The sequence below is a fragment of the Bacillus cereus genome, assembly GCF_002577405.1.
Lineage (GTDB): Bacteria > Bacillota > Bacilli > Bacillales > Bacillaceae_G > Bacillus_A > Bacillus_A cereus_AU.
Genome location: NZ_NULR01000016.1, coordinates 1 through 57,671, shown reverse-complemented (window position 1 = coordinate 57,671; position 57,671 = coordinate 1). Strand labels below are relative to the sequence as shown.

The window sequence follows — 57,671 nt, the reverse complement described above, 5'->3', positions numbered from 1 at the left end:
AAAATTACAGGTACGAATGTGAATAGTGGATAGGGATAAGAGGCCGGTGGGTTCTTTGCGCTCTTTCCTCTTCATTTTAAACAAGCAAGAATAGGAAGGTGGTTCACATGACGTTACAAGTTCCAACGATATTAATTGGTTTAGGTGGAATCGGTAGTACTGTGACACATCAAATATATGAAAAATTACCAGAAGAGCGCCGTAAGAAGGTAGCGATGCACGTATTTGATACAGATGTGAATACATTGAGTAAATTTGATCATATTCGGAAGTTTAAAACGCAAACGAGCTCGAGTAAAACACCGAGGGAGTATATTGCAGGAGATCCAACGATTCCTGAGTGGTTTCCGATGGACCCGACTATACTGGATAAACCGTTAACAGAAGGAGCAGGACAGTTACGTGTCATTTCACGTTTAGCGTTACGTGCAGCGATGAAAGAGGATAAACTGACGTCGTTTTGGCAAGAAATTGAGAAGATTTTTCCGGTTACGAGTGATCAGACGGAATATGGTGTACGTGTCATTATTGTAACGTCACTGGCTGGTGGAACGGGCTCAGGAATGTTTTTACAAATCGCATTATATTTACGTGAAATGCTTCGAAAAAAATTACAGCATCATAACATTTTAATACGTGGTGCGTTTTTAATGCCGGATGTATTAGTTAAGACGAGGACGGTTAGTGCGAAAGAATTTGAAACTGTGCAAGCGAATGGCTATGCGTCTTTGAAAGAGTTGCACGCTATTACGCTCGGTTCTACTGGGGAATTATCAAAACGCGGTGGTGTAACAATTGAATTAGAATACCGTCCTGATCAAGTGGATGAGGATGGAAGAACGAATCATACGATTAAACAGCACCATTTACCATACAATTATTGTTTTTTATACGATTATGAAAATTTACATGGGCATCATTTACACAATTTATCGGATTATATGGAGCAAATGACAAATACGATTTATTTACAGTTATTTAGTCCAATGTCTACAAGTCATTTTGCACAAGAGGATAATCAAATTCAGCAATTGGCAGAATCGAGTGGGAAAGGTAGATATTGCGGAGCAGGAACGGCAAAGCTTATTTATCCGTATGAGCATGTGTTGAAATATTGTGCTTTAAAATGGGCTGTGCAAGGTTTAGATGAATCGTGGCTTCATTTAGATCAACTGTTTCAAGAGAAGAAGCAAAGATATGACCAAGATGTAAAACGTGGTATGCAGCGTGAAAAGCCAGAGCGCGGTAAAAGTTATTTAGAGGATTTAGAGCATCTTGCTACCCGCCCAGAACAAGCTCATATTTTTTATAGACAAATGTACAATGAAACACGTGAAGGCGCAGAGGGAGGTAAGATTGGAGTTGCGAAATCTAAACTGTTTTTAGAGGCTGTAGAAAGTTATGTACAGCGGACGGTGCAAAAAGATGAGGAATTAAATCGTCTGCAGCACGAGTGTAAAATTTCGGCTGCAAAACTGAAAATGATGGAACAAATGAAAGGGGAAGTAGCGAGAGTTGATCATGCGGTTCGTTTATATGCATATGCGATCCCGAGCCGTGTGCATGAACATGTAACGACACTTTTATATGACATGATTGAATCAGACCGTTTTTCACAAAGTGGTTCTGAGGGACAGTCATATCAATTAAATACATGGTTTTTAAAGAAAACAGATCCCGTTCATCCAGTAGCATCACGTTTTATGCTATATGAAATTCGAAAGCAATTAGTAGAAAAAATGAATCGGTTACATGAAAATAATGAACAAAAGCGTAATTTAATTCAAAACTACGATAAGAAATTTAATGTGAGTAATATTGATGGAACGGTAACGGCTGTTCGCCGCGTTGAAATTGCTCAGCAACAAGGCTGGTTTGGAAAAATGGTGAATAATCAGCAACGGTTGTTCAAAAAAGAATTTGAAGATATCGTAACGCAATATGTACACAAATTAAGTGAGTATCGTAAGGAAATGTTATTAGAACTTGTGTATCAATCGTTATACCAAGCAGTTAATAAAATGATTCAATATTGGGAAAGGTTTTTTGATAATTTACACGAAACACGTGAAAATTTATTGTTTGAAATTCAAAAACGAAGCAAGGAATTTGAAGGGAAAACAAACCCAACGAATGTATATGTATTAGCTGAAGAGAAATTACAAGAAAAGATATGGCAAGATATGCAGCAACATTTAAATTTAGGTGTATTACCGAAAGATATATCTGCGGAAATTTATATGAGTTTGTACGGGGAATATTGCAGGGATGCGAAAACGGAAGAGATTCAGTCGAAAAAGGTTGAAGATTTCTACCGTGAACATATACTGAGCTATTGTTATGGCGAACTACAAGTACGCTATCGTGATAAATTAGAGCTTAATATTGTAGAGGCGTTACGAAAAGAAGCGGATTATAAGAAACGTGACCGTGATGAATACGTTCGTGAAAAAATTGAAGATCTATTCCATTTAGCAAGTCCGTTCATTCCGAAAGTTTCTCATCATAGAGAATTACAATATTGGGGCATCCATCCATCTTTAAAACAAGAGTTGCAAGAAGAGTTATTGCAAGAAATGTTCAAAGAAAAAGATACGGTAAACGAGGCGTTTTCACCATTTGAGGTCATTTGTTATCGCGCTCATTACGGATTATCGCTACAAGATTTTCCTAAGCTTTCATCTGGGCATATTGCAAACGGCTTTATGAATGATAAAGGTGACTACTTCCAATCGTATTATCGCCGTGTGAACAAATTAAATAGTAAAAAATCTAGTTTAACGCCGCATTTAGATAAATATTGGCACTTACCAGCCTTTATGCCGGACTTGAATGCGACTCAAACGAAATTAGATTATGATAAATGTAATCGGGCGTTACTATACGCATATATGTATCGCTGGATTAGCTTAGTTGCTGTTGATGGGCAATTTGTGTATCAATATAACGGCGTTGGACGTAGCTTCTTAATTCAGTCGATGGGGAAAAATATTTCAAGCGAAAGTTATAAATTACACAGAGCATTGCTTCATAATCCGTTTATTTATGAAAATATCTTGTCACGATTTGAAGAAGAACAAGAAAAAGCTATGATACAAGGTGGACATTTATATACACATCCGTTCGTATTAGGAGCACAAGATGTAAGGTGGCTCAGAAAAGAACACGTTCATAACATTTTAGATATGATTTTAATGTATGACCGTGAAGCGAAATATGACCCGACGTTAGAAGAAACGTCAGATGAATTATTAAGGTTATTCCTTGATGAAATTGAGCTATACTTCCAAAACTATTACGGTACAGGTGCCGATATGGTTGCAAAGAAAGAAAAAGAAATGTTTATTAAACAATTATGGGATCGTTCGTATGCGAAAGGGTATGTGGATCCAAATAGTGCACCGTATAAAAAGTGGCAAAATTTATTACACGTTCACGATGAAGAAGAATCGCCAAAAACGAATGTATAATGAGTGAAAAGGGAATCCTTAAAAATGGCAATACAACTTTAGAAAAGAGGGATTCCGATGCCGTTTTTAGGAAGTGTATATCAAATATTTGGATTATATCCGGAAATTTATTATGGGATGATTTCTTCTGAGCTACAAGAAGAAGCTCAGAAGGAGCATCTTGAAAATAGCATTGCAGAAACTGAAGTAGAAGAATAAAAAAAGTGCAGATGAAAATCTGCACTTTTTTGTTGGTTTTAAACTGTTTGCATAAGTTCGAATGAATTATTATTTCTGGATAATAATTCATTCGAGCTTATGAGGAGTTTATTTAAACTATATGTAATGGAAAATGTATAAAAATCAATACAAAAAAATGAAAATAGAAAAGAACAATGTTTTTGAGAAAATAATTATGTTTAAAAATAACATTTGATACATAATTAACCGATATCGTTCAATTGATTTTATTGTTGACAATATAAATAATTGTATGATAAATTCAATCAGCATTCTTAGTGGTTTGTTGCCACAGTAATTACTTTTTGAATTCACTACGGTCTAAAAAGATTGATTTTTCTGTTTGTTTTAAGGGGTGCAAGTCTATAGGAGAAAAGGAGTAAATTGTGTATATTTTTATTTTCTAAACAGAACAGTAATAAAGATTGTGATAAGTAATAGATAAACTTGAAAAAGAGGTTTCAATGAATGAGTCTTTTAATAAAGAAATCAATGGATGAAGAAAAGAAAAAAGTATTGAATCAAACTTTAGGTGCAATCGATCTAACTCTTTTAGGAATTGGGGCAATAATTGGTACAGGGATTTTCGTATTAACTGGTATCGTAGCAGCGGAACATGCTGGCCCAGCGATTGTATTATCGTTTATATTAGCGGCGATTGTATGTGCATGTGTAGCTTTCTGTTATGCTGAATTTGCATCTACAGTTCCAGTTTCGGGAAGTGTATATTCATATACATATATGACACTAGGTGAGATTTTTGCATTTATAGTTGGTTGGTGCGTTATGCTGGAATACTTATTAGCAACTTCTGCGGTAGCGGCGGGCTGGTCAGCGTATTTTCAGTCATTGCTACTAGGATTTAATATTCACATCCCTACAATCTTTGCTTCGGCACCTGGTATGGGAAAGGGTGGAATCATTGATTTACCCGCAGTTCTTATTATTTTAGTTGTTACATTTTTATTAAGCCGTGGTGCAAAAGAAAGTGCACGAATTAATAATATAATGGTTATTATTAAACTGGCCGTTATTGTAGGGTTTATTATTGTAGGGACACAATATGTAAAACCAGAAAATTGGCAACCATTTTTACCGTTTGGTTTTCACGGTGTGGTAGGAGGCGCTGCCACTGTATTTTTTGCTTTTTTAGGATTTGATGCAGTTGCAACAGCCGCTGAGGAAGTGAAGCGGCCACAACGTAACGTGCCAATTGGGCTGCTTGTTTCCTTGTTCATTTGTACCGTTCTATATGTAGGTGTTTCATTCGTATTAACTGGAATGGTTCCGTTTACGGAGTTAAATGTTGCTGATCCAGTTGCATATGCATTGCGTATTGTAGGAGAAGATAGAGTTGCTGGCTTGTTATCGGTGGGAGCAATAGCAGGGTTAACAACAGTTCTGTTAGTAGCTATGTTTGCGTTTGTTCGTGTATCTTACTCGATGAGCCGAGATGGGTTGTTACCAAAAAGACTTTCAAGTGTACATAAACGTTTACAAACTCCATTTTTTAATACGTGGGTTGCAGGTATTATAGCAGCTTTATTAGCGGGATTAGTGGATTTGAATTTATTGGCTAATTTAGTGAATATGGGAACGATAACAGCGTTTGTATTTGTATCTATAGCTGTCATTGTATTAAGAAAGACACATCCTAATCTGAAAAGGCCATTCCGTGCTCCTCTAGTACCCTTTTTACCTATCGTTTCAATAGTAAGTTGTATATATTTAGCTTTGAACCTTTCTAAGCTTACTTTAATTAGTTTTGTGGCATGGATTATAATAGGTGTTTTTATATATTTTGTATATGCAAAAAAACATAGTAATGTTAGAAATAGAGTATAGTCTGTTGAAATCATACTTGTAATGTAAGTGAAAACACGCTACCTGTATAAGACCAGGTAGCGTGTTTTTTCCTATTTAATAATGCCACTTTCTAAAATTTTGATAGTAGGTATTATTTTTACACTAGCTTTTGAAAAAGCATTAGGCCAATCATCTTCACCCTTTTTCCACTCTTTATATTGAAATGCTCTCGCGTAATCATCAAATTCGAATGGATCAAGTTGCTGTTTTTGAATTTTATGGATCAATTCGTTTAAATCTTTATTTAGTTGTTTTGCAATAAGTGAGCTTAATTTCTTTTTATCTTTATATATATCCATGTTGAATGTAATCTCAGCTATGGATATATTAAAATTCAATTTAATATTAAATTTGAAGCGATTATCGCTATAGTCTGTACCAATATCGCGATTTATGCTGAGAACGTTTATTGTTACGAAATCGCTGCCTTCTGTATCTGTTAAATCACTATTGTTTTCAACTGAAGCAGAGGGGATCTTCATTGTAAGAGAAACTGGTGTATTTGCTTTCTTTTGCAACATAAGAAGAAGGGTACTTTCATAACGATTTAATGACATTTTATAAATTCCACGAGAAGTTAATAGTGCAGAACCGGTAACAATAACATCTTTTTCACCTTTTTTTGTTTCACTTTATATGGGTTATTATGGATAGTTGCATGCAGACATATGCGTAGCTTAAATTTTATATTGTATATTTTAAAGTTTAACGATATAATTATAGTGTTAAAGATGGAATCGTGATATGACCTGTTATGAATCTATCGTTTTATTTATGAATAAATGGATTGGTATTTTAGCAAGATTTGCTAATAAACTACTCCACCATGATGATAGCGTACCCGAAATGTGGTGCGTATATTTTCGTGGTGGAGTTTTTTTATTCTCAAAAAGGGGGAAAGACCATGAATAACAACATGGTTCATATTACAATTGACGGAAAAAAGTATACAGCGGAGCCTGGTTCAACAATATTGAGTGTTATTAATGGAAATGGGATTGAACATCCGCAAATTTGTTACGTGCCAGAAGTAGATCCTATTCAAACATGTGACACTTGTATTGTAGAAGTTGACGGAAAATTAATGCGTTCTTGTTCGGCGGTGGTCACGGACGGTATGAATATTGAACTGGCTTCTGGTCGTGCGAAAGAAGCGCAAACAGAGGCGATGGATCGGTTATTAGAAAATCATTTATTATACTGTACGGTATGTGACAACAACAATGGGAACTGTAAATTGCATAATACAGCAGAGTTAATGGAGATTGAACATCAAAAATATCCTTACGAGCCAAAAGTAGATGTAAGTGAAGTGGATATGACGCATCCGTTTTATCGTTATGACCCTAATCAATGTATCGCATGTGGTCAATGTGTTGAGGTATGTCAAAACTTACAAGTAAATGAAACGTTATCAATAGATTGGGAAGCGGAACGTCCACGAGTTATTTGGGATGAAGGAGTAAATATTAATGATTCTTCATGCGTGAGCTGTGGTCAATGTGTAACCATTTGTCCATGTAACGCTTTAATGGAGAAAACAATGCTCGGTGAAGCTGGATTTATGACGGGATTAAAGCCAGACATTCTTGAACCGATGGTTGATCTTATTAAAGAAGTTGAGCCTGGATATAGTGGTATTTTTGCGGTATCAGAAGTGGAAGCGGCCATGCGTGATACTCGTACGAAGAAAACGAAAACAGTATGTACATTTTGTGGCGTTGGTTGTTCATTTGAAGTGTGGACGAAAGGGCGTAAAATCCTTAAAGTACAGCCATCTTCAGATGCGCCAGTTAACGCCATCTCCACTTGTGTAAAAGGGAAATTCGGTTGGGATTTCGTAAATTCTAAAGAACGAATTACGAAACCTTTAATTCGTAAAAATGGAACGTTTGTTGAATCTACATGGGAAGAAGCACTGAATGTAGTTGCAAGTAAATTAGGATCCATTAAAGAAGAGCACGGTAAAGACGCTATCGGCTTTATTTCTTCCTCTAAAATTACAAATGAAGACAATTATGTTATTCAAAAATTAGCTCGACAAGTATTTGAAACGAACAATATTGATAACTGTTCACGTTATTGTCAATCACCAGCGACGGACGGATTATTCCGTACAATTGGTATGGGTGGTGATGCAGGAACGATTAAAGATATTGCACAATCTGGTCTTGTTATTATTGTAGGTTGTAATCCGACAGAAGGTCATCCTGTTTTAGCTACACGTATTAAACGTGCGCATAAATTACACGAACAAAAGTTAATTGTGGCTGATCTTCGTAAAACAGAAATGGCAGAGCGTTCAGACGTCTTTGTTAGTCCGAAACAAGGAACAGACCAAGTGTGGCTAATGGCTGTTACGAAATATATGATTGAACAAGGTTGGCACGATCAACAATTCATTGATGAGAATGTAAACTTCTTTGAAGATTTTAACGAGAGTTTGAAAGAATATACGCTTGAATATGCAGAAGAAGTGACAGGCATTTCAAAAGAAACACTTATTCAAATGGCTGAAATGATTCGTGATGCAGATGGTACATGTATTCTTTGGGGGATGGGGGTAACGCAAAATACAGGTGGATCTGATACTTCCGCTGCGATTTCAAACTTACTTCTTGCAACAGGGAATTATCGTCGTCCAGGTGCTGGTGCATATCCACTTCGAGGCCATAATAATGTACAAGGTGCTTGTGATATGGGTACTTTACCAGGATGGCTTCCAGGATATCAGCACGTTACGAACGAGATGGAACGTGCGAAATTTGAAAATGCATATGGAGTGAAAATTGGTAGTGAACCAGGTCTTAATAATATTGAAATGCTTCGCGCAATTGACGAAGGGAAAATGAAAGCTATGTATCTTGTCGGAGAGGATATGGCTCTTGTAGACTCTAATGCGAACCATGTACATGAAGTGTTATCAAGCCTTGATTTCTTCGTTGTGCAAGATATTTTCCTTTCTAAAACTGCTCAATATGCAGATGTTGTATTGCCAGCAGCGCCATCTCTTGAGAAAGAAGGTACTTTCACAAATACAGAGCGTCGTGTACAAAGACTATATCAAGTTCTTCCTACGCTTGGAGATGCGAAGCCAGACTGGTGGATCGTGCAGGAGGTTGCGAATAAATTAGGTGCAAACTGGAATTATAGCCACCCAAGTGAAATCTTTGCTGAAATGGCAAGTTTATCACCACTATTTTCACAAGCAAGCTATGAAGTACTGGAAGGATGGAATAGTTTCCATTGGGGAAGTTTTGAGGGCACGAATACACCGCTTCTGTTCCAAGATGGATTTAACTTCCCAGATAAAAAAGCTCGTTTTGCTATTGCTGACTGGGTACGTCCAGCTGAGTTTCCAGCTGAGTTCGATCTTCACATTAATAACGGTCGTATGCTTGAACATTTCCATGAAGGGAATATGACAAATAAATCAACAGGTATTCAAACGAAAGTACCTGACGTTTTCGTTGAAGTTTCTCCAGAACTTGCAAAAGAACGTGGAGTGAAAACAGGTTCATTAGTTCGTCTTGTCTCTCCTTTTGGAGCATTAAAATTACGTGCACTCGTAACAGACCGTGTAAAAGCGAACGAGTTATATTTACCAATGAACTCTACAGATAATGAATCGGCAATCAATTTCTTAACTGGTCCTGCTGTTGATACGCGTACGAATACACCTGCGTATAAACAAACGAAAGTACGTATGGAAGTGTTAGAAGTTGATGGCGAAAATCCGATGCCAAAAGCGAACCCACGAAATAAAAAGCGTCATCCTCAAGCAGGTATTGAGGTTAATCGTAAGTGGGCACGTCCAGGGTATGTGCATTTAACGGATAAGTAGGGAGGAGAAAAGAATATGGCTGCACCTATTAAAACGATTCAAAGACAAGAACAAACTGAGGAAGAAATAAAACAGCAAAAGTTAGATGATTTAAAAGAACTTCTAGCTAGTAATGAAGAAGCTCTAAATCAAATGTTTAATATAGTAGGGGAATTGAATGATATTGGCATGCTAGAAGCAGCAAATTCTATGCTGAAAGCGAAAGAACCAATCGCAAAGATTGTCCTCGGTCAAGTAACTCGTGAACCTGTTACAAATTTAATTAATAATATGATGGGTGCTGCAGGTGCTTTAACAGAACTTGACCCAGAGCTTACGAAAAAACTTATAGCTAGTTTATTAGTAGGATTGGAAGAAGGTAATGAACATCTAGAAAGTAATAAAAAAGTCGGGGTATTCGATCTTATGAAGGTATTGAAAGATCCAGATATTAATCGGGCTATTGGTTTTGGTCTCCATTTCTTAAAAGGTATGGGTAAAGGATTAAAAGACGAATAAGCTTCAAAAAGTGAACCTTTTCGTCCAAATGTTTGTACAAAATAGTTTGGATGAAAGGGTCATTTTGGTAAAATATATATGAAAGTAAAATGAGTGTTTTTGGGGGTATGATTGTATGTCAAAAAAAGTACATGAATTTAATGATATGATACGAAAACTTCGAAAGGAACTTTTCGGAAAAGGACCGGAACGAATTCATACTGTATTTGCTGAAAATATGGCTATTGCAACTCTTTATGGAAATTTAACACCTACTGAAAAATTTATTTCCAGTACGATGGATGGTGCGGAAATGGTTCATATGGCTAGAACGAAAATGATTCAAGAAGTGTATGCTGCAAATTCAGGTGAACATTTGGAGGAACTTGTAGGAGCGAAATTAGTGAATCTATTTTCAGATATGAAAGTAGAAGAAGATATCGCAGTTTCTGTGTTTGTTTTTGATAAAAATATAACGTGAGGGAAGGGTACTGATCGTGAAACCGATACAGGTAGAAAGAGAAGTTTTCCGTTATGAACAAGGGGCATTTAAGCATACAGAGGACAGCATTGTAACAGAGTTTCCAGTCACGATTAAAATGAACGGACAGGAGTTTGTTACAATGGTTAGTACTCCAGAATATATAGAAGATATGGTAATAGGCTTCCTAGCATCTGAAGGAATCATTCGGAAGTATGAAGAGATTGATGACATATGGATACAGGAAAAAGAAGGATTTGTACATGTAACGACGACAAAAGTAAACCCGTATTACGAACAAATGCAAAACAAACGTTATATTACTTCGTGTTGTGGTATGAGTAGACAAGGATTTGTTTTTGCAAACGATGCACTAAGCGCAAAGAAAATGAATGGTGTCCATGTACAGGTTGGTGTGGAAGATTGCTTCCGATTAATGAATGAGATGCAACAATCTGCGGATACGTTTCGTCATACAGGCGGGGTTCATAATGCAGCTTTATGCGATGTAAATGGTATTATTTTAAGTCGAATGGATATTGGTAGGCATAATGCACTAGATAAAATTTACGGTTATTGTTTAAAAAATAATATTTCGATAAAGGATAAAATCATTGTTTTCAGTGGTCGTATTTCTTCGGAAATATTATTGAAAGTTGCAAAGATTGGTTGTGAAATTATCCTGTCAAAATCAGCTCCAACCGAGTTGGCGTTACAGCTAGCAGAAGAGTTAGGCATTACTACAATAGGGTTTATTCGTAATCAGTCTTTAAATGTATATACGCATCCAGAACGTGTTTTAAATATAAAATAAGTAAAAGTGAGGCAATAAAGATGAAATCAGTTACATTAGACAAATTGCAACGTCCATTAAAGGATTTACGTATTTCAGTTACTGATCGCTGTAATTTCCGGTGCCGATATTGTATGCCAGAAGAAATATTTGGTCCTGAGTACTCGTTTTTGTCTAATGATAAAATTTTATCTTTTGATGAAATTGAAAGGATAACACGTATTTTCGTTTCTTTAGGTGTGAGAAAGTTACGAATTACAGGCGGAGAACCGTTGCTTCGAAGAGGTCTCACGCAGCTTATTGAGCGGCTTCATAAAATAGACGGTGTGGAGGATATCGGTTTAACAACAAATGGATCGTTACTTAAAAAGTTTGCGCCTGATTTATATAAAGCGGGTTTATCACGTGTGACAGTTAGTTTAGATTCTTTAGAAGAAGAGCGCTTTTTCTATTTGAATGGGAATAGAAGCAAATTACAAAAAGTTCTTGAAGGTATACAGGCTGCGGCTGAAGTTGGTATGAAAATTAAAATCAACATGGTCGTTCAAAAGGGAAAAAATGAACAAGATATTTTGCAGATGGCGCAATATTTTAAAGAAAATAAACATATTCTTCGTTTTATTGAGTACATGGACGTTGGAAATTATAATGGTTGGGAGTTAAAAGAGGTCGTCTCTAAACAAGAAATAGTAGATACCATTCATAAAATTATGCCATTAGAACGAATAGAAGCGAATTATGCTGGTGAGGTTGCTACTCGCTATCGTTATATTGGAAGCGATGAGGAAATAGGTATTATTTCATCAGTAACAGATTCTTTCTGTTCATCATGTACGAGAGCCCGTATTTCTGCAGAAGGAAAATTGTATACTTGTTTATTTGCTTCTAAAGGAAATGATTTAAGAGAATTACTTCGTTCTGAGCATACAGATGAGGAAATTGCAGATGTCGTACGCGATATATGGAATAACCGAGAAGATCGATATTCAGAGGAACGCTTAAGTAATAGTAATAAAAAAAGAGTGCCTAAAATTGAAATGTCACATATCGGTGGTTAATGTATAAAGCTAACATAATAGTGAAAAATGGAGAGTGTACAAGAATTGTAGATTTTCTATTTTATAGTAAAAGTGATGATTGATATTTCTGTAAAAGATGTGCAGAGAAATTAAGCAGCATTCAAAAACCTTTATTTTGAGGAGGTTTTTTGAAGCTGCTTTTTTATTTGGAGAAAATGGAGGAATTAGTAATGGCATTTCATAAACCGGAACAAATTGCTGAACTCGTAATTGAGGCTGGTGTTCAAAAAGTAAGTCAGGCGCTGCCAGCAATGATTATTCTCGGTTTTTTAGGAGGAGCGTTTATTTCATTAGGATTTTTACTTAATATTCGAGTTTTAGGTGATTTACCTGAACGCTGGGGAAGTTTAGTAAATATTTTAGGAGGCGCGGTTTTTCCTTTTGGACTCATGCTCGTAGTATTAGCAGGTGGAGAATTAATTACAGGAAATATGATGTCACTGTCAATGGCGCTTTATGCAAAGAAAATTACATTGATAAATGTACTAAATAACTGGGTTTGGATTACTTTTATGAATTTTGTGGGAGCTATTTTCGTTGCGTATTGTTTTGGCCATCTTGGCGGATTAACAGAAGGAGATTATTTAAATGAAACATTAGCGATAGCGGAAGGAAAGCTGCATGAATCATTTGGGAGAACTTTAATTTTAGCGATCGGTTGTAATTGGCTCGTTTGTCTTGCGATTTGGCTTGCTTATGGGACGAGTGATCTGGTCGGAAAGATAATCGGAATATGGATTCCGATTATGGCATTTGTAGTGATTGGATTTCAACAAGTAGTAGCAAATATGTTTGTCATCTCAGCAGTTATTTTTGCGGGTCATCTGACGTGGATGGATCTTGCTAAGAACTTTGTTCCTGTTTTTATTGGGAATGTAATTGGAGGAGCTGGATTTGTAGGATTTGCTTACTTTGCTTGTTATCAAAAACAAGACTCTAAATTGAAATAGATTTCTTGAAAGGAAGGGTATGCAATGGAAGAGCGGTATTCCCGGCAACAGTTGTTCAAACCAATTGGGGGTAAAGGCCAAGAAAAAATTCGGAATAAACATGTGTTAATTGTAGGCGCAGGGGCATTAGGAAGTGCAAGTGCAGAAAGTTTCGTACGCGCAGGTATTGGGAAGTTGACAATTATTGATCGTGATTACGTAGAATGGAGTAATTTACAAAGACAACAACTTTACGTTGAACAGGATGCAAGAGGAAATATCCCAAAAGCAATTGCTGCTAAAAATCGGTTAGAACAGATCAATTCAGAAGTGGAAATAGATGCTTTCGTAATGGATGCATGTGTAGAAAACATGGAAGGGCTATTGGAAAATGTCGATGTAATCATCGATGCAACAGATAATTTTGACGTCCGATTTGTAATAAATGATTTATCACAAAAACATAATATTCCGTGGGTGTATGGCTCTTGCGTTGGATCATACGGTATGAGTTATACGATTATTCCGCAAAAAACACCGTGTTTACATTGTGTACTGAAGAATGTTCCTGTTACAGGTGTGACGTGTGATACGGCCGGGATTATTAGTCCAACAGTTCAAATTGTTGCAGCATATCAAGTGGTAGAAGCACTCAAAATTTTAGTGGAAGATTTTTCAGCAATTAGAAAAACGTTTTTCATGTTTGATATATGGAGTAATCAAAATCATTGTATCAAATTAGGGAAAATAAAAACGGACGATTGTCCATCGTGCGGTTTGAATCGAACTTATCCTTATTTATCATATGAAAATCAAACGAAGGTAGCCGTTTTGTGCGGAAGAAATACAGTTCAAATTAGACCAGTAGAAAATAGACAGCATAATTTTGATGACATAGAAAAAGTATTAAAAAAACTTGGGAAAGTAGATCGAAATCCTTATTTACTATCTGCCCAACTAGATGAGTACCGCGTCGTTATTTTTCAAGATAGTCGAGTTTTCATTCATGGTACAAATGATATTTCGAAAGCGAAGCAATTATATTATCGCGTATTCGGTTAATAGAAAGGGTTGTCAATAATGGAAAGAAGAGTGCCAATTACGGTTGAAGAAGCTGTTCGTAAAATAATGGGATTTGCTAATGAGGGATTAAAGGAGCTACTACCTATTGAATTAGCTTACGGACGTATATTAGCAGAGGATATAGTAGCTGACCATGATGTACCTTCATTCAATCGTTCACCATATGATGGGTTTGCTATTAGAGCAGAAGATACGACTTTAGCGAGCTATGAAAGTCCAACTATATTTGAAGTAGTTGGAGAGATTGGTGCAGGCTCGATATTTCATGAAGAAATCGGGCCGTTTCAAGCGGTTCGAATTATGACAGGAGCACAAATTCCGAATGGGTGTGATGCGGTTGTTATGTTAGAGCTGACTCGTCAATATGAGGAGGCTGGCAACAATTATATAGAAGTGAAGCGATCATTCAAAACGGGCGACAATATTTCTTTTCAAGGTGAAGATGTTCGTAAAGGAACGGTTCTTGCAAAGAAAGGATCATACATTAATCCAGGTATTTCAGCTCTTCTTGCTACGTTCGGCTATAGCGAGGTGCCAGTGGCGAGAAAGCCTGTACTTGGATTGTTAGCGACCGGTAGTGAATTACTGGATGTAAATGATTCATTACAGCCAGGGAAAATCCGAAATAGTAATACGTATATGATATTGTCTCAAATTCGAAGAGCGGGCGGAAGAGTAAAATATTTTGGGAAGTTTAGCGATGATTTTAATACATGTTTTACAGCTGTAAAAGAAGCGTTAAGCCAAGTAGATATGCTCATTACAACAGGCGGTGTATCAGTAGGGGATTACGATTATTTACCAGCTATTTACGAAAAATTAGGTGCATCGGTTCTTTTCAATAAAGTTGCAATGCGACCAGGGAGTGTAACGACTGTAGCACAATTAAACGGAAAATTATTATTTGGTTTGTCAGGAAATCCATCTGCTTGTTACGTAGGATTTGAATTGTTCGTAAGGCCGTGTATTCGGGCGTATATGTTTAGTGGAAAAGCACATTTAAAAAGAGAAAAAGCATTGTTAGGAGAAGATTTCTTAAAACCGAATCCATTTACAAGATTTGTACGAGCGAAACTGACATATAACGAAGGGCAATTAACCGCTTATCCGTCAGGTTTTGATAAATCTAGCTCGGTTTCTTCTCTAGCAGAGACAAATATCTTTATTGTACTTCCGGGTGGAACGAGAGGTTATAAAAAAGGTATGTTCGTAGACGTTCTCTTGTTGGAGGATAACGAAGGTAGTGAATGGCCTTGGACATTTTATAAAGTGAGAGGTGGTTCTAATGGGACAAGCTCTATTTGAGATTGTAGATATACCAATTGTGATTGAAGAAGTAACGAATAAAGTGGCAAGAAGAGAAGCAGGTGCGATTACAACGTTTATTGGTACGGTGAGAGAATTAACAAAAGGAAAACGAACGTTACATTTAGAGTATGAAGCATATAAACCGATGGCAGTAAAACAACTTACGCAAATTGGTGAAGAAATTAATAAAAAGTGGCCAGACGCAAAAGTAGCAATTACACACAGAGTAGGACGACTCGAAATAATGGATATTGCAGTTGTCATTGCCGTTTCATCACCACATCGGAAAGTAGCTTATGAAGCGAATGAGTACGCAATTGAACGTATAAAAAGAATCGTTCCAATTTGGAAAAAAGAATTTTGGGAAGATGGAAAGATGTGGATTGGAGATCAACTTGAAAATACACCTTATCCAGAAGGAAAACCAAAGAAAGAAGAATGAGAAATGATTACAATTTTACTGTTTGCAAATTTGCGTGAGGAAGTCGGATTAGATCGACTAGTAATTTTAGAGAAACAAGAAATAAATGTTGGGCAATTAAAAGACCGTTTGAAAGAAAGTTATCATTTGCAATCTTTGGATACAGTAATGGTTGCGATTAATGAAGAATTTGTAACGAATGAAGAGATGATAAAAGCTGGAGATATAGTCGCATTCATTCCGCCTGTTAGTGGGGGATAATCAGGAAAACATGAATAGTTTTTCATAGCGATAGTTATTAAGAAACTTAAGTAGTTCAAAATAGATGAGAAAAGTGGTGACTTTCTTTCATCGGTTGAAGCGATAAGAAGCTGTATATAAATTCGAATACGAGAAGGGATGAGTTCTATGCTTACTCATGAACAAATCATGAATGCTTTAAAACATGTGGAGGATCCAGAGTTACACAAAAGTATTGTAGAATTAAACATGGTTAGAAATATACAAATGAATGGAACAGAGGTTAAACTTGAAGTAGTACTAACAATTCAAGGTTGTCCGTTAAAGGCAAAAATTCAACAAGATATTGAAGAATCACTTCATGCAATTGGTGCCTCTAAAGTGGATTTAATATTTGGTTCTATGACAAGAGAAGAACGTGCAGCTTTAACAGAGAAGTTAAAGAAAAATACTAGAACAGAAACTGGTATGCCGAGCATGCTTCGCCTTGATTCAGGTGTACGTTTTATTACTGTAACGAGCGGAAAAGGTGGAGTCGGAAAATCAACGGTGACAATTAATCTTGCAACTGCACTAGCTCGTATGGGGAAAAAGGTCGGGATTTTAGATGCAGATATATATGGTTTTAGTATTCCAGCTATGATGGAAACGAATCAGAAACCAACGATGATTGATCAAACAGCAATTCCAGTCGTTAGTCACGGTGTTAAAATAATGTCAATGGGATTTTTCACAGAAGGAAATAACCCAGTTATGTGGCGCGGACCGATGTTAAATAAATGGATTCAAAATTTCCTTGCAAATACGCACTGGGGAGAATTAGACTATTTATTGCTTGATTTACCACCAGGTACAGGAGATGTTGCTATTGATGTTGCGGCGATGATCCCGCAGGCGAAAGAAATAATCGTTACAACTCCGCACAATGTAGCTTCATTCGTAGCATCTAGAGTAGGTGTAATGGCACAACATACGAAACATGAGATTTTAGGTATTGTGGAAAATATGGCTTATTATGAAGAACAAGATGGATCGAAAAATTACCTCTTCGGAAAAGGCGGCGGTGAAATGCTCGCAGAACAATTGCAAACAGAAGTAATTGCGCAAGTACCTTTTGCAAAACGTGAAGAAAATAACGGTTCATCTGTATATGATGAAGATTCTCTTGTTGGAGAAGTGTTTACATCGTTAGCAGAAGATATTATTTATAAAGGATAGGGGAGGAAGTTTAGTATGGCATGTAATATTGATCATTCCGTTGAAGATGTAATGAATAAGCTTGAAAGTCAGAAGAGTTTTTTATCTGAGGAGATTTTTACAGGATTAAAGGGGTTTTTGCAAGGTAATCATTCACAGGAGATATTAAACGATATCTTTCATCTTTTAAAAAAATATGATTTAGTTAGTGAAGAAGAACGAGAGACGAGGAATGCGCAATTAATGCTGATCATAAGATAAATACTCTTTGGCTTTGTTTTTTACAGAAGGGGTGAATGTGATGGATATGAAAAAGATGATTGAAGCGATAGAAGCAACCAAAATGAATGACGTAACATTATCGACTCCTCATTTACATCAAAAGCTTGTGAAGTTGTATAGTCAAAAAGATAGTACAGAGTATACGGAGCTATTAAAATACATTTTATCAGTGTCTGTGCAGCTGAATCTGAATCTCGTATTGAAATATTTTGGTGTGCGCCCGGTTGTTGCTGCCGATGAACGTATGCAATTTCAGGAGATATTTAAATGTCTAGCTAAGAAAGATGATAACGGGGAATGGTTTTTGAATTTCGTTTCTTTATATGTAGGTTTAATTGTTGTTCTTCATTTTAATGAGGAAGAGATTGAGAGAAGTTTTTTTTGTGATATGGCCACAGTAGGTGAAGGAAATGAAAACAAAATATAAATGGATGCTCATAACATCTTTCTTTTTAATAGCAGTAATCGCGCTTTTTATTGGTTATATAAATATGAAAGTAATGAATTAAGAGCAACCAACTAAACTAGTGTGCTAAAAATGTTCTTCAGTTGTTTCCACCGTTTTTTCATGTTACCATTAAGCGAATTTTTCATAGGGAGAGAAAGCGATGAAATGGATTTATTTTATTATTATTAATGTTATAGCTTTTAGCCTTATGGGGCTTGATAAACGAAAAGCGAAGAAGAAGCAATGGAGAACACCAGAAAGTACGTTATTTTTATCAGCAGCAGCTGGAGGGGCAGTTGGAGCTTGGATTGGTATGTATATGTTTCATCATAAAACACATAAAAAGAAATTTGTTTTCGGCATACCATTACTTGTTGTTATAACGGTATGTTTACTTTTCGCTGTATGAGAAATGTCGAAAGAATTGCGGATTGATTATTGGTAAAGTAAGCATGTGAGACCGTATAATGGAGAAAAATGAGAAGAGGAGAAAAAGGAAGATGGGGAGTCAATCAGCACAGCAAAAAAAAGGGATTATATATGCGGCTGGTGCTTATACGATGTGGGGAATCCTACCAATCTATTGGAAATGGGTTGAGGAAGTTCCAGCAGATGAAATATTAGCGCACCGCATCGTTTGGGCGTTCGTTTTTATGTTAATCGTATTAGGTGTTACAAAGAGGTTTCGCCAGTTTATTGGAGAGTTCGTGAATCTTTTTAAACGACCTAAATTATTAATGTCATTAACAATAGCTTCAGTCTTGATTAGTGGGAATTGGTTTGTCTACATATGGGCCGTAAATCATAATCATGTTATTGAAGCAAGTCTTGGCTATTATATTAATCCACTCATTAGTATTTTACTTGGTACAGTTGTTTTAAAGGAAAAGTTAAACTTTTGGCAATATGTTGCAGTTGGTTTAGCGGGAGTAGGGGTTATCATTTTAACAGTACGTTTCGGATCTATTCCGTGGGTTTCTCTATCACTTGCCCTTTCATTTGGATTATACGGATTAACGAAAAAATTGTTAAATTATGATGCGACAATTGGACTTACGATGGAAACAATGTTAGTGACACCGTTTGCGCTAATTTATCTCGTTATGACAGGAGCACATGGCTTCGGTTCATTTGGATCGATTTCCATGTTATCGACGTTACTTTTAATAGGCGCAGGTATCGTTACAGCGTTACCGCTTTTTTATTTTGCGAAAGGGACACAACTCATTCCGCTTTATATGGTAGGGTTTTTACAATATATTGCGCCAACGATTAGTTTAATTTTAGGTGTATTCGTATTTGGAGAACATTTCACATCTACTCATATGATTGCGTTTAGCTGTATATGGGTTGCTTTATTTGTATTCTCGGTAGCGAAAACAAAGTTTTTAGTGCAGAAACAACCGAAATTCATAAAAAATAAATCAGCAAAAGTATCATAATGCGTAGTATTTTCTACGCATTTTTCTTTATACTTATATTATATAGAATTTCCATTATAGTCAGTGAGGAGCTGAGAATGTGGAAACAATTTTACATAATGATCCGCTTATGGCCGCTGTGATTTCGTGGTTTTTAGCACAATTAACGAAAGTTGTCTTTAAGGTAGTTAAAACGGGTGAATTTGATTTTGCAAAGTTTTTCGCTTCAGGTGGTATGCCAAGTTCTCATGCTTCAACTGTTACAGCACTTGCGACAGGTGTTGGAGTTGTGGAAGGTGTGGAGAGTACCATATTTGCCGTTGCTGCTATTTTTGCGATCATTGTTATGTATGACGCTTCAGGAGTAAGACTTGCAGTAAGTAAACAAGCGAAAATATTGAATGAGTTTTTTCACGGTAGACAAACAGAATATAAGAAGTTAAATGAGCTTGTCGGACATACGCCGTATGAAGTAGTAGTCGGTGCTTTATTAGGGGTTATTGTCGGAGTGGGGTATTGCTTATGAGCAGAACATAATATGTGTTCTGCTTTTCTTTGTTTTTACACATATTCGGCTACTTTTTTGAATATCGTTATACGAATTTCGAAAGGGTGGGTGAATACCTTGTTATTATATGAAAAAGTGCAAGAAGAAATAGTGAGAAGAACAACTGCACTTCAGACGATGCAAAGGCAAGATGGTACGTGGAGGTTTTGTTTTGAAGGAGCACCATTAACAGATTGTCATATGATTTTTTTATTAAAATTATTAGGTAGAGATAAAGAGGTAGAACCGTTTGTAAAAAGATTAGCGTCACTTCAAACAAATGAAGGAACATGGAAATTGTATGAAGATGAAGTAGGTGGCAATTTATCTGCTACAATTCAATCTTATGCAGCCTTACTTGCTTCGAATAAGTATACAAAAGAAGATGCGAATATGAAGCGAGCGGAAATGTTTATTAAGGAACGCGGAGGAGTGGCGCGTGCTCATTTTATGACGAAGTTTTTATTAGCGATTCATGGAGAGTATGAATATCCTTCGCTCTTTCATTTGCCAACACCGATTATGTTTCTGCAAAATGATTCATCCCTCAGTATATTTGAATTAAGTAGCGCAGCACGTATCCATTTAATCCCGATGATGGTTTGTTTAAATAAAAGGTTTCATGTCGATAAAAAAATATTACCAAATCTAAGTCATATTGCGGGCGTGGGCGGAGGGTGGTTTCGAGAGGATCGTTCTCCAGTCTTTCAAACAGTAGTAAGTGATGTGAAACAAATTATATCGTATCCGCTTTCTTTACATCATAAAGGATATGAGGAAGTAGAACGTTTTATGAAAGAGCGTATCGATGAGAATGGAACGTTATATAGTTACGCAAGTGCTTCATTTTATATGATTTACGCATTACTTGCGTTAGGACATTCGATTCAATCGCCAATTATTCAAAAGGCAATAACAGGGATAACATCTTATACATGGAAGATGGAAAGAGGGCATCATTTGCAAAACTCGCCATCAACTGTCTGGGATACAGCTTTATTTAGCTATGCGTTGCAAGAAGCTCATGTTCTGGAAGAAAGTAACATGATTCAAAATGCGACAGCGTATTTACTAAAAAAACAGCATAAGAAAAAAGCTGACTGGAGTGTGCATGCGCCGTCGATCTTCCCGGGTGGCTGGGGCTTTTCTGATGTGAATACTACGATTCCAGATATTGATGATACAACAGCTGCTTTAAGGGCAATGGCGCGAAGTAGAGGGAACGAAAATGTAGATGATGCTTGGAGAAAAGGGATTAATTGGGTTAAAGGATTGCAAAATAATGACGGTGGCTGGGGAGCTTTTGAAAAAGGTGTGACGAGCAACATTTTAGCGGATTTACCAATTGAAAACGCAAACGATATGATTACGGATCCCTCTACACCAGATATTACAGGAAGAGTATTAGAGTTTTTTGGAACGTATGCGCAGAATGAATTACCGGAGAAACAAAAACAAAACGCAATAAATTGGTTAACGGACGTACAGGAGGAAAATGGATCCTGGTATGGAAAGTGGGGGATTTGTTATATATACGGTACGTGGGCTGTTATGACTGGTTTACGGTCACTGGGGATTCCTTCTGCTCATCCTTCATTGAAACGAGCCGCTTTATGGCTTGAACATATACAGCATGAAGATGGTGGTTGGGGAGAATCTTGTCAAAGTAGCGTGGAGAAAAAATTTGTTACTTTGCCATTTAGTACACCACCCCAAACAGCATGGGCGTTAGATGCTCTCATTTCTTACTATGATAAAGAAACACCAGCTATTCGAAAAGGTATTTCATATTTGCTTGCGAATCCTTATGTAAATGAAAAATATCCTACTGGAACAGCTTTACCAGGTGGGTTTTATATTCATTACCATAGCTACGCTCATATATATCCGCTACTTACTTTGGCGCACTATATAAAAAAATATAGAAAATAAACCGAGAATTACTCTCGGTTTATTTTTTGGGTAGTAGGTCCCTGTTGAAAAGAATAAGGAATGTTGTGATACCTTATTTTTCTGTTGATTGGCGTTTTTGACGTGCATCAGCGGCATTTGCACGTGCGTTTGCTTCTAAGTCATTGTGGTCAGCGAGTTCACGAGAGAACTCGACATCAATGCCATCAGCAGATTTGTTTTGTTTGAAATTCTTTTTGTTCATTCGACAAAATCTCCTTGCACTTTATGCGACGTTGCAAAGTTAGTTTGACACAAATAGACTTTTTTATACGAAGAGGATTTGGAAAGCAAGGAGCCGAAATATACAGTATAAGTAATAGAAATGGGGGATAGGGATGGAACTTCTAAATGGGAAAACAGCTGTTATAACAGGTGGTGCACAAGGGATAGGAAAAGAAATTGCAAAGGTTTTTGGAAAATTAGGGGCTAAAGTATTAATAAGTGATGTGAATGAAGAAAAATTACAAGAAACGACAAATGAATTAATCGCAGAAGGGTATGAAGTGAGGCAGTATCGTTGTGATGTGAGTAATCAAAATGACGCGAAGACATTAATTGAATATGCAGTTCAAACATTTGGTGAATTACATATTTTAGTGAACAACGCAGGTATTACGCGAGATGCTATGTTACATAAAATGGAGAAATCAGCATGGGAACAAGTACTGCAAGTAAACTTAAGCGGTGTTTTTTATTGTATGCAACCAGCGCTTCTTTATATGAGACAGCAAGGATATGGAAGGGTTATTAATATTTCTTCTATTAGTAGAGACGGGAATATTGGACAAGCGAATTATGCAGCCACAAAGGCAGGAGTTGTAGGTTTAACGAAAACAGCGGCGAAAGAAGTAGGAAGTTTCGGTATTACTTGTAATGCAATTTGTCCAGGGTTTATGGATACAGATATGACAAAAACGATACCAGATAAAGTGAAAGAAAAGATGGTTGGAGCGATTCCAGTTGGTAGAATTGGAACGCCAGAAGATATTGCGAACGCAGCTGCCTTTTTAGCATCAGAATACGCGTCTTATATTACAGGAGAAGTATTAAATGTGAGCGGAGGGCTGCAAGTTTAAAGGAATACAAATTGAAAAGAACCTGACCGAGTGGATCAGGTTCTTTTCAATTTAATTTAAGTTTAACCAAACGCTCTTCACTTCTGTATAGTTATTTAATGCATAAGAGCCCATTTCACGGCCAAGACCAGATTGTTTAAATCCTCCAAATGGAGATGCTGCATCAAAGACGTTATAACAGTTTACCCATACTGTACCTGCGCGTACTTTACTTGCAACATAGTGTGCTGTCTTAACATTTTCTGTCCATACACCAGCTGCCAAGCCGAATTGTGATTTATTCGCACGTTCAATTACTTCATCAATATCGTTAAACGGTATTGCAGAAATAACTGGACCGAAAATTTCTTCTTTTGCAATCGTCATTTCATCATTTACATCAGCGAATACTGTAGGGGAAACAAAGTAACCTTGATTGAATGGATTACTTCCTCCGCAAAGTACTTCAGCGCCTTCTTCAATTCCTTTTTCGATATAGCTCATTACACGTTTTTGTTGTTCTTCGGAAACGAGAGGCCCGATTGTTGTTTCAGGGTTAAGACCGACACCTTGATTTAGTTTTTTAGAATAGAGGACGAGATCAGCCATCACGTTATCATACATTTTCTTTGGAACAAATAAGCGTGATCCAGCAGAGCATACTTGTCCTTGGTTAAACATAACACCAGAAAGCGCACCAGGAATCGCGCGAGATAAATCAGCATCTGGCAAAATGATATTTGGTGATTTACCACCTAATTCAAGTGTAACGCGTTTTAATGATTCAGATGCTTGTCTCATAATTTGTTTACCAACTGGAGTAGAACCTGTAAATGCAATTTTATCAACGAGTGGATGATTAACGAGAGCTTGTCCAGCTGATTCACCGAATCCAGGAACGATATTAATAACACCTTTCGGGAATCCAGCTTCTTCAATTAATTCAGCTAAGTATAGGGCGGATAGTGGAGTTTGTTCTGCAGGTTTTAAAACGATTGTACATCCTGTTGCAAGGGCTGCACCCATTTTCCACATTGCCATAAGAAGTGGGAAGTTCCAAGGAATAATTTGACCGACAACACCAACAGCTTCATGACGTGTATAGTTAAAGTAATCACCGGAGACAGGAATTGTTTGACCAACGATTTTCGTAGCCCAGCCAGCATAATAGCGCATATGCTCAATTGCAAGTGGTATGTCTGCTGCCATTGTTTCACGGATTGGCTTTCCGTTATCTAACGTTTCGAGCTGTGCAAGCTCTTCTTTATGTTCTTCCATTAAATCGGCGAGCTTGTACATAAGGCGGCTTCGTTCAGCGGTAATCATGCGAGACCAAGGACCTTCGTCAAAAGCCATGCGAGCCGCAACTACAGCTTTATGAGTATCTTCGCGACCAGCTTCAGAAACGACGGCAAGTGTTTCGCCAGTTGCTGGGTTAGGTGTTTTAAATGTTTTTCCGGAAGCGCTTTCAATAAAAGATCCATTCACATATAACTTTTTCGTGCCTTGAAGAAACTTTTCTACCTTTTCATGAAGATTTACAGCTAGTTGACTCATTGTATAACCCCCTTGAAAATATAATGTAAACGCAGTACGAGACGGCGTTTATTCCGAAATCAAGGATGTGGGAACTAGATGAAAAGCCTCTAATTAAAATCATAAATAATAAATACTGAAAATTCAAATTTCAATTGTGTTACAATTGTAAAAAATATGTAATGTAAGAGATTCTTCTATATTTTTATAAAAAATCCTGCTTGTTTTTGTTTTCTAGTAGGAAAAACTAGAAGAACAGTGGTACAATAATACATCGTGAGAGGAGGGAGAAAATGAAGGGTTATCATGATGATCCACGCTTTCGAATAGCCCATAGAGAAGCGTTAATTGGTCTTGGACTTGCTATTATTAACTTTATAATATGGTACGGATTTGCTTATGGGCTTGGTAGTAAAAATCCAAGTGAATATACATACATATTAGGTTTTCCGGCATGGTTTTTTTATAGCTGTATCGTTGGATTTATCGTTATGGTTATTTTGCTTAGTTTAGTTGTTCGTTTTGTATTTCAAGATATTTCACTCGATGAGGAAGAAAAAAGTGAGGAATAATAGATGAATTGGTATGTAATCATTCCAATGATAATTTCGTTTATCGTTGTATTTTTAATTGGTGTATATGCTTCAAGGCGCGTACAAGCAACTGCTAATAATAAATTTTTACAAGAATATTTTCTTGGTGGGCGTGAGCTTGGCGGTTTATTATTAGCGATGACAATGATTGCTACGTACGGAAGCGCAAGTAGCTTCATTGGTGGTCCTGGTATTGCTTACAATATGGGCCTTGGATGGGTACTATTATCGGCGATTCAAGTTGTTACGGGGTATATCGTTTTAACGGTTATCGGTAAAAAATTTGCAATTATCGCAAGGAAGATGGAAGCAATTACTCTTATTGATTATTTAAAGGGAAGATACAACAATAAAGCAGTCGTTATTCTTTCTGCGTTATGTATTATTATCTTTTTATTTTCAGCAACAGTAGCCCAGTGGGTAGGTGGTGGACGATTAATTGAGTCGCTTACCGGTCTTTCTTATACAACAGCCTTATTTTTATTTACATTTTCTGTACTTGTTTACGTATTAATTGGTGGGTTTCGAGCAGTCGCGTTATCAGATACGATATTAGGTATTATTATGTTACTTGGAACGACAATCATTTTAATTGCAACTGTCATTGCGGGCGGTGGAATTGAAAAGATTATGCAGGAACTTGTTCAAATCAATCCGAATTTAATTACGCCGTTTGGAGCAGATGGTAGTTTAACGAAATCATACGTTACATCGTATTGGATTTTAATTGGAATTGGCGTAGTTGGTTTACCGCAAATTAGCGTGCGTGCAATGTCGTATAAAAATTCAAAAGCGATGCATCAAGCGCTCATAATTGGGACGATTGTTGTTGGTACAATTATGATTGGTATGCATTTAACAGGTGTGTTTGCACGAGTAGTACTTCCGGGGATAACAGTACCAGATAAAGTAATGCCGCTATTAGCGATGGAAGTATTGCCACCTTGGTTAGCTGGAGTTTTCTTAGCTGCACCAATGGCTGCAATCATGTCTACTGTAAACTCATTATTATTACTTGTAAGTTCGTCAATTATTAAAGATATATATGTGAATTACGTAAATAAAGATGCAACGGATAATACGATAAAGAAAGGTAGTCTGTGGATTACTGGTATCGTAGGATTATTTGTATATGCTGCGGCTATTAAGCCTCCAGACTTTTTAATCTGGTTAAATTTATTTTCTTTCGGTGGTTTAGAAGCAGCATTCATTTGGCCGATTGTGTTAGGACTGTATTGGAGAAAAGGAAATGCAACTGGAGCTCTCGCATCTATTATAGTGGGGGTAGGTTCATATATGTTGATTCACCTTTGCTTCCCTAATCCATTCGGTATACATACAGTTGTATTCCCAATTTGCTTTGCATTTATTGCTTACATCATTGGTAGTATGGTTACTATGAAGAAAAACGTCTAGATAAAATGGAGAACGCAGTCCGTATAGGGCTGCGTTTTTTCGTATGATTTTGCTCTTTTTTATTCTGTATATCTATTGTTATTCATAAATTAATAACAATAGAGGGGATGGAGTTGAGGTCGATGAAAAAAGTGTTATTTTTAGGAGACCCTGGAATAGATGACTCTTTAGCTATCATGTATGGAATTATGCATCCTGATATTGATATTGTTGGTGTTGTAACGGGATATGGAAATGTATCACAAGAAAAGGCGACAAGTAATGCAGCGTATTTACTGCAACTTGCAGGACGAGAAGATATACCTGTTATTAATGGTGCGAAAATTCCTTTGTCTGGGGATTTTGTGACGTTTTATCCGGAAATTCATGGCGCAGATGGCTTAGGACCTATTAAACCTCCAAAAGCATTTTCGCCAAATATAAAACCTTTTTGTGCATTTTTCGATATTCTTGAAAAGTATAAAGGAGAATTAATCATTGTTGATGCAGGTAGGTCAACAACATTGGCAACAGCATTTATTTTAGAAAAGCCGATGATGAAGTATGTGAAAGAATATTATATAATGGGCGGTGCTTTTTTAATGCCTGGTAATGTGACACCAGTCGCGGAGGCAAATTTTCATGGCGATCCCATTGCGGCACAATTGGTTATGCAAAATGCCAAGAATGTGACATTAGTGCCACTTAACGTTACGTCTGAAGCTATTATTACGCCAGAGATGGTGAAATATATTACGAAACATTCTAAAACGAATTTTAATAAATTAATTGAACCAATTTTTAATTATTATTATAAAGCTTATAAAAAATTGAATCCAAAAATAACAGGAAGTCCGGTACATGACGTCGTTACAATGATGGTTGCGGCGAATCCATCCCTTTTAGATTATGTGTATCGCCGTGTCGATGTAGGTATAGTTGGTATTGCAAAAGGAGAAAGTATTGCAGATTTTCGTCCTCAACCTGACTCAAAAGCCTTAAAGAATTGGGTACGAATTGGTTGGTCATTACATTATAAAAAATTCCTCGAAGACTTCGTGAAAATTATGACGTAGACATAATAGGAGTATACAAGTTAAAATAATGGAGATGATTGCTAAAATAATCATCTCCATTATTTTGTTTTTTTTTTAGATAAATAGAGAAGAGTTACACAATAGGAGAGGAATTTTACTTGAAAAAAACTATAGTATGCGCAGTGATTGTGGGTATTTTCGTTTTGCTAATATCGGGTAATTTTTTAGTGGAAAAAGTATGGAGTTCAAATAATGATGATGCGCAGTATATAGCATCCTTTATTGAAGAGCATAAAGATGAAAAAAATAGTGCGCTTCTAGTAAAGAGAAATGATAAGGTTGTCTATTCAATAAATCCAAATGTTGTATTGCCAGTTGCTAGTACGATGAAGTTAATTGTGGCGCTTGAATATACGAAACAAGTTACAGAAGGGAAAATTGACCCGTCAAGTTTCGTTTCGATTAATGATGTGAATCGATATTATGTACCGAATACAGATGGCGGTGCACAAGATAGATGGCAAAGTTACTTGCAAAAAAAAGGGAAGATAACTGAAGGCGCAGTTTCTTTAGAAGAAGTTGCAAAAGGAATGGTTAAGTTCAGTTCAAATGCAAATACTGAATACTTAATGGAAGTGTTAGGATTAGATAACATTAATCGGAATTTACAAAGTTTATCGCTTCCTGCACACCAACCACTATTTCCTATCGTTTCATCCTTATATATTCCAGGATATTTGCATAAAGAATTACATGTTCCAAAATATAAAATAGAGAAAAAGTTAAAAGAAATGTCTCAAGAGCAGTATCGTGAATATGCGATGATCATTCATGAACGCTTAAAAAAGAAAGGGCCATTATTACAGAAAGAAATTCCTCTTTATTTAGAGGAACAATATGATAAAATTTGGTCAGATCGACTTCCTGCTGCATCGGCAAATGATTATATGGTATTGCTTCAAAAGGCAAATCATAAAGGTGGCCTGACAGAAGCAGAAGAAAAAGTGTGGGCGAATATCGTTGAAACGGATATGAGTGCCAAGAAATATCGTAAAACATTCAGACATGCTGGGCAAAAAAATGGTTATACACCATGGACGGTTACAAAAGCAGTTTATGCTATGGATAAACGCGGAAACTGTACAGAAATTGTGTTTTTAGCAAATAATTTAAATGAAGACGATAGCGCAGAAATACGTAAACATTTAGCAAATTTACATTTCCAAGTGTTGCAAAGTGATAAGTATGATGCGACTTTTATTAAATAAACTCGGTGCAGAGAGCATCGAGTTTATTTTTATATACAAGCACTTTTTTGCCATCACTGGGTATGATGGGTAGTAATACTTAGGTGAAAGGGGAAAAGGTGATGAAACAGAGTAAAGAAGAGTTTATAAAGAGTGAAGGCGCTGATTTCCCTGGAAGAACATATGTGGATTGCGTATTACAACATGTATTTGATTTTCAACGTAACTACTTATTGAAAGATATGTTTCAGGTGCATAAAGCGCATATTATGATGCTAACGGAAGAAAGATTAATGAAAAAGGAAGAAGCTAAAGTAATATTAAACGCACTTAAAAAGGTAGAAGGAATACAAAAAAATCAATTGGTATATACGGAACAGCACGAAGATCTCTTTTTTTTAGTGGAATATTTAATTTCTCAAGAAGCAAAGTGCGATTTTGTAAGTAATATGCATATCGGTAGAAGTAGAAATGATATGGGTGTAACGATGTATCGCATGAGTTTAAGGCGATATGTATTACGGTTAATGGAACATCATTTGTTATTGCAAGAAAGTGTATTGCAACTTGCAGATGACCATAAGGAAACGATCATGCCAGCTTATACACATACCCAACCAGCACAGCCAACAACATTTGGTCATTATACTTTAGCGATTTATGATACGATGCAAAGAGATTTAGAACGAATGAAAAAAACATATCAGCTTTTAAATCATTCCCCGATGGGTGCAGCTGCACTTTCTACAACAAGTTTCCCCATTAAACGAGAACGAGTTGCCCATTTACTTGGGTTTAAAAATGTAATCGAGAACTCATATGATGCTGTTGCTGGAGCAGATTATTTATTAGAAGTTAGCTCATTACTTATGGTAATTATGACAAATGCGAGTAGATGGATTCATGACTTCTTATTATTAGCGACGAAAGAATATAATGGTATTACTGTTGCGAAGCCATATGTACAAATTAGTAGTATTATGCCGCAAAAGCGAAATCCAGTTTCAATTGAACACGCCCGTGCGATTACGAGTAGTGCTTTAGGAGAAGCATTTACTGTATTTCAAATGATTCATAATACACCATTTGGTGATATTGTCGATACAGAAGATGATCTGCAGCCGTATTTATATAAAGGAATTGAAAAGGCGATTCGTGTGTTTTGTATTATGAATGCAGTCATCCGAACGATGAAAGTAGAAGAGGAAACGTTAAAGGAGCGTTCCTATAAACATGCGATTACGATTACAGATTTCGCGGATGTTTTAACAAAAAACTATGAAGTTCCATTTCGGCATGCGCATCATGCAGCAAGTGCTATTGCAAATATGTCATTGGAGCAGAAAAAGGAGCTTCATGAATTACATTTCGAAGAAGTAAATCTGTACTTACAAGAAAATTTGAAAGTGCGTTTATTAGAAGAAGAGTGGAAAGAGATTATATCACCCGAAGCTTTTATTCAAAAAAGAAATGTATATGGTGGACCGAGCAAAAAAGAAATGAGGCGTATGATTCAAAATCGGAAAGCGTCATTTCAAAAAGAAGAAGAGGTATTTGAAAAGGAAAATCAGAGAATTTTACAAGCTGAAAAAGATTTGAATACGTTAGCCTCGAATATTATTGAATCGTAAAAGAGGGATTTAATGAATTAATCGCCAATACTTAATTAAACTATAAATAGAGAGAAGAGATTGTCGATGATTCAACTAAACGTATATGAAGAGATTATTCGTTTTAAAGAAGATGTTACACCATTTTTAGAAAAGAATGAGCAGGAAAATAATCTAATATTAGGTGTATTACAAATGGTCCAAGAACCGATATTTATGGGGGTAGCAAAACAAGAGGAAGAAATTGCAGTTGTATTTCTTCAAACAGAAGAGAAGAAACAAATCATTATTGCAAATGCTGAAATTTCGGGAGTAGCTATCAAAGTGCTTGCAAAAGAGTTAACGAAAGTATATCCGGATATTCCTGGATTGATTGGTAATAAGAAAATTGTACAGAAATTAGCGGAAGAGATTGCGATGTTAGAACAGAAAAAAACTACTGTTGCAATGGAGCAAGGTATATATGAATTAAAACAAGTAAAGAAAAAGTGGAACGGAGATGGAATCTTTCGAGAAGTAAGTAGTGATGAACTACCATTAATAGAACAGTGGATATATCAATTTTGCGAAGACGTGAAGCTCCCAACTACGAAAGAAGAAGCGAAACAAACAGCACATACATTAATCAATAATAGTCGTCTATTTGGTTTGGAAGTGGACGGAAAACTCGTTTCTGTAGCTGCAAAAACGAGACCAACTAATAATAACATAACGGTTAATTTTGTATATACGCCAAAAGAAGCAAGGAAAAAAGGATATGCGTCTAATTGTGTAGCCGCCCTCAGTCAACATTTGTTAGATGAAGGTTATAAAACGACCACATTGTATACTGATTTAGCAAATCCAACATCTAATAAAATTTATAAAGAAATTGGTTATGAGCAAATTATGGAGTCTGTACTTATATTTTTAGAGGAATAGAATGAAAAGGCGCGCTATTATAGCGTGCCTTTTTACTATTCATCAATTCTAATAACCTCACCCTGCGGGAAGTCCTCAGTTTCTAGTAAGTTACGTATAGCTTTCGCAACGTATACAGGTGACAGTAGTTTTCCTTCTTCTTTTAATGCGATGAAGCGGTCTAAATTTGTGAAGTCTTCTTTATTTGTTTCGCGAATTTGTGCTTGCATATTTGTATCAACAACGCCTGGTGCAAAAGCGATGATTTTTACTGGATATTCTTTTTCAACTTCTTCAGTAGCAACGCATTGTGTAAACATATTTACACCAGCTTTCGTTGTACAGTAAGCTCCCCAGCCAAAGTAAGGATTTTTTCCTGCTCCAGATGAAATGTTGATAATGCGTTTATCTATTTTCCATTCTTTCGTATGTTTCATGAACGTAGATGTAAGAATCATAGGTGCAAGTAAATTAATGTGAACGTTCGTAATAAGTTGTTCACTTTCTGCTTTTTCAATTGGTTTCATAGGTGCAAGTGTGCCTGCATTGTTAATTAAATGAATAGAGGATACATTGTCTTCTTTAATAGATGAGATGATCTCTTTAAAGTTAGTTTCTAAGTTATGTACATCTTGAAGATCTATGGAATGGAACATACAGTTGCTGTTGTTTTGCTCTGCGAGTTTAGTAAGCTCTTTATTTTCGCTTCTAGAAATAGAGATGATCGTTGTATTTTTTTCTAATAATTGCGTGGCAATTGCTTCACCTAAACCTTGTGAAGTTCCTGTTATGATTACATAGCGCATAATTTTATAAACCCCTCTCGTATGTGCGGAATTTTGTTGGACAACGTACATTGCATAGGTTGTCTATATTTATAGTATAGAGCACTTTTTACTATAGATGAAATGAGATGATTATGTGCCTTTTATGAACCGTTTTACAACAACTGTAGATGGAGTTTCACAACCTGGGACAAATCTGGCGACTGAGTTTACGGTAGCGAATATATTTCCTAATAGAAAATAAATAAAAAAGCATCCTGTAAGAAAGAATAGGATGCTTTTTATATTACTGTTCATATTGATTCTTTGTCAGGTGAATCAAAAAATGTATTGATTTTGTCAGAGAGGAGGTATGGGATGGAATTTTTTATCACAGAAATGTCCCAGTTCCACCATGCAAGGTTTTCTAGTTTTTCAATGGTTTCTTGCGGGAAACGGTATCGAACAAGTTTTGCCGGATTACCAGCCACAATTGCATAGGGAGGTACGTCTTTTGTAACAACACTCTTTGCACCGATAATGGCACCGTTACCAATTGTAACACCAGATAAAACGCAAGATTGATAACCAATCCATACATCATTGCCGATTACGATATCACCCTTTGAAGATGGGTGACCAGTAATATGTGCTCCTTCAGCGAAAAGAGCATTAAATGGATAAGTCGTTATCCAATCAGCGCGATGCTCACCGCCAAGTATGAAAACGACTTCTTCTCCTAATGAACAAAACTTACCTATTTTTAATTTCGTTTCATCATTCCAAGAAAAAATAGTTGGTCCTACTTTACTATAAGTATAATCACCAATATCATATTTACTATATTCAGGTTTTTGATTTAAATATAACATAACGATTTTAGCATCCTCTCTAAAGTAAGTAATGGATATGAAGCATTATATGCAAGTTGGGGTATAGAGCGAACTGTGTTGTATGAATTGGTAATTTGTAAGCATGTTAGTAGGCGAAATGAATAAAAGGGAGTGGAACGTATGAAACACAAAATGGGGTTATATAATGAACCTTTTCAGTCAATTCAATCAGGAAAGAAAGTATATGAAGTACGGTTATGCGATACAAAACGTCAACTTATAAAACAAAGTGATGAAATTGTATTTACAAACCTTACGACAGCAGAGACGATAGCTGTAAAAGTAACGGAAGTAAAGCGATACGAAAGCTTTAAAGCAATGTACGAGCAAATTGATAAAAAATTATTGGATTGTGAAAATGATAGTTTAGAGGAAATGCTAGAAAGTACATACAAAATATATACGAAAGAACAAGAAGAAGAGTGGGGAACAGTTGCGATTGGTATTGAGGTAATAAAGTGGTAAGAAATCGCGGTGCAGCTATTATTGTACGGGACGGGAAAATTGCTCTTATAAAACGTGTTCGAGACGATGAAATATATTACGTTTTTCCAGGCGGTGGAATAGAAGAAGGAGAAACATCTGAAGAGGCAACGAAGCGAGAGGTATATGAAGAATTAGGGGTACATATAGAAGTGAAGCGCCTTATTACAAAGGTAAAGTATGAAGGTACCGAATATTATTATGAAGCCTATATTACGGATGGAGTGTTCGGAAGCGGAAAAGGTGAGGAGTTTAAGCATACAGATAGAGGATGCTATATTCCGTTATGGATACCGATAAATGAGCTGGAAAATGTGAATATAAAACCTTACGAAATGGTCGAAAGTATATTTAATCATTATAAGATATAAGGTCTGACGACATACAAAAAAACCCATTGACATAGCCTTCTGATTTAAGTATTGTATTCGAGTATGTTTATAATCAGGAGGTTTATATGAGCAATCAAACTACTACATATCATGTGAAAATGGCAACAGCAGATCCGTCTGGAATTGGTCTATTTGGATTAGCGATGGTAACACTTGTAGCATCATCTCAAAAGTTAGGCTTAACAGATGGCGTTTCACTTGTATTACCATGGGCAATCTTTTTAGGAGGATTTGCACAAATCTTTGCATGCATTCAGGATGCAAAGCATAACAATACGTTCGGTACAACAGCATTTGGTGCGTACGGCCTATTTTGGTTAGGTGTTGGAACGACTTGGTTAATTCAACTTGGAGTATTTGGCGAAAAATTAGCCCAAACAGCAGATTCAAAACAGCTTGGTGTAGCCTTTATCGGATATTTGATTTTCACGATTTTTATGACAATTGGTGCAATGGAAACACATAAAGTATTATTTATGATTTTCGTCCTTATTGATTTCTTATTTATTGGTCTTTCGTTAAGTACTTTAGGTGTTATGCCACATGCAATGCACAATTTAGCAGCATATTCCGAACTATGTATTTCATTATTATCTTTCTATGGTTCAGCAGCTGCGGTATTAAATACACACTTTGGTAAAGTTGTATTACCAGTTGGAAAGCCATTTGGTATTTTTAAAAAGTAATAAAAGGAACAGATGATTGTATAGTCATCTGTTCCTTTTATTATGGAATTAAATAAAATAACAAAAAATATAATTGAAATTGATTATCATTATTAATATAATGAGAATGAGAATCATTTATTGTGTGAGGGGGATGTTAAAGTGGCGAAAATTTTAATTGCATATGCAAGTATGTCAGGGAATACAGAGAGTATTGCTGATTTAATTAAAGTAAGTTTAGATGCCTTTGATCATGAAGTAGTATTACAAGAGATGGAAGGTATGGATGCTGAAGAATTATTAGCTTATGATGGAATCATTTTAGGATCTTATACGTGGGGTGATGGTGAATTGCCATTTGAAGCGGAAGATTTCCATGGTGATTTAGAAAATATAGATTTATCAGGAAAAAAAGTAGCGGTATTCGGATCTGGTGATACGGCGTATGAACTGTTTTGTGAAGCGGTGACGATATTTGAAGAACGTCTCGTAGAACGTGGTGCAGAGCTTGTACAAGAAGGACTGAAAATTGAATTAGCTCCAGAAGATAAAGAGGATATCGAAAAATGCGGTGATTTTGCAATTGCATTTGCTGAGAAGTTCTAAGAATGGGAGTGTCAACGTGGAGACAATGCTAAGTGCAACTGCTATTACAAAGTTAAGAGATGGAAAACTGTTGTTAGCTACTACATATAATGGCTTATTCATTGAACAAGATGGAGAATGGAATCAAATTTTAAATGGGTTTCAAAAACGAATTCGAGATTTACATAGTGAAGGTGACATAGTTTACGGAGTAGGAGACGAAGGAGTTTTTATTCGTAGTATGAATGGTGGAGACTCATGGGAGGTTCGGCGTTTTCCGACGAAAGCAACAAGCTGGAATGTGTGTAGCAATAAGAGTGGAACGGTTGTTGCTCATGGAGATAAAACGTTGTATCATTCTAATAATTTTGGTTCTACATGGGAGACCATTCATCCATTTCTTGATTACGGTAGTGATGCACCGTCTATTCGTTCGTTATTCTTATATAAACATTACTTATTTATCGGTACGAAAATACATGCCAAATATGGTGGTGTTTGGCTTTTTGATTTAGAGAAACGTAAATTAAGAAGGATTAAAATAGCAATGGATCAGATGATTTCTGCGTTGACTATACATAATTCTTATTTAGTAGCGGCAAGTGGATCGTGTAAAGGCATTAGCGGTATGATTTCTTTTTGTAAAATGGATGAAAGTATTGAGAATAAAAAAATACGTTGGCATACATGTCAAAGTGAGCAAAAAGCTAGTAGCTATTTAGACTTAAGTGTAGATCAACATGTACTATATACGACTTCAACGAAAAATAAGGCAGGAGTTAGCACTGTTTGCCGTGTGCACCTTGACGAAGGTATTGTTACAGTATGTGACTCAGTTAAAGGGCATGGTTGGCGCATCGTTAATCAAAAAGAAGGCTATGTTGTAGCTGGATCAGGTGAATCAAAAGCGATGCAGTGGAAGGGAAAAATTATATAGTAAAAAAACTTTACTTTTATTATATTGATATGATATAGTTACTTTAAACCATTTTACTTTTAATAATATAGAGATTTAAATGAGCTGTAACTTCCGAGGAGGATAGCAATGTTAAATCTCCTTCGGGGGTTGCAGTTTTTTAATTTATGACGTATTATTGTAAAGTGGTTGAAAATGAATATGTACATATAGGTACATTGTAGGAGGATTTTTTACATGCAAAACGGTAAAGTAAAATGGTTTAACGCAGAAAAAGGTTTCGGTTTCATCGAAGTTGAAGGCGGAGAAGACGTATTCGTTCATTTCTCAGCTATCCAAGGCGACGGCTTCAAATCTTTAGAAGAAGGTCAAGAAGTTACTTTCGAAGTAGAACAAGGTAACCGTGGACCTCAAGCTACAAACGTAAACAAGAAGTAATTTTTGAAAAAAGAAGGGCTCGCCCTTCTTTTTTTTGCATTTTATAGATGTTCTCCTACCTACATATACTGATAAGACTGAATTTTCGTTTTTTAATTAAGGGTATCTCATGTATAAACTACGATTATAAATAGATACTGAAAATAAAAGCGAAACTTCTAATAGATAGAAAAGGTTTTTAAAGTACTAATTAAGCTATCGTATTAAAAGGAATTAGAAAGAGGTATCAAAATTGAAAAACGCTACACATTTTATTGTGTTCGATATTGAGAGGAATTTCAGGCCGTATAAATCAGAAGATCCGTCAGAGATAGTTGATATCGGAGCTGTAAAAATAGAAATAGGTACAATGAAGATAATTGAAGAATTTTCAGAGTTAGTGAAACCGAGTGCAAGATTAACTCGTCATACAACAAAATTAACTGGAATTACAAAGGAAGATTTAATTGGTGTAGAAAAATTCCCTCAAATTATAGAGGAATTTATTCAGTTCATTGGAGAAGAGTCTATATTTGTTTCATGGGGAAAAGAAGATTATCGTTTTCTATCTCATGATTGTGCATTACATAGTGTAGAATGCCCATGTATAGAAAAAGAAAGTAGATTTGATTTGCAAAACTTTGTTTTCCAAGCGTATGAAGAATTGTTTGAACATACACCCAGTTTACAATTTGCGGTGGAGCAGCTTGGTTTAACATGGGAAGGGAAACAGCACCGCGCTTTAGCAGATGCTGAGAATACAGCAAATATACTACTTAAAGTATATAGCGAGAGAGATATTAATAAGCGATACAAAAGGCATGGTGAGCTTGAACTTGTAAAGGATGGGAAATTAACAGAAAAAGCGAAGAAAAAGATGCGAAAATGGGTATTTAAAGAAATGAGAAAAAATACAGAGCGTCCTTTCGTTTGGAGTACATTTGAAAGTAGTGACACGTGGGAAAGTATAACGGAAAGATATTATATAAGTGAAAGTACAGTGGAACTTTTGAAAAAGCACTTTCATACGGCGGTGAGAAAGGCGGAAAGGCAGCTTAGGTATTTGGCTGAGATGGAGGATGTAGTAAGAGAGAGTTAGTTATATTATCTATCCTACGCATGTGTACAACTAGAGTTCAGGGATATGTTACTGGAGTTTAGTTTGTACACTTCATAGCTTGTCTCGCATCATTCATGCTATGTTTTATTATTTTTAATAGGAATGTACATTGTATGTGTATTTTGATAATGGAGCCATTTATTAAAATAAAAAGTAAAACCACCACAAATTTTTACTTTGTGATGGTGTGAAAAGAAAAGGTATTAAATATTTTGTTTGTGTAAATAGCGTTCAGTACAACGATAGATGGAATCTATTGCTAGTTCAATATTAGTCCAATTTTAATATGTACTTTATTTGAAGTGCCAATTGTATATGCTAAAGCAAAAATATCATCGAACTCTGTATAAGCATAATCAGGATTTTTCTCCTTTTCATCTAGGAGTATATTTTGCAGCATTGGATCTATGAGACTTTCAAAAGTTATTTCTAATTGTTCCATTATGTAAAAACCCCCTTGATTTCCATTTAATATAACATAAAAACCTCATTTGAAATATGCTAATAGTTTAAAAGATTCGTATCCATTGGAAGATGGTGTTGCATTTAAAAAAATGCCGGATCATATAATATAACATTAACAGATATACAAGACGGACACATTACAGCGTATGTCCTTGATACGAAATGTTTTCAATAATAAAAAGACAATGATGGGATTTGACCCGTCATTGTCTTTTTTACATTGTTCTATTCAATTTCTCCTGGGCTATAGCTATACTGCTGCTTATTCTCAATCCGCTCAATCACATCTTGCAATTCATCCGGCTTCAGAAACTCGATAGGAGAGAAGCCTTTCTCGAACGTAAGCGTATCAGCTTCAATCATAAGTACATAGCGGTCATTTACTTTCGCGATATGTATTTGATCTCCAAAATCAGCAAGCAGAGCCTTCACAGAGATATGGTCTGCTTTTAACTTTAATTCCACTTCAGGAGCGTGCTCGACGATTTGAGCGGTAGCTTCCATTACTTCTTCGGTTGAAAATTGTTCCATAATTTCGCGTTTCGGACTGGCAGCCCATACTTCCATTGCTTGATCGAATTGTTCGCGTTCTTCCGTACCTTCTTCAAATACATCTTCAATTTGGTCGTATACCATGTCCATTACTTGTGTTTTCATAATTTCAGGCATGGAGCGTTCGTACTCGACGAATTTTAAGAAGTCTTCAAAGTAGCGGGCGTGTGATGCTTGGTGTATTTTTAGTTCGCCTACTTCTACGATGCCTTCTTCAGGCATGTATGGATGAAAAGCGTTTGAGCCTTAGCGCTATAAGGGTTTCATGTAGTATGATTTTAAGCGGTCACTAGTTTGGTCACATTTCAATGACTTTATCCAATTCATCGGACACAGTTTTCTGCATGTTCGGTAGTACATGGCTATAAGTGTCTAGTGTTGTACCAATTTCAGCATGCCCTAGACGTTCAGAGATTAATTTAACGTTGACGTTTTGTTGAATCAAAATTGTCGCATGTGTATGTCTTAGGTCATGGAAACGTATTTTGGGCAAAACTATTTTTTCAGTCAAGTTATAGAACTCTTTACGGAAATTTCTTGGTATGATGGGTTTTCCGCTTCGTGTGCAAATAATTAAGTCAAAATCGTTATAATTTTGTCCTAATAGTAGTTTTTCTTCTAACACTAGTTTTCTGTGTGCTTTTAACTCAGAAACTAATTTATTAGAAATATGAATAGAGCGAATGCTACTATTATTTTTTGCACCAGCTTTTAGTTCTGCTTCTTGTGTTAATGTTTGTCTAATATAAATGGTTTGGTTATCCATATCAATATCTTTCCAACGTAAGCCTAAAATTTCACCTTGTCTCATTCCTGTAAAGAGAGCTATCAAAAAGCCAATATAGCAACGAGTTAAACGATTTATTGATTTGGCCGTACTGATAAAATGATTTACTTGTTCTAGTGACCAAATATTCATTTCTTTTCGTTTAATTTTGGGAAGAGTGATTCCACTTGCTGGATTATCTTTGATAATCTTCATGACTGTAGCTTTTTTGAGCGATGCACTTACAATCCGATAGATTAGATGTACAGTATGCTCTGAATACTTTGCCTCGCTGACTAAATTATTGACAAACTTTTGAATATGAAGAGGAGTTATTTGCTGAATCTTAAAGTGACCTAGCATAGGATTTATGACGTTTTGGTAATAAATGAAATGAATATCAAACGTTGTTTTTTGAAGATGATTTCTTCGTTCTTCAAACCATTCTCTCATGTATTTCTCATATGTCATAGCAGTTACGTCGATAAATGCATTCTCTAAGACTGTTGCTTTCAACTTTGTCATTTCATCCATTGCGTGACGTTTCGATTCGAAACCTCTTCTTCTAATCTGTTTACGTTTACCAGTCAAAGGGTCTATTCCAGCGTTAAAAATAAAATCCCATTTTCCTGTTTGTTTATTTTTAGTTATACTACCTTTCACAGTATGAACAACCTCCTTATAAAGTTGCTCTTTGAGCTGTGAAGGTTTCCTTAATTTTATTTTAACATATAGAGGTGTATTTAGTAGATATATGACTATAAATATAGGTTTGTCTCCATTCTGCAATGCTTATTGAAGGAAGAAAAAGTGGACTATATTCTATTAGTATTTATGATGTAAGAAATAGTGAATTTTGTACACCAAAGTGTGGAGTAGTCGTATAATTGAATTTAGTTGAATATTAATTAACAAATGATAGGGTGAGAAAATACCATGAACGAAATTTGGAGAGATATTGAGAGTTATGAAGGTTATTATCAGATATCAAATGACCGCAAGGTTCGTAGTTTAGATAGAAAGGACAAAAATGGAAGGAATCTCAAAGGTAAAATTAAAACATTACATGATAGCCCATATTCTTTTGAGATAGTACGATTATGTAAAGATGGAGAAGCAAAGAATCATAAGGTTGCTGACTTATTCAAAAAAGCATTTCCGAATCTTCCCTATCCCAAACATAATATTTGATAGTTAGCAAGCAAGTTGTACTAATTTAATTAAAGTTTATAAGTGGTTGCGTGTTAACAAATTGAGAGTAGGTAAGTTAGATGGATTGAAAGTGGTTCATGCGAAATTAGACCATATATGATGTATAAAAAACAAGGGACGTAAGGAAGCGCATATCAATAGCATATATAACAGCAAGACAGAATCCTTGCAGCGATATAAAGTGGATAAAAGAAGCGAAGGCAATTATACAAACGTTTGATGATAAAGAAGTGAAAGTAATGATGGATGCTTATGAGCCTATAAGCTAGTATGAAGCAAGAAAAAAGCTAGTTATGATGGTGCAGGTGGACGGTGGCATACACTGTTTAGAGTTGTGTAGCTTAACAATTGTTAGATGTATTTGAAGCGGCAATTCGCATTTAAGGAAAAGGAGATAAACAGAGGTATATATTAGTCTGATGCTTAAAAAGTACATAATTAAATATGAACGAATTAAAAATAGCTATTTCAAAGATGATATCTAAGAGCATAGCGATTATCTTTTAAGCTATCGAGAAAATCTGCTTACTCTAGAAGTTGTAGAACGGGTTGAGAGGCTTGCAGGAGAGCGAGCAAAGGTTATAAGGAGTAGTCTCCATACATTACGTCATTATTTTACGCAGAAGCAGTTTCAGTTAGGGATAAATGTATACAGTTTGTCTTGGCTACTAGAGCAGGAGGATATAGCAATAGCAAAAGGTGTCTACAATCATTACGGGTGAACGTACAGCTCAATTAGAAGTTAAAATTACTCTGTTAATGGATTTGTAGAACTGAATACATATAAAGATAGGGAGTAGCTGATAAGCTGCTCCTTTTGTATGGGGGGCTATTTTCCAAATTTTATGTACTAGCAAGTATAGGAGAGAGGGTAGCACGTACATACACACTAATGCGATGTGAAAAATTCCGATACGAGGCGGGTAATTAGCCCTTTTAGCATCAGAAATAGTTGCTATTTTACAGTATTTATATTAGAAATTTCGAAACAATATTGTGTTTTGGATAGCAAGTGATAATGAGCTTTAAGGTATTTTAATATAATTATTTTATGGTGGATTGAACAGTTTTATAATTACAGTTGAATTGTATATCCCTTCAAGCAGAATGAGAGGCTTGTTAGAGAAGTATCTAAAGGGAGAAGCGGTAGCATGGTTTGAAAAGGATGATGTTTTTATTGTAGAGCAATAAAGTCAGAATTATCTATGTGGATTTTTGCATAAGTGATTACTGTAACCTTTGTGGTTGTAGGGGGTTAGTTAGGATTTCTTATAATAGAATATATAAAAATACATAGGGGGTCGAATCACATGCCGAGGAGGAAGAAAGCGACGGGCTGATAAGTTTATTGATTCTTAGAGTAAATTGGGCAGCCTGCCCGTCACTCCGCTTCGCTTTGTTCCTCCTCGGCAGTTGCTCGTTATTCACTTACGTTCAGAACGGCAACTTTTATTATCATAATATTATTTGGTAACTATACACACGAAGAGAGTAGTGAAAGTTTCGCTGCTATATTTAGTTACCATATGTTATCTAAAAACAAAAGATAGCACTTTAATCCATACGAAGAATATATATTAAACTCCGATACGTAGGTGAAGGTGGATGTCTACAGATAGAAAACTTAGTTACAATGAAAATTTTTATTTGTATTATCTAAAAAGAAGGAATGTAGGTGTAAATGAAGAATACATAAATATAGATTTAAAACAAAGGTGGGTTAATAATGCCAAAGAAAAAAACAAACGATGAATTTTTATATGAAATGTACCAAGTTTGGGAGACGAGATTATCTATATTAACTAATTATGAATTTTCTAATAAAAATCTAAAAGTAAAATGTAATACCTGTTTATTTGAATGGTATGCTCGTCCAACAAATTTATTAAAAGGTGTTGGCTGCCCTGTATGTAGTGGGAAACGACGGAAAACAACATCAGACTTTATTAAAGAATTGGAGAGTGTCTCAGGCGATGAATATCAAATACTTGGAAATTACATTAATAACAAAACACCGATTGAGATTAAGCATGTTATTTGTGGGTATGTATGGCGTGTTAGACCACTAGATTTTTTAAATAAGGGAAATCGATGTCCAGTTTGTGTTGCTAAAAGAATCGGAGAACAAAGAAAGAAGAATTTTATCCAAGAACTGCATTACTTAGTTGGAGATGAATATACCGTATTGTCAAATTACATTAATAATAAATCAAAGATTAAATTAAGACATAATCCCTGTGGTTACATATATGAAGTGTTACCAACTAATTTTATAAACAAGGGAAGTCGATGTCCTAGTTGTTACGTTAATCGGCCTAAGTAAACTACAAACTATTGTATGTGGAAATGAAAACTTGTATATATTATTGAATGGATACAGAGGTGAAAGTGTGTGAGAAACAAGTGGACTGAAGAAAGTTATAGAGCAAGAGTGAATGAAATAACAAATGGAGAAATTATTGTTTTAGGCAACTATATTAATCAAAATACGGCAATATTACATAAACACAATGTTCAAGGCTGTGTACATCAGTGGTATCCTAAGCCGAAGCATATACTATATAGTAATAGCCGTTGTCCCGAATGTAGAGGGGGAGTGAAGAAATCACATAAGAAGTACGTACGTCAACTGTATGAAATTTCAAATGGTGAATATGAGGTTGTAAGTGAGTATAAAGGTGATAAAGAGGTCATTACACTTAAACATGTAGTTTGCGGAAAATTGTTTGATATAACAGCAGGAGAAATACTAAATGGTGAACGTTGTACAAAATGTTTTGTACCCAAGAGAAGAACGAATAATGTGACAGATGAAATCAAAGTTGCTGAAATTACTCAATGGTTAACTAAAAATGGATATGGGGAAATTTTTAATGTTATTAAGGCATGGAGAGTTCCTTCTGGTAATCTATGGACATGGCATATAAATGTTGAAAATATGAAGTATAAAACTGTAGCTGAGAAAAGCCTTCCAGCTTTTAAGATAGGCATTGAAAAATATGGGCAGGAATATCTTGCAAAATCTAATCCTCAAATTGTCACAGAAGAGGAGAAGAAAATAGAATTAATTAGATTTGTAGAGGAATTAGGACTGCAGCAATGTATTGAAATAGACAAGATAGATAAGATAAAAACTCCGAAGGGAAAGCCATCTTGGAAAGTAAAATTTAGAAATAAAAAATACGATATTACTGAGAATGTTATGGAATGCACCTTTAAAAAAGGATTACCAAAGCTAAGAGAAGATTATTTACCAACATCACATATGGCTAACAAAACGTTTGAAAAAAAAATAAAGGAATTAAAACAATTTGCTAAGAGATATGAGGTAGAGGGTGTATTCGAATTTGAAATTATAGAAAAAGTAGTATCTAATAAGGATAGAAGGGTAAAAGATTGGAAGATAAAAATCATCAATACTTTATATGATAAAACAAAAATTTTAGGTATTACAGCTATAAAAAAAGGTATAAAAACTCATAGCAATTATTATCTATCAAGCGATAAAATGTCAAAGCATTTCACGGCCCTAGGTTCAAAATTAGAAGAACTAATTTTTAATATGCTTAGGGAATTACACCCTAATATTATCTTACGTAACATAATTAACATAGATGATAAGACTCTAATACCAGATTACTACTTAGAAGAAGATGGTCAAATAATCTTTATGGATAGCAAATTAACATATGACACTGCCGTTTCTGTTAATAAAAGAGCAAAAGATGGATATTTAACCACTCATCAAAGATATGAGCCATACTGTGATAACCTCTTTATGTTTTACCTAATTGGCGATAAATGCAGGAAGGAAATATCCGAAAAAACCACTTTATTACATGTTGACTACTTACTAAGTCGGTTATCGTTAGAAAAGAAAAAACATTATAAAAAACAACTTGAAAAGCTAGAGGAAGATTATTATAAATTTGATATAGAGAAAGCTACATTCAATTTTTCTCCTCAAGAGATTGAGGATATTTTTAACATGTATATAGAAAAAAAGAATATGAATCCTATTTCCATAAAATATGATACTTCTGTGACAGCTATCCATCGAATATTAAAGAGAAAATCTTATAAATTTGTTAACATTGATGAATCGCTAATAAAACAAGTAAGTGATATTCTAGATGGGATAGATAAACTGAAATTTTTACCATTAGTAGAAGAAGTGTTTAAAGATTATGTAAAGTTTAAATCAAGTAGGCAAGTAGCAAAATTGACTAAGTATAATACGAATCCCTCTGTTATAAAAGATATTATCAAGAGAGAAATATATTCATATGTAAAAATAGACAAAGGACTAGAAAAACAAGCACAAGAAATTCTTCGATATAACAAAGGTTCATTAAAGGAAGAACAAGTAATCTGGGTTTTTGATTCAGTAGTAAAAGGAATGTCTACTAGGAAAGTAGCTAAAGAACTCGGAATAAGTAGGGGAATGATTTCTAACATATTGAATCGAAAAAGCTACTTAAACATAAGAGTGTCTGAGACGCTAATAAAGCAGGCTCAGACACTGATATACGAGAGAGATGCTAGTAAGGAAGAGAGACACAAGAGATTTAGCAAGGAGGAAGTGCTTGATATAGTTAACAAATTTGTTAATGAAAAAATGTCTGTAACAGAAATTAGTGAATTATACAAAAGAAACAAAACAACCATTTATGATGTGCTGAATCGAAAAAGCTACAAGAATATAAAGATTCCAACAGAACTAGAAGAGGAACTTAACCTTAAATTGGTAAAATGAAATTATAATCATTGGATAGTCTAAACATTACCAAAATGGAAACTAGGGCAAATCGACTAATAAGAAGCATATAAGAGTGAATAGATGTAGATTTTGCATGGGATAAGGTAACCTGCTGAAAAGGGATGAAGAAGAAGGCTTTACTAATAAGCAATATCTATTTTATCAGATACTAGAGAAAGAAATATCTTCATTCGACGATATAGAGGATTTAAAAGCACTAACGCACCTTGTCACGGACATTATTCAGCAGGAAGCAGTTGTGGAATGGACAAATAAAGAAGATGTAAAACGTGAGATGCGGAAGAAGATTAAGAAGCAGCTGCGTGTAAGTCCTTGTCCAAAAGAAAAGATGGAAAACTTAACACAGCAACTGATTGACCTAGCAGCAGTACATTACAGGAAATGACTAGGATAGTGCAGAATATTATTATAGACAGGTAAAGGGAGGTATCTAAAGCATAGATGCCTCTTTTTCTTAAATAAGGGGGAGTTATCTGTGGGCAATGAGTATAAGGTACATACCATTAAGGAAGAAGTTATTATTGAAGCAAATCATAATCCAAATGGTACAGTAAAGTACCATGTGTGCTATGGAGATGTAGACTGGGAGCGAAACGGAGAAAACTTGCGACCAGCTGTCTTTATCCTCATGAGTTACAATGGAAAGAAAAGTTATACAACGCCAGCGCATTTAACGCTAAATTCAGAAGGGATTACAGATTTTGAAAAAGTGTATGAAGCATTAACATACTTAAAGATGAAATATCTAATGAACAAGAAGTATGATGTAGAAGTTCATAATGAGGCAGTTACTGTGGAGTAAAAGTAGAGCCATCCTGAGTGGATGGCTTTTCTATTCCAATGTTAAAGTAGGTCCGTTTACACGTAACCACTCTTTACGTTGTTCATAGTTGGGTAGAATAGAATGTACAAAGTTCCAGTAATCATTACTGTGATTCATGTACCTTAAATGTGCTAACTCATGTACGAGTACGTAATCTATAATAGACATTGGTGACATGATAATTCGCCAATTTAAATAGATATTGCCCTCAAGTGTGCAAGTACCCCAACGCATTCTTTGCTCCTTTAGTTGCACATCATTAGGTGTAACACCCATCTTAGCACAATACAGCTTTAAACGTGACCGTACCTTCGCTTTACCGTGTTCAAGATACCAAGTTTTGAACAACTCCAGCAATTGTTGCCTCTTTTCAGCCTCGTCTATCCCAACTGGAACGGTTGCGATGAATTTCCCTCTTACAAATTTTAACTGCACTTTCTGTAGTCCTTCTTCTTTATATACTTTTAATCGATAGCTTCGTCCTAAATAAGCGAATTTTTCACCGCTGACAAATTCCTTTGGAAAAGGCCGTTCAGTTATCTCATTCACTTCTTTTAGCTTCTGGAAGATAGTAGGTGCTTTCTTTCGCACAATCTCCTCAATTTGTTCGTCGGTAATACCTGTAGGGACTATGAGTCGAGTGCTTTCCATCCATTCAATAATAATAGATATGTCTTTTTTATCGTCGGCATATTCGATGTCATACTCAATAGCTGTAGTTCCATATTGAAAAGTTGGCATACTATAACTCCTTCCCGTGTATATCATTATTTTACGGATAGGAACACATTGTAACAACTGTAATTGTAATTTTTGCTAGGCGTTGTTGTGTACGCATCAGCGCAATTGAGGGCGTTATAAGTAGTCATGAGAGGATGGGTGTGTCATATAAGGTTTGAACGGAGAAGGGGGGGCTATTTTACACATTTAATAGTAGTCTTGTTAGGTAATGGGGGACTAGCACTTACATCCACACCAATACGATGCAAATAATTCCGATACGAGGCGAATATTTGATGCTTTTTGTTCAACATAAACATCCCATTCGCAAGCGTTTATAGTATGAATCTCGAAGCGTATATACTTACTCAGTTTGCGTCTTGGAATTTCTATTTTGCTTGTGGAAGATAGGTATAGTTACAATGGGAGTTTTTATCAATAGATTAGTCTGAAAAATTTGTAATGAAAATGTAACAATTGGTCGATTATGCTCAATCCATTGATACTGTAGGTTGTAAGCGTTTTACTGAGTAGTTGGTACAGTAAGAATTGAGTGTGATATGATACAGGGGATTAGAAGATATGGGGTTGCCACCCCGACCTACATTAGTAGGTCTCCTAGGCAGTAGCACCTTCCTAACGGAAGGCACTACTTATATAACTCATTAAATAACAAAAAATGAACACTGCAATAGTCACATTCACTAATAGTATTAAGGCTTTTAAGGCTATGAAAAATATTGTGCATCTTTTGATGTAATATATATAGGGTTAGTAAAAAAATATTACGACAAAAGTTGCACGATTTTAAGTGATATTAGCAAAAATCTAATCAAACCAAGAAAGGAGTGAATTAAATGTGGTGTATCTTATGCACCACCTCTATTGAAAAGGAAGATGTATAGTGGAACAAGTATTTACATTAGCAGAGTTGGTTGAGGAGTATGGAACAGAGATTCAAAAGCAATCATTCCAGGAGAATGGAAATCTAAATAAACGTTCATTTGATTCAATAATGAAAAAAGTTGAGCAAGATTGGGAATTCATCATAGTTGAAGGTAGAGGCTCAAAACGTAAAATCATATGCAGTGGAAAACGTGAAGTTAAAGCTATGAAGAAGGATGGACGTGTTAGAAGCGGTAGAGAACAGATTGAGCATCGTATTCCAATGGATGTAATCGTAGCTGCGCATTTAGAAAATGATATGACTGAACAAGCAAGTATGAGCCTAGGAAAATGGGCAGTTGAATTTGGTCTCATCACTAGGCTTGAATATAACCTATTGCGTTCTAGGCACAATGATAAGGAATATCAGAAGCACATTGATATGGCGATTGAAAGTGGCATTATTGAAGAAGACCAAACGAAACTATTAGATGAGTTTACACAGCACTGTCTGGGGATATATGGGCAATTGGCTAAGACCTTAGAGCATATGAAGAAATGCGGTATCATCCTATTTTATGAGAATTGGAAGGGTTACAATAAAACAGGAAAGATTAATATAAGTTCTGAAATAATGGATAAGATTCAAAAGACTAGACGGGATTTGATGAAGAAACATGATGTTGTTGAATTCAATCTAACTGCACATGGTAACGCTAGGAAGGTAAGGGCCTTCAAATGTGAGTGGAAAAAGACACTGGCAGAAGTTAAGGACGAAAATGGTAATAATCTAGGTATCAAATATTACTGGAAAGAATATGCCGTGATATTGCAGGAAACAAGTAAAGCGGTACATCGATATCTTGAAATGTATTGTGTCGATGCATTAGAAGCCTATGTGAATGATAAAGACCTATTCATTAATGAAAATGAAGCAGAATATGAGTTTAAGCGTAAAGCACATATTATGAAAAAAGTAGAAAAACACCATAAAAAGAAGCTTAATGAATATAAGAAGCAGAAGATTGGGTTTGCTACTGCAGAGGAGGAAGAATTGATTAGATATTTCTACACAGAGCAAGAACTTGAGGATATCATTGCAGGATATGACCTAGGAGTTAAGAAGTTGCACATGCAGAATGTATATATGGAGCGGATGGAGCAGTTATTCGATTTGTATAAGCTAAAAGTCTATAGCACTAAATAACAGTTTGAAGAAGTCTCTTAATTGAGGCTCTTTTTTTGTAAAATAAAACCGATGATTGGACAAGGTGTAAAGATTTATAACATTGAATTAATCAAACTAATAAAACTCGTCTTTCATAGTATGGGCTATATAATAAAATATAAAGTATCCAACGATTGGATTTGTAAGGATATCTCAATAACTCTTTTACGGTGAATTAAAGACTCTCCTATTAGAGAATCTGGGGTACTCTTGCAAACAGAGCCTTTTAAAAAGTTTTGGATTAAAAAGGGATAGTGAGGAGGAAGAACACTAAAACGCCTAGAAGTAACTAAATACTTTTACTCAGTGATGTATCCTTTATTTAAATTTAGCTAAAAAGAAAGGAATAATTAATATGTTAAGATGTATTACAGCAGATAATAATACTTTGTATGCTTCAAACTGTGAAGAAGTTGCTACTAGAAAATTGGCCAAAGCTAAGAAATTATACTGTCCAAATTGCCAAACAAATGTCATCTTTAAAAAAGGAAAGATAATGAGCGCACATTTCGCACATCATGATTCTGAATGTGTAGTAAGTCATTCAGAACCAGAAACAAATTCACATATAAAAGGAAAAGAAATTCTATTTAACTGGCTTAAACTAAAATATCCAACTGCTGAGATTGAGTATGAAGTCTATATTCCAGAGACAGGTCAGATAGCAGATGTTTTTATAGTACATACTGAACAAGAATTAGAAGGTTTGCGCTGGGCGTTTGAGTTCCAACATAGTCCCCTTTCATCTGCGGATTGGCAAAAGAGGCATAACTTATATGAATCCGCAGGAATTCAAGACTTCTGGGTTTTAGATAAGACTAAATATATGAGATACTCAACAGCACAAGGTATAACAGATGCTCGTCTGAGAAAAGACTTAGAAAAGGTAATTTTTAATGAAACAAATCTTTGTTATTTTTTAGATTTAGAGGCTATGGAGTTAACTATTGATTTTGAATTCACTAGTTCTTGGGACAGGAAAATAATAAAGAGAAAGGAAGTCTATACAGAATATATTTATCATCATCCTATCCAACATTCTGGTCATATTAATGAGATTAGGGTTAGAATGAATGAAGAATTTAGATATGGTGTTTTACTATATAATGATATTGAAAAACAGATGGAAGCAAGTTTATCGAGAATTCTGATGAAATTAAGAAGAAAACAGGAATTAGAATTAGAAAAAGAGTTGGAAGAACGTGTTATAGAGAAAAAAACATTTGCTCGAAGTATATTTGTTGAAGCAAAAGCAGAGATTGCTTATAGATTTATAGAAGATAACAAAGAAGAGTTGGCTGATGATATACGAAATCTATCACAACACGATTTTTTTGAAAAATATAATGAGTTTATTGAAAGGCTGATGCTCAATCTTCAAACATTTAAGGCATTTAAGGATAGTAATGATGTCACAAGAAAATTGCTAGTAGAAATTAACTACGAATGGGATATTTATAAAATTCCTTTCCTTGTTGCTCAAGGTTCGTATTCTTTAGAAGATTATTTAACAATAAAAAACAAAGAAAAAATTACTTTAGTTCAATATGCATTTAAAACATACCAAGATGTATTTGAAAAACTAGCTTCTCGTCATACAGAACTAACAAACAATAGTTTAAGAAAGATAAAGTGGTTTTTACCCCCCTCTAAGAAGAACCCAACTGCAAGTGACTATGCTCTTGTATATCATCGTTGCAATACAAAGGAAGAAATAGATAAATATATTAATCAAATACTAGAGAATATTATTAACTATAATCCTTTTGCGGATATGGAGAATTGGTAAAATCTAAAGTCTTATTAGATTTTATAAGAATAAGAAAATTTTTAGGGAATATTTTGTAAATTTACATTGAATTATAGCTTACTTGAGAAACTGTTCCTCTAATGAGGCACTCTATTAAATTTAAATCTTGAGGATAGTTTACATCCTCAAGATTTTTCATTAATGAATACTATGCTAGCCTGAATGGACCATCGTTGTGTGATAACGATTTATTTTTTTGTTCTCTTACGCAAAAAATAGAATTGCTAATATTTATACAACATTATAATTTGGGGGTTATTGGTTTATGCTTACAGATTGTGACCACCTATGCTGTAATAAATCTTCAAAGCTTTTTCTTTTTTTCTTTCTAGATAAATTGTAGTATCTTCATAAAGGAGTTCTAGAAGCTTTAATTTTGAATTAATATCATGGATACTGATTTTATAGATGTTCTTTTTTTATAATGAAAGATATAATTAGTAATTCCATGATTACTCAGGTAATTCTTAAAGAAATCTAACATGTGTTTTGAGCCAATGTATATCTCGATGTAGGATTTCTTAGTATCCTTACTAAGGTAATAATGACCATCACCATCAATATAACCTCTGAGATAATGTCTTATTAAATCTTTTGGTATGTCACTCATTCTAAGAGTTCGAGATTTAGCCTTTGTTATGTTTAATTTTTCTAAATCATAACAAAGCTTATTAGAACCGACACTAACCTCAACATATTCATAATAGCCGTCCTTAATCTTATACCTATATTCTTTAATCTCCATATCTCCATTTAGGCTTTTGACAAACCTCTCTAGATGTTTTTTTCATCTTTGTGAAGTGATATTTTGAGTCGTTTTCCTGTTCTACCCCCACCTAGTATACATCCATCAGCTGCTACAAAACCTAGCCAGTAAGCCTTCTCCTCGCAATCAATGTTTTGAAAGAAGTCTCTGTTATATGAATATGTTGTGTGTATTAAAGGTTTTTTTTATGTTAAGAGATGTTAGCTTATTTTGAATGCTAGTTTTTGCTCTTCCTAACTTCTCTCCTAACATTTTAACAGTAAACATATCGGCATTTTTTCTAAGAAACAAAACTTCTTCATCAGTCCACTTTTTATAATTTCTTTTAGACATAATTATTCATTCCTATCAAAGATTAAATCGTAATAATCATTATTACCAATATAATAGTTAATCAAACGTAGCGTCTTACTTAGTATGTAATCTTTTTTGTTTTTAGTACAAATGCTTTGTGAAATATATTGTTTTTGACCCTCCGTCTTCCAAACCGTGGGGGAGTGTAATCATTTCAATACGAGATAATTTTACGAATAGAACACCTATAAACATAATGAATGCAAAATGCTTGTTAGTGAATAAAATGTTGATTTTATTAGGTATTTGTTCTATTAAAAACACATCTCTAAACAAGTGACACATAATGTAATCACTTGTTTAGTAAATTAATAGACTTTAAGAGCATTAGAACGCTTAACTTCCTTTTTGAATATTTTTCAATAGGCTTTCGTGATTGCATCAAGACCTCATAAAGACCATCTTCTGTTAACAGCCATGCTTCTTGATTACCACCAAGGTTCGAGATAATGTTCCGAACCTTGGTGGTAATCAACTTTGTTTAACATCTTAAAATAAAGGGAGTTAGGGATATTAAAGGAGACAGAATTTGATAAAATATTAATGTAGGAAAAGTTCGCTTAACCCCGAAGGGTAATTACAGAATGAACAAAAAACATGGATAGGATGGCATGAATAGTGTATTTTGATATACGTTAGACTACCCATTCATCTTAAATTTATTAACAATTAACGTAATTGATGAAAGGAGTGTTGGTTTGAAATTATTAACTTGGAATATAAGACAAGGTGGTTCAGTGAAGCGCATCCCAAGGATTGTAGAGCAACTAAGTAAACATTCACCAGATGTACTCTTGTTAACAGAATACTGGGAAGGAGAAAAGGGGGAAGAGATTAAGCGGTTACTAAGAGAAAATGGGTATGAATATATGATTTCTAGTAATGGCGTTATTAAGCAAAATAGTCTACTGTTCGCTTCACAGTATCCCTTTGAAGTAGTTCCATCCTTTTTCAGGAAAGATAGAAACAGCAAGCGTTGGTTAGAAATTAGAATCGTCCAATATGATTTGCACATTGTTGGAGTACATATTCCAGCCAACAACAATGATGTACAAGAGAAGCTGGAATTTTGGCAGGAAGTAAATGTCTTTGCAAAAGAACAGGGCAATTCTAGAACTGTTATAATGGGGGACTATAATACAGGACTAGAAGAAGATACACAAGGCGCTCCTTTTGTCGGACCACAATATATGCAAAAATTAGTTGATTTAGGTTGGATTGATACTTGGAGATATACACATGGCTCTTTTTCTGGTTACTCATGGTACAGCACGAAGGGAAATGGTTTCCGAATTGACCATGTCTTTGTTGCGCCAGCTTTAAAAGAAAACATACTTGAATCATATTTTTCACATCAAGAGCGTTTAAATGGTTTGTCAGACCATTCTATTTTATTGGTAGAACTACAAATATAACTATTTACTGTATAAAGGAATAGGGAGGGAATACATGAAATGGCATAGGGAAAAAATATTCAAGATGTAAAGAGCTAGTGTACATTTTAAAATAAAAAGTTTAATAAATCATGTAATCAAAAGGGGGAGGAGAGTGGATGACTTTAATATTTGATAGAGAATATCTGAAGTCTCTGTTTGTTGGCGACAAAGAAAAGAGGATTCGTAGAGTAGAAGAATCTCTTCGAAGGGTATATGAATATTCTGTTAATAGGCAAGAAGGTAATGTGAAAAGTCAGAAGCGTATCCTCCAAGCTGATAAAGATGAAACAATTATCACACTGTATACATTTGCAGCCATTCACAAGAGTAAAAATGATGGATGGAACGATATTCTAACAAAATGCTTTCCAAGCGAGTCATGGAACATACATAATACAAATCTAAGGTTAGAGCAAGCAATTTCACCTTCGAAGAATATGCAGGATAGATTAAGAGGTCAGGCTCTTTCTAATCCAGTTAAATACCTAAGGGAACAATGTAATTCTGAGAAAAGGGTAGAAGGAAAAACTAACTTTGATGCTTTGTTAGAGGTCAACACGGATAAGAAGATTTTCTTCGAGTGCAAATATACTTCTGATATATCCTATCAAACAACGTATGTAACAGAAAGAAACCAAATAGCTAGATGTATTGAAGTAGGATTAGAAGCAGTGAATTATAATGTAGAAAATTTTTATTTTATATTAGTTACCCCCGAACGCTACAGGAAGTTCCCAGGAAGTAGGCTCTACTATTTTAAAATGAAGCAATATCAAAATGACCCAAAGGCTCTTGCTATGGATTTACCCACACTTACAGAACGGTTTGGAGATAATGAATGTCATGAAATTTTAGTGAAAATAATGAAACATATATGTTGGTTGACTTGGGAAGATTGCTTTAAAACCACTCAACAGATGAAACACTTAACACCCTTACAGTTTGATTCATTAAAAGCTTTTTACAGTGATAGAAATATATTACCTTTTTAATTGTTCTTATAAAAATAACTAATAAATTTTTGATTTTATTAGGAAGGATATAACTGTTTTCATTGTATACAGTCTCTTTAGTAGTTTAATGTCAACTATATATATTATAATGGTGAAACATATAGTTCTTAAGTAAGTATTTGGGAGGAATGGTAATGATGCGTAGCTTTACATTCAGAAGAAATCTAAGAACGGAGACTAGCGAGTGTTATTTAATCTATCATAGCGGGGATTTAATTGGTAGAATTAGTTTGCACATTCAACAAGCAGTTGAGGCAATCCTAATCCTTTTTACAGAAATAGGGGAAAAAGGAATACAGGGATTGCTAGAGGAAATTGAGGATGCGATAGTATTTATGATAGAACCGAGAGAAGATTTCTTAGTAACTGTATACCAAGGTACGGAAATTGGAGAGTATTCAGATAGTGTTTTTCACGACCCTGATGAACAACCAATTAAGAAGAAAGATTTTGAGAAGATTTCGAAATCTTTAAACAGTGTAATTAATCGTCAACAGATTACAAAAGGTCAATTAAGCGAGGTTGCTGTTTGTCAGTATTTCAAGGCTATGGGATATGAAGCAGACAAGGCAAACACTGAGTATGACCACTTGAAAATTGATGTGATTGCTGAAGATGAGGAACAAAAAATTTATACTCAGGTTAAAAATGTACAGATAAATAGTTCTGAAATCAAAAAAGTTGTGGAAAATGTAAGTAAGTTAACGGATGTAAATAAGAAAAAAATTGCGTGTATTGTTGCAGATGTGTTTCCTAAAGAATCAGAGTTTATTCGTGCAAAACTCCAAAATGAGTTTGGGATTTCAATTATATTTATACATAAGTATCAAGTACTACAAGTTGTTCCTGAATTCAAAAGAACCATTGGTTAATGAATTATGTGTTCTTAGTATATAACAAGTAAGCGCTATCAGTGATGTGTAGTAATAACAAACGCAGAGTTGGAAATTAAATACCCTCAACCATTTTCTATAATTAAATATATCAGTAAAAATTTTTAACCTTATTAATACCTACTTTTAATGAGAGGAAGGAGTAGAGATGAATATAGTCAAGATGCGGAAGTTACTTAATAAATATTGGTTTTTTATAGGTGTTACTATATTGCTAAGTGGTGTTGTTGGTGCAGTTGCATCTGGAATTGTGACTGAAATAACTTCAACAAATGTCGTAAGTATAAGTTGGAATAATTTGAATGAAAGTAATACCTTTATTATCTTCTGTTGGTTTGCTTTTATTTCTATATTACTAGGTCTGCTATGTGAACTAATTTTATTCCTCACGAAGTGGAAGAGAAATATGCTTGAGCAATTAGAGGAAGTTGTTAAAAAGGAAATCAAGAAAGATGTGGTAGAACTACAAAAAAAACAATCAGAACTAGAGACCTCATTATCCCAGATTCAGTTTACAGTAACAGATATTTTAGAGACACAAAAAATAACAATTACGCTTAATAGTAAAAAAGAAAAATTGCAGGAATATGAGGGGATTATTAATAGTATTAGCGATATTCTTGCAGAAATGAATCGAAATATAAATTTAGGAAATGTTGAACGTGGAAGAGAGCATGAATTTTCACAGTTTGTGCAAGAGAATATGCTAAGTGTTAATGATTTTATAGAAAAATATAGTTTAATAACTAATAAAATAAGTAATTCGTATAACCGTCTTTATAGAGAGTTAGGTGAAGGCGGAGTAGCCAGTCAAGCATGTATAGAAGAGATTAGAGTATTATTTGGTGAGATTAATATCTTAGCTGATGATATTGATGACTGTGAAAAATTTATATATAATAAACTGTTAATTTCTTAATTGAAAAGAGTAGTTAAAATTTATTTCTACAATTAAATAACTGCTTATTATACATATTAAGCGTAGCATATTTAATATAAAAAATAGTGGGAAGAGTATATACTTCTTCCGTCCTAGGTTTTCGAAATAATGATAGTTTAGTGTTTATTGAAAACAAGGGAATTCATTAACATAAGATACCAATAAATAACAGGGATTTAAAAAGGTTTCTTATCAACGATAATTTGATAAGAAAAAGAGGCTGCTATTTATAGCAGTCTTTTATTTTGGTTTGAGAATTTTTGTTTCAATGATATTGATAAATTGCAAAAGGTTATAGAAAGTTTAATATACTATGAGATTAGATAGACATTACTTATATACGCATAGTGTGTAATACTATGGTTCGTAAAACTAAGATTATCCACTATAATAGAATTATCATATACAGCACAGTTAAGGACTCCGAGGAGGCTCTTAACGATGAAAGGAAGCGTCAAAAAAGACAAGAAAACAGGAAAGTATTTTTATATTGTAGATATTGGTATTGACCCTCTAACAGGTAAAAGAAAGCAAAAAAAGAAGAGGGGATTCTGTACTTTATACACTTTCATATCAATAATTCAACTACCAAGAATTATTGTACAAGGTGGATTCATAAAGAGCATACTGCTAAATGGGCTGTTCCGTTTGCAGAGTACCAATACAAGATAGATAGGAAATAAATTTAAAGGTGGAGGAATCGGAGTATCCGAGGAATGAGAGGCTTTTAATTAAGGCTCTCTTTTTTTATATTGGAGTTCACTAAATCGGTTATATAATAACTAATAAAACTCGTCTTTTATTGTTTGTGAAGCAATATTGATTGTGAAGGAATTTACTTAAAGAGGCAGAGTAGTTTGAGAGGAACCATGTCTGTTATTGATTCAGCTACCACTGTCTTTTATGAAATGTTTTTATTTTATCAGAAGGAGATACAGTTCTTCACAAACCCTTCAATCACCCATAAACTGAAACTAGGGTGATAAAAATGCTAAAACATAATCAACAGGACATAACTTCTTATCATCAAAAATATTTTCGTCCATCTTGCTTGAAAGCTTTAAATTTAAGATTTAGCAATTGGGAATTTTTCGCTCCTTATTATAATAAAACCCAAAAAGAAATCCAAGTGCCTACAGAATTGACTAGGACCCCCGAAGATACCCTTCTTAACTATTTTAGTATTTTGCGTGAAGCTGAAAATATGGGAGAAAGGAGTTGTGGTTCCATTGGTCAGGCGCGTATACCATTTCCTATTGCATATAATTTTTTGTCTAAAGAGTATCAAAATAAATTAAGCTATGAAGAATATTTTAATTCGTTTGCTGGGATAGGGCATACAAGTTTGCTAAAGCTTTGTCG

Annotated in this window: 55 protein-coding genes and 4 pseudogenes (1 of these 59 running past the window's edge); 49 read left to right on the top strand and 10 right to left on the bottom strand. The window is 35.0% G+C overall.

Annotation, left to right across the window (positions count from 1 at the left end):
- The 4 genes from COC96_RS20210 to COC96_RS20195 all read left to right on the top strand — a co-directional run.
- Positions 1-26: the end of a vWA domain-containing protein gene (locus tag COC96_RS20210; RefSeq protein ID WP_098769253.1), read on the top strand. It extends 2,071 nt beyond the left edge of the window; 26 of the gene's 2,097 nt are visible here — the last part of the coding sequence; the start codon falls outside the window, past its left edge; it ends in the stop codon at positions 24-26.
- An 81-nt stretch (positions 27-107) separates the two neighbouring features.
- On the top strand, positions 108-3,470 hold the full coding sequence (locus tag COC96_RS20205; protein WP_098769252.1) for a tubulin-like doman-containing protein: 3,363 nt from the start codon (positions 108-110) through the stop codon (positions 3,468-3,470).
- 57 nt (positions 3,471-3,527) lie between these two features.
- Positions 3,528-3,668: a phosphonate ABC transporter permease gene (locus COC96_RS20200; RefSeq protein ID WP_098267065.1), complete on the top strand. Its 141-nt coding sequence runs from the start codon at positions 3,528-3,530 to the stop codon at positions 3,666-3,668.
- A 489-nt stretch (positions 3,669-4,157) separates the two neighbouring features.
- Positions 4,158-5,534: an amino acid permease gene (locus tag COC96_RS20195; RefSeq protein WP_098769251.1), complete on the top strand. Its 1,377-nt coding sequence runs from the start codon at positions 4,158-4,160 to the stop codon at positions 5,532-5,534.
- Between the two features lie 71 nt (positions 5,535-5,605).
- Here the strand turns inward: COC96_RS20195 and COC96_RS20190 are convergent.
- Positions 5,606-6,187 (bottom strand): annotated as a pseudogene (locus tag COC96_RS20190) (Ger(x)C family spore germination C-terminal domain-containing protein); the annotation flags it as partial.
- Positions 6,188-6,299: 112 nt separating this feature from the next.
- On the opposite strand from COC96_RS20190, the gene COC96_RS27625 reads away from it, so the two are divergent.
- The 18 genes from COC96_RS27625 (at position 6,300) to COC96_RS20095 (ending at position 22,037) form a co-directional block, all read left to right on the top strand.
- Complete coding sequence (locus COC96_RS27625) at positions 6,300-6,467, top strand: hypothetical protein (protein ID WP_180234964.1); 168 nt, start codon at positions 6,300-6,302, stop codon at positions 6,465-6,467.
- A complete protein-coding gene (gene fdhF, locus COC96_RS20180) occupies positions 6,460-9,399 on the top strand; it encodes a formate dehydrogenase subunit alpha (protein WP_098769250.1) in 2,940 nt (979 codons plus the stop codon). Before COC96_RS27625 ends, fdhF begins: the two co-directional genes overlap by 8 nt.
- Before the next feature lie 15 nt (positions 9,400-9,414).
- A complete protein-coding gene (locus tag COC96_RS20175) occupies positions 9,415-9,897 on the top strand; it encodes a DUF1641 domain-containing protein (RefSeq protein ID WP_098769249.1) in 483 nt (160 codons plus the stop codon).
- A 115-nt stretch (positions 9,898-10,012) separates the two neighbouring features.
- Positions 10,013-10,357: a DUF2294 domain-containing protein gene (locus COC96_RS20170; protein ID WP_088229871.1), complete on the top strand. Its 345-nt coding sequence runs from the start codon at positions 10,013-10,015 to the stop codon at positions 10,355-10,357.
- A 16-nt stretch (positions 10,358-10,373) separates the two neighbouring features.
- On the top strand, positions 10,374-11,171 hold the full coding sequence (gene fdhD, locus COC96_RS20165) for a formate dehydrogenase accessory sulfurtransferase FdhD (RefSeq protein WP_098267069.1): 798 nt from the start codon (positions 10,374-10,376) through the stop codon (positions 11,169-11,171).
- Positions 11,172-11,191: 20 nt separating this feature from the next.
- Positions 11,192-12,208 carry a GTP 3',8-cyclase MoaA gene (gene moaA / locus COC96_RS20160; protein ID WP_098769248.1) on the top strand — a complete coding sequence of 339 codons (1,017 nt, stop codon included), beginning with the start codon at positions 11,192-11,194 and terminating at the stop codon, positions 12,206-12,208.
- A gap of 191 nt (positions 12,209-12,399) precedes the next feature.
- Positions 12,400-13,179: a formate/nitrite transporter family protein gene (locus tag COC96_RS20150; protein ID WP_141535917.1), complete on the top strand. Its 780-nt coding sequence runs from the start codon at positions 12,400-12,402 to the stop codon at positions 13,177-13,179.
- Between the two features lie 24 nt (positions 13,180-13,203).
- Positions 13,204-14,220, top strand: a complete 1,017-nt coding sequence (locus tag COC96_RS20145) for a molybdopterin-synthase adenylyltransferase MoeB (protein WP_098769247.1) — start codon at positions 13,204-13,206, stop codon at positions 14,218-14,220.
- Between the two features lie 18 nt (positions 14,221-14,238).
- On the top strand, positions 14,239-15,546 hold the full coding sequence (locus tag COC96_RS20140) for a molybdopterin molybdotransferase MoeA (RefSeq protein ID WP_098769246.1): 1,308 nt from the start codon (positions 14,239-14,241) through the stop codon (positions 15,544-15,546).
- Complete coding sequence (moaE, locus tag COC96_RS20135; protein ID WP_098769245.1) at positions 15,527-15,991, top strand: molybdopterin synthase catalytic subunit MoaE; 465 nt, start codon at positions 15,527-15,529, stop codon at positions 15,989-15,991. The genes COC96_RS20140 and moaE overlap by 20 nt, the downstream gene beginning before the upstream one ends.
- Before the next feature lie 3 nt (positions 15,992-15,994).
- Positions 15,995-16,231 carry a molybdopterin converting factor subunit 1 gene (gene moaD / locus COC96_RS20130; protein ID WP_098267075.1) on the top strand — a complete coding sequence of 79 codons (237 nt, stop codon included), beginning with the start codon at positions 15,995-15,997 and terminating at the stop codon, positions 16,229-16,231.
- Positions 16,232-16,378: 147 nt separating this feature from the next.
- Positions 16,379-17,428, top strand: a complete 1,050-nt coding sequence (locus COC96_RS20125) for a P-loop NTPase (protein WP_098769244.1) — start codon at positions 16,379-16,381, stop codon at positions 17,426-17,428.
- Positions 17,429-17,443: 15 nt separating this feature from the next.
- Positions 17,444-17,668, top strand: coding sequence for a group-specific protein (locus COC96_RS20120; RefSeq protein WP_098267077.1), 225 nt, complete (start codon positions 17,444-17,446; stop codon positions 17,666-17,668).
- Positions 17,669-17,708: 40 nt separating this feature from the next.
- The gene (locus tag COC96_RS20115; RefSeq protein WP_098267078.1) at positions 17,709-18,116 is read left to right on the top strand and encodes a hypothetical protein; all 408 of its coding nucleotides are present in this window, start codon (positions 17,709-17,711) and stop codon (positions 18,114-18,116) included.
- A 181-nt stretch (positions 18,117-18,297) separates the two neighbouring features.
- Positions 18,298-18,546, top strand: coding sequence for a DUF1294 domain-containing protein (locus COC96_RS20110; RefSeq protein WP_016086864.1), 249 nt, complete (start codon positions 18,298-18,300; stop codon positions 18,544-18,546).
- 91 nt (positions 18,547-18,637) lie between these two features.
- Positions 18,638-19,579, top strand: a complete 942-nt coding sequence (gene rarD, locus COC96_RS20105; RefSeq protein ID WP_098267080.1) for an EamA family transporter RarD — start codon at positions 18,638-18,640, stop codon at positions 19,577-19,579.
- 79 nt (positions 19,580-19,658) lie between these two features.
- Positions 19,659-20,084 (top strand): divergent PAP2 family protein, encoded by a 426-nt coding sequence (locus COC96_RS20100; RefSeq protein WP_098267081.1) that lies wholly within the window; start codon positions 19,659-19,661, stop codon positions 20,082-20,084.
- A 99-nt stretch (positions 20,085-20,183) separates the two neighbouring features.
- Complete coding sequence (locus COC96_RS20095) at positions 20,184-22,037, top strand: terpene cyclase/mutase family protein (protein WP_098769243.1); 1,854 nt, start codon at positions 20,184-20,186, stop codon at positions 22,035-22,037.
- A 73-nt stretch (positions 22,038-22,110) separates the two neighbouring features.
- Here the strand turns inward: COC96_RS20095 and COC96_RS20090 are convergent, their stop codons facing one another.
- Entirely contained in the window at positions 22,111-22,260 is a 150-nt protein-coding gene (locus COC96_RS20090) for a YfhD family protein (protein WP_141535916.1), read from the bottom strand.
- Between the two features lie 133 nt (positions 22,261-22,393).
- Here COC96_RS20090 and fabG point away from each other — a divergent pair, with 133 nt between their 5' ends.
- Complete coding sequence (fabG, locus tag COC96_RS20085) at positions 22,394-23,134, top strand: 3-oxoacyl-ACP reductase FabG (RefSeq protein WP_098267083.1); 741 nt, start codon at positions 22,394-22,396, stop codon at positions 23,132-23,134.
- A gap of 51 nt (positions 23,135-23,185) precedes the next feature.
- Here the strand turns inward: fabG and dhaS are convergent, their stop codons facing one another.
- A complete protein-coding gene (gene dhaS / locus COC96_RS20080) occupies positions 23,186-24,670 on the bottom strand; it encodes an aldehyde dehydrogenase DhaS (RefSeq protein ID WP_098769242.1) in 1,485 nt (494 codons plus the stop codon).
- 272 nt (positions 24,671-24,942) lie between these two features.
- On the opposite strand from dhaS, the gene COC96_RS20075 reads away from it, so the two are divergent.
- The 6 genes from COC96_RS20075 (at position 24,943) to COC96_RS20050 (ending at position 31,452) form a co-directional block, all read left to right on the top strand.
- The gene (locus tag COC96_RS20075) at positions 24,943-25,221 is read left to right on the top strand and encodes a YhdT family protein (protein ID WP_098267085.1); all 279 of its coding nucleotides are present in this window, start codon (positions 24,943-24,945) and stop codon (positions 25,219-25,221) included.
- Between the two features lie 3 nt (positions 25,222-25,224).
- Positions 25,225-26,658, top strand: coding sequence for a sodium/pantothenate symporter (gene panF / locus COC96_RS20070; protein ID WP_098267086.1), 1,434 nt, complete (start codon positions 25,225-25,227; stop codon positions 26,656-26,658).
- A 122-nt stretch (positions 26,659-26,780) separates the two neighbouring features.
- Complete coding sequence (locus tag COC96_RS20065) at positions 26,781-27,713, top strand: nucleoside hydrolase (RefSeq protein ID WP_141535915.1); 933 nt, start codon at positions 26,781-26,783, stop codon at positions 27,711-27,713.
- Positions 27,714-27,832: 119 nt separating this feature from the next.
- On the top strand, positions 27,833-28,942 hold the full coding sequence (locus COC96_RS20060) for a serine hydrolase (protein WP_098769241.1): 1,110 nt from the start codon (positions 27,833-27,835) through the stop codon (positions 28,940-28,942).
- A gap of 101 nt (positions 28,943-29,043) precedes the next feature.
- A complete protein-coding gene (gene argH / locus COC96_RS20055; RefSeq protein ID WP_141535914.1) occupies positions 29,044-30,552 on the top strand; it encodes an argininosuccinate lyase in 1,509 nt (502 codons plus the stop codon).
- Between the two features lie 66 nt (positions 30,553-30,618).
- Positions 30,619-31,452 carry a GNAT family N-acetyltransferase gene (locus COC96_RS20050; protein ID WP_098769240.1) on the top strand — a complete coding sequence of 278 codons (834 nt, stop codon included), beginning with the start codon at positions 30,619-30,621 and terminating at the stop codon, positions 31,450-31,452.
- Between the two features lie 35 nt (positions 31,453-31,487).
- On the opposite strand, the gene COC96_RS20045 is transcribed toward COC96_RS20050, so the two are convergent.
- Positions 31,488-32,237: a (S)-benzoin forming benzil reductase gene (locus COC96_RS20045; protein ID WP_098769239.1), complete on the bottom strand. Its 750-nt coding sequence runs from the start codon at positions 32,235-32,237 to the stop codon at positions 31,488-31,490.
- A gap of 272 nt (positions 32,238-32,509) precedes the next feature.
- Positions 32,510-33,067 (bottom strand): CatB-related O-acetyltransferase, encoded by a 558-nt coding sequence (locus COC96_RS20040; protein WP_097902717.1) that lies wholly within the window; start codon positions 33,065-33,067, stop codon positions 32,510-32,512.
- Between the two features lie 141 nt (positions 33,068-33,208).
- On the opposite strand from COC96_RS20040, the gene COC96_RS20035 reads away from it, so the two are divergent.
- From COC96_RS20035 to COC96_RS20000, 7 genes are all read left to right on the top strand, one after another.
- The gene (locus COC96_RS20035; protein WP_098267092.1) at positions 33,209-33,553 is read left to right on the top strand and encodes an ASCH domain-containing protein; all 345 of its coding nucleotides are present in this window, start codon (positions 33,209-33,211) and stop codon (positions 33,551-33,553) included.
- Complete coding sequence (locus COC96_RS20030; protein ID WP_098769238.1) at positions 33,547-33,942, top strand: NUDIX hydrolase; 396 nt, start codon at positions 33,547-33,549, stop codon at positions 33,940-33,942. The genes COC96_RS20035 and COC96_RS20030 overlap by 7 nt, the downstream gene beginning before the upstream one ends.
- 86 nt (positions 33,943-34,028) lie before the next feature.
- Positions 34,029-34,649 (top strand): acetate uptake transporter, encoded by a 621-nt coding sequence (locus COC96_RS20025; protein WP_098267094.1) that lies wholly within the window; start codon positions 34,029-34,031, stop codon positions 34,647-34,649.
- 141 nt (positions 34,650-34,790) lie between these two features.
- Entirely contained in the window at positions 34,791-35,234 is a 444-nt protein-coding gene (locus COC96_RS20020) for a flavodoxin (RefSeq protein ID WP_098769237.1), read from the top strand.
- A gap of 16 nt (positions 35,235-35,250) precedes the next feature.
- Positions 35,251-36,150, top strand: a complete 900-nt coding sequence (locus tag COC96_RS20010) for a WD40/YVTN/BNR-like repeat-containing protein (RefSeq protein ID WP_142340022.1) — start codon at positions 35,251-35,253, stop codon at positions 36,148-36,150.
- 216 nt (positions 36,151-36,366) lie between these two features.
- Positions 36,367-36,567 (top strand): cold shock-like protein CspB, encoded by a 201-nt coding sequence (gene cspB, locus COC96_RS20005; protein ID WP_001179147.1) that lies wholly within the window; start codon positions 36,367-36,369, stop codon positions 36,565-36,567.
- 232 nt (positions 36,568-36,799) lie between these two features.
- On the top strand, positions 36,800-37,645 hold the full coding sequence (locus tag COC96_RS20000; RefSeq protein WP_098769235.1) for an exonuclease: 846 nt from the start codon (positions 36,800-36,802) through the stop codon (positions 37,643-37,645).
- A 280-nt stretch (positions 37,646-37,925) separates the two neighbouring features.
- Here the strand turns inward: COC96_RS20000 and COC96_RS19995 are convergent, their stop codons facing one another.
- The 3 genes and pseudogenes from COC96_RS19995 to COC96_RS19985 all read right to left on the bottom strand — a co-directional run bounded on the left by COC96_RS19995 (position 37,926) and on the right by COC96_RS19985 (position 40,112).
- On the bottom strand, positions 37,926-38,108 hold the full coding sequence (locus COC96_RS19995; protein WP_098267097.1) for a hypothetical protein: 183 nt from the start codon (positions 38,106-38,108) through the stop codon (positions 37,926-37,928).
- A 248-nt stretch (positions 38,109-38,356) separates the two neighbouring features.
- Positions 38,357-38,914: pseudogene (locus tag COC96_RS19990) on the bottom strand (DUF3898 domain-containing protein); the annotation flags it as partial.
- Positions 38,915-38,981: 67 nt separating this feature from the next.
- Entirely contained in the window at positions 38,982-40,112 is a 1,131-nt protein-coding gene (locus COC96_RS19985; RefSeq protein ID WP_098769234.1) for a site-specific integrase, read from the bottom strand.
- Positions 40,113-40,385: 273 nt separating this feature from the next.
- On the opposite strand from COC96_RS19985, the gene COC96_RS19980 reads away from it, so the two are divergent.
- From COC96_RS19980 to COC96_RS19960, 5 genes are all read left to right on the top strand, one after another.
- Entirely contained in the window at positions 40,386-40,640 is a 255-nt protein-coding gene (locus COC96_RS19980; protein WP_097860836.1) for an NUMOD4 domain-containing protein, read from the top strand.
- 1,747 nt (positions 40,641-42,387) lie between these two features.
- A complete protein-coding gene (locus tag COC96_RS19975) occupies positions 42,388-42,984 on the top strand; it encodes a zinc-ribbon domain-containing protein (protein WP_098769233.1) in 597 nt (198 codons plus the stop codon).
- A gap of 69 nt (positions 42,985-43,053) precedes the next feature.
- A complete protein-coding gene (locus COC96_RS19970) occupies positions 43,054-45,417 on the top strand; it encodes a helix-turn-helix transcriptional regulator (protein WP_098769232.1) in 2,364 nt (787 codons plus the stop codon).
- A 112-nt stretch (positions 45,418-45,529) separates the two neighbouring features.
- On the top strand, positions 45,530-45,826 hold the full coding sequence (locus tag COC96_RS19965) for a type I restriction enzyme endonuclease domain-containing protein (protein ID WP_306475338.1): 297 nt from the start codon (positions 45,530-45,532) through the stop codon (positions 45,824-45,826).
- A 90-nt stretch (positions 45,827-45,916) separates the two neighbouring features.
- Positions 45,917-46,243: a hypothetical protein gene (locus COC96_RS19960; RefSeq protein ID WP_098769231.1), complete on the top strand. Its 327-nt coding sequence runs from the start codon at positions 45,917-45,919 to the stop codon at positions 46,241-46,243.
- 30 nt (positions 46,244-46,273) lie between these two features.
- Here COC96_RS19960 and COC96_RS19955 read toward each other — a convergent pair whose 3' ends face one another.
- Complete coding sequence (locus COC96_RS19955) at positions 46,274-47,005, bottom strand: M48 family metallopeptidase (RefSeq protein ID WP_098769230.1); 732 nt, start codon at positions 47,003-47,005, stop codon at positions 46,274-46,276.
- A gap of 883 nt (positions 47,006-47,888) precedes the next feature.
- Here COC96_RS19955 and COC96_RS19950 point away from each other — a divergent pair.
- A complete protein-coding gene (locus COC96_RS19950; RefSeq protein WP_098769229.1) occupies positions 47,889-49,076 on the top strand; it encodes a hypothetical protein in 1,188 nt (395 codons plus the stop codon).
- A gap of 376 nt (positions 49,077-49,452) precedes the next feature.
- Positions 49,453-50,886 carry a competence protein CoiA gene (locus tag COC96_RS19945; protein WP_098769228.1) on the top strand — a complete coding sequence of 478 codons (1,434 nt, stop codon included), beginning with the start codon at positions 49,453-49,455 and terminating at the stop codon, positions 50,884-50,886.
- A gap of 391 nt (positions 50,887-51,277) precedes the next feature.
- Here COC96_RS19945 and COC96_RS28550 read toward each other — a convergent pair whose 3' ends face one another.
- The gene (locus tag COC96_RS28550) at positions 51,278-51,517 is read right to left on the bottom strand and encodes an LAGLIDADG family homing endonuclease (protein WP_373604890.1); all 240 of its coding nucleotides are present in this window, start codon (positions 51,515-51,517) and stop codon (positions 51,278-51,280) included.
- Positions 51,518-52,725: 1,208 nt separating this feature from the next.
- On the opposite strand from COC96_RS28550, the gene COC96_RS19925 reads away from it, so the two are divergent.
- The 6 genes and pseudogenes from COC96_RS19925 to COC96_RS19900 all read left to right on the top strand — a co-directional run.
- The gene (locus COC96_RS19925; protein WP_098769225.1) at positions 52,726-53,442 is read left to right on the top strand and encodes an endonuclease/exonuclease/phosphatase family protein; all 717 of its coding nucleotides are present in this window, start codon (positions 52,726-52,728) and stop codon (positions 53,440-53,442) included.
- 137 nt (positions 53,443-53,579) lie between these two features.
- The gene (locus tag COC96_RS19920; RefSeq protein ID WP_098769224.1) at positions 53,580-54,455 is read left to right on the top strand and encodes a hypothetical protein; all 876 of its coding nucleotides are present in this window, start codon (positions 53,580-53,582) and stop codon (positions 54,453-54,455) included.
- 155 nt (positions 54,456-54,610) lie between these two features.
- The gene (locus tag COC96_RS19915) at positions 54,611-55,348 is read left to right on the top strand and encodes a hypothetical protein (protein ID WP_098769223.1); all 738 of its coding nucleotides are present in this window, start codon (positions 54,611-54,613) and stop codon (positions 55,346-55,348) included.
- 169 nt (positions 55,349-55,517) lie between these two features.
- Positions 55,518-56,288: a hypothetical protein gene (locus COC96_RS19910; RefSeq protein ID WP_098769222.1), complete on the top strand. Its 771-nt coding sequence runs from the start codon at positions 55,518-55,520 to the stop codon at positions 56,286-56,288.
- 462 nt (positions 56,289-56,750) lie between these two features.
- A pseudogene (locus COC96_RS19905) lies at positions 56,751-56,867 on the top strand (Arm DNA-binding domain-containing protein); the annotation flags it as partial.
- Positions 56,868-57,297: 430 nt separating this feature from the next.
- Positions 57,298-57,671 (top strand): annotated as a pseudogene (locus COC96_RS19900) (hypothetical protein); the annotation flags it as partial.

What these genes read in the sequence shown, in the direction of transcription:
- COC96_RS20205 (WP_098769252.1), top strand. Translation starts at nt 108, where the DNA reads ATGACGTTACAAGTTCCAACGATATTAATTGGTTTAGGTGGAATCGGT.
- COC96_RS20200 (WP_098267065.1), top strand. Translation starts at nt 3,528, where the DNA reads ATGCCGTTTTTAGGAAGTGTATATCAAATATTTGGATTATATCCGGAA.
- COC96_RS20195 (WP_098769251.1), top strand. Translation starts at nt 4,158, where the DNA reads ATGAGTCTTTTAATAAAGAAATCAATGGATGAAGAAAAGAAAAAAGTA.
- COC96_RS27625 (WP_180234964.1), top strand. Translation starts at nt 6,300, where the DNA reads ATGACCTGTTATGAATCTATCGTTTTATTTATGAATAAATGGATTGGT.
- fdhF (WP_098769250.1), top strand. Translation starts at nt 6,460, where the DNA reads ATGAATAACAACATGGTTCATATTACAATTGACGGAAAAAAGTATACA.
- COC96_RS20175 (WP_098769249.1), top strand. Translation starts at nt 9,415, where the DNA reads ATGGCTGCACCTATTAAAACGATTCAAAGACAAGAACAAACTGAGGAA.
- COC96_RS20170 (WP_088229871.1), top strand. Translation starts at nt 10,013, where the DNA reads ATGTCAAAAAAAGTACATGAATTTAATGATATGATACGAAAACTTCGA.
- moaA (WP_098769248.1), top strand. Translation starts at nt 11,192, where the DNA reads ATGAAATCAGTTACATTAGACAAATTGCAACGTCCATTAAAGGATTTA.
- COC96_RS20150 (WP_141535917.1), top strand. Translation starts at nt 12,400, where the DNA reads ATGGCATTTCATAAACCGGAACAAATTGCTGAACTCGTAATTGAGGCT.
- COC96_RS20145 (WP_098769247.1), top strand. Translation starts at nt 13,204, where the DNA reads ATGGAAGAGCGGTATTCCCGGCAACAGTTGTTCAAACCAATTGGGGGT.
- COC96_RS20140 (WP_098769246.1), top strand. Translation starts at nt 14,239, where the DNA reads ATGGAAAGAAGAGTGCCAATTACGGTTGAAGAAGCTGTTCGTAAAATA.
- moaE (WP_098769245.1), top strand. Translation starts at nt 15,527, where the DNA reads ATGGGACAAGCTCTATTTGAGATTGTAGATATACCAATTGTGATTGAA.
- moaD (WP_098267075.1), top strand. Translation starts at nt 15,995, where the DNA reads ATGATTACAATTTTACTGTTTGCAAATTTGCGTGAGGAAGTCGGATTA.
- COC96_RS20125 (WP_098769244.1), top strand. Translation starts at nt 16,379, where the DNA reads ATGCTTACTCATGAACAAATCATGAATGCTTTAAAACATGTGGAGGAT.
- COC96_RS20120 (WP_098267077.1), top strand. Translation starts at nt 17,444, where the DNA reads ATGGCATGTAATATTGATCATTCCGTTGAAGATGTAATGAATAAGCTT.
- COC96_RS20115 (WP_098267078.1), top strand. Translation starts at nt 17,709, where the DNA reads ATGGATATGAAAAAGATGATTGAAGCGATAGAAGCAACCAAAATGAAT.
- COC96_RS20110 (WP_016086864.1), top strand. Translation starts at nt 18,298, where the DNA reads ATGAAATGGATTTATTTTATTATTATTAATGTTATAGCTTTTAGCCTT.
- rarD (WP_098267080.1), top strand. Translation starts at nt 18,638, where the DNA reads ATGGGGAGTCAATCAGCACAGCAAAAAAAAGGGATTATATATGCGGCT.
- COC96_RS20090 (WP_141535916.1), bottom strand. Translation starts at nt 22,260, where the DNA reads ATGAACAAAAAGAATTTCAAACAAAACAAATCTGCTGATGGCATTGAT.
- fabG (WP_098267083.1), top strand. Translation starts at nt 22,394, where the DNA reads ATGGAACTTCTAAATGGGAAAACAGCTGTTATAACAGGTGGTGCACAA.
- dhaS (WP_098769242.1), bottom strand. Translation starts at nt 24,670, where the DNA reads ATGAGTCAACTAGCTGTAAATCTTCATGAAAAGGTAGAAAAGTTTCTT.
- COC96_RS20075 (WP_098267085.1), top strand. Translation starts at nt 24,943, where the DNA reads ATGAAGGGTTATCATGATGATCCACGCTTTCGAATAGCCCATAGAGAA.
- panF (WP_098267086.1), top strand. Translation starts at nt 25,225, where the DNA reads ATGAATTGGTATGTAATCATTCCAATGATAATTTCGTTTATCGTTGTA.
- COC96_RS20065 (WP_141535915.1), top strand. Translation starts at nt 26,781, where the DNA reads ATGAAAAAAGTGTTATTTTTAGGAGACCCTGGAATAGATGACTCTTTA.
- argH (WP_141535914.1), top strand. Translation starts at nt 29,044, where the DNA reads ATGAAACAGAGTAAAGAAGAGTTTATAAAGAGTGAAGGCGCTGATTTC.
- COC96_RS20050 (WP_098769240.1), top strand. Translation starts at nt 30,619, where the DNA reads ATGATTCAACTAAACGTATATGAAGAGATTATTCGTTTTAAAGAAGAT.
- COC96_RS20045 (WP_098769239.1), bottom strand. Translation starts at nt 32,237, where the DNA reads ATGCGCTATGTAATCATAACAGGAACTTCACAAGGTTTAGGTGAAGCA.
- COC96_RS20040 (WP_097902717.1), bottom strand. Translation starts at nt 33,067, where the DNA reads ATGTTATATTTAAATCAAAAACCTGAATATAGTAAATATGATATTGGT.
- COC96_RS20035 (WP_098267092.1), top strand. Translation starts at nt 33,209, where the DNA reads ATGAAACACAAAATGGGGTTATATAATGAACCTTTTCAGTCAATTCAA.
- COC96_RS20025 (WP_098267094.1), top strand. Translation starts at nt 34,029, where the DNA reads ATGAGCAATCAAACTACTACATATCATGTGAAAATGGCAACAGCAGAT.
- cspB (WP_001179147.1), top strand. Translation starts at nt 36,367, where the DNA reads ATGCAAAACGGTAAAGTAAAATGGTTTAACGCAGAAAAAGGTTTCGGT.
- COC96_RS19995 (WP_098267097.1), bottom strand. Translation starts at nt 38,108, where the DNA reads ATGGAACAATTAGAAATAACTTTTGAAAGTCTCATAGATCCAATGCTG.
- COC96_RS19980 (WP_097860836.1), top strand. Translation starts at nt 40,386, where the DNA reads ATGAACGAAATTTGGAGAGATATTGAGAGTTATGAAGGTTATTATCAG.
- COC96_RS19975 (WP_098769233.1), top strand. Translation starts at nt 42,388, where the DNA reads ATGCCAAAGAAAAAAACAAACGATGAATTTTTATATGAAATGTACCAA.
- COC96_RS19955 (WP_098769230.1), bottom strand. Translation starts at nt 47,005, where the DNA reads ATGCCAACTTTTCAATATGGAACTACAGCTATTGAGTATGACATCGAA.
- COC96_RS19945 (WP_098769228.1), top strand. Translation starts at nt 49,453, where the DNA reads ATGTTAAGATGTATTACAGCAGATAATAATACTTTGTATGCTTCAAAC.
- COC96_RS28550 (WP_373604890.1), bottom strand. Translation starts at nt 51,517, where the DNA reads ATGAGTGACATACCAAAAGATTTAATAAGACATTATCTCAGAGGTTAT.
- COC96_RS19920 (WP_098769224.1), top strand. Translation starts at nt 53,580, where the DNA reads ATGACTTTAATATTTGATAGAGAATATCTGAAGTCTCTGTTTGTTGGC.
- COC96_RS19915 (WP_098769223.1), top strand. Translation starts at nt 54,611, where the DNA reads ATGATGCGTAGCTTTACATTCAGAAGAAATCTAAGAACGGAGACTAGC.
- COC96_RS19910 (WP_098769222.1), top strand. Translation starts at nt 55,518, where the DNA reads ATGAATATAGTCAAGATGCGGAAGTTACTTAATAAATATTGGTTTTTT.